At 40.9% G+C, this 57,671-nt stretch carries 54 protein-coding genes and 1 tRNA gene (1 of these 55 only partly in view); 41 read left to right on the top strand and 14 right to left on the bottom strand.

Annotation, left to right across the window (positions count from 1 at the left end; genetic code table 11):
* The 4 genes from BA70_RS10470 to BA70_RS10455 all read left to right on the top strand — a co-directional run.
* On the top strand, positions 1 to 276 hold the end of the coding sequence (locus BA70_RS10470) for a PqqD family protein (RefSeq protein ID WP_034321697.1). It extends 630 nt beyond the left edge of the window; the window shows 276 of its 906 coding nt (coding positions 631-906); its start codon lies beyond the left edge, outside the window; it ends in the stop codon at positions 274 to 276.
* Positions 273 to 554: a hypothetical protein gene (locus BA70_RS10465; RefSeq protein ID WP_034321695.1), complete on the top strand. Its 282-nt coding sequence runs from the start codon at positions 273 to 275 to the stop codon at positions 552 to 554. The genes BA70_RS10470 and BA70_RS10465 overlap by 4 nt, the downstream gene beginning before the upstream one ends.
* An 81-nt stretch (positions 555 to 635) precedes the next feature.
* Positions 636 to 1,292: a hypothetical protein gene (locus BA70_RS10460; RefSeq protein ID WP_034321694.1), complete on the top strand. Its 657-nt coding sequence runs from the start codon at positions 636 to 638 to the stop codon at positions 1,290 to 1,292.
* A gap of 127 nt (positions 1,293 to 1,419) precedes the next feature.
* Positions 1,420 to 1,493: transfer RNA gene (locus BA70_RS10455), tRNA-Gly, on the top strand.
* 99 nt (positions 1,494 to 1,592) lie between these two features.
* On the opposite strand, the gene BA70_RS10450 is transcribed toward BA70_RS10455, so the two are convergent.
* The gene (locus BA70_RS10450; RefSeq protein ID WP_193352347.1) at positions 1,593 to 2,189 is read right to left on the bottom strand and encodes a hypothetical protein; all 597 of its coding nucleotides are present in this window, start codon (positions 2,187 to 2,189) and stop codon (positions 1,593 to 1,595) included.
* Positions 2,190 to 2,272: 83 nt separating this feature from the next.
* On the opposite strand from BA70_RS10450, the gene queG reads away from it, so the two are divergent.
* The 10 genes from queG (at position 2,273) to BA70_RS10400 (ending at position 12,928) form a co-directional block, all read left to right on the top strand.
* Positions 2,273 to 3,421, top strand: a complete 1,149-nt coding sequence (gene queG / locus BA70_RS10445; protein WP_034321744.1) for a tRNA epoxyqueuosine(34) reductase QueG — start codon at positions 2,273 to 2,275, stop codon at positions 3,419 to 3,421.
* Between the two features lie 61 nt (positions 3,422 to 3,482).
* Entirely contained in the window at positions 3,483 to 4,385 is a 903-nt protein-coding gene (locus BA70_RS10440) for an amidase domain-containing protein (RefSeq protein WP_034321693.1), read from the top strand.
* Positions 4,386 to 4,428: 43 nt separating this feature from the next.
* Positions 4,429 to 4,902, top strand: a complete 474-nt coding sequence (gene trmL, locus BA70_RS10435; protein WP_003211950.1) for a tRNA (uridine(34)/cytosine(34)/5-carboxymethylaminomethyluridine(34)-2'-O)-methyltransferase TrmL — start codon at positions 4,429 to 4,431, stop codon at positions 4,900 to 4,902.
* 171 nt (positions 4,903 to 5,073) lie between these two features.
* Positions 5,074 to 5,781 (top strand): YrpD family protein, encoded by a 708-nt coding sequence (locus BA70_RS10430; RefSeq protein ID WP_034321690.1) that lies wholly within the window; start codon positions 5,074 to 5,076, stop codon positions 5,779 to 5,781.
* 377 nt (positions 5,782 to 6,158) lie between these two features.
* Positions 6,159 to 8,054 carry a PrkA family serine protein kinase gene (locus BA70_RS10425; RefSeq protein WP_034321687.1) on the top strand — a complete coding sequence of 632 codons (1,896 nt, stop codon included), beginning with the start codon at positions 6,159 to 6,161 and terminating at the stop codon, positions 8,052 to 8,054.
* 141 nt (positions 8,055 to 8,195) lie between these two features.
* On the top strand, positions 8,196 to 9,359 hold the full coding sequence (gene yhbH / locus BA70_RS10420) for a sporulation protein YhbH (RefSeq protein WP_034321685.1): 1,164 nt from the start codon (positions 8,196 to 8,198) through the stop codon (positions 9,357 to 9,359).
* A 362-nt stretch (positions 9,360 to 9,721) separates the two neighbouring features.
* Positions 9,722 to 10,354 (top strand): biotin/lipoyl-containing protein, encoded by a 633-nt coding sequence (locus BA70_RS10415; RefSeq protein ID WP_007497037.1) that lies wholly within the window; start codon positions 9,722 to 9,724, stop codon positions 10,352 to 10,354.
* Between the two features lie 39 nt (positions 10,355 to 10,393).
* Positions 10,394 to 12,013 (top strand): DHA2 family efflux MFS transporter permease subunit, encoded by a 1,620-nt coding sequence (locus tag BA70_RS10410; protein ID WP_034321682.1) that lies wholly within the window; start codon positions 10,394 to 10,396, stop codon positions 12,011 to 12,013.
* Between the two features lie 17 nt (positions 12,014 to 12,030).
* Positions 12,031 to 12,555 carry a flavodoxin family protein gene (locus BA70_RS10405; protein ID WP_034321680.1) on the top strand — a complete coding sequence of 175 codons (525 nt, stop codon included), beginning with the start codon at positions 12,031 to 12,033 and terminating at the stop codon, positions 12,553 to 12,555.
* 13 nt (positions 12,556 to 12,568) lie between these two features.
* On the top strand, positions 12,569 to 12,928 hold the full coding sequence (locus tag BA70_RS10400) for a hypothetical protein (protein ID WP_034321677.1): 360 nt from the start codon (positions 12,569 to 12,571) through the stop codon (positions 12,926 to 12,928).
* 111 nt (positions 12,929 to 13,039) lie between these two features.
* Here BA70_RS10400 and cspB read toward each other — a convergent pair whose 3' ends face one another.
* Together cspB and BA70_RS10390 are read right to left on the bottom strand one after the other, a co-directional pair.
* Positions 13,040 to 13,240 (bottom strand): cold shock-like protein CspB, encoded by a 201-nt coding sequence (gene cspB, locus BA70_RS10395; protein WP_003212277.1) that lies wholly within the window; start codon positions 13,238 to 13,240, stop codon positions 13,040 to 13,042.
* Positions 13,241 to 13,451: 211 nt separating this feature from the next.
* Positions 13,452 to 14,543: a GGDEF domain-containing protein gene (locus BA70_RS10390; protein ID WP_034321675.1), complete on the bottom strand. Its 1,092-nt coding sequence runs from the start codon at positions 14,541 to 14,543 to the stop codon at positions 13,452 to 13,454.
* 89 nt (positions 14,544 to 14,632) lie between these two features.
* Here BA70_RS10390 and BA70_RS10385 point away from each other — a divergent pair, with 89 nt between their 5' ends.
* Positions 14,633 to 15,025, top strand: coding sequence for a hypothetical protein (locus BA70_RS10385; protein ID WP_420834683.1), 393 nt, complete (start codon positions 14,633 to 14,635; stop codon positions 15,023 to 15,025).
* Between the two features lie 34 nt (positions 15,026 to 15,059).
* On the opposite strand, the gene BA70_RS10380 is transcribed toward BA70_RS10385, so the two are convergent.
* Complete coding sequence (locus tag BA70_RS10380) at positions 15,060 to 15,458, bottom strand: hypothetical protein (RefSeq protein ID WP_034321669.1); 399 nt, start codon at positions 15,456 to 15,458, stop codon at positions 15,060 to 15,062.
* A 154-nt stretch (positions 15,459 to 15,612) separates the two neighbouring features.
* On the opposite strand from BA70_RS10380, the gene BA70_RS10375 reads away from it, so the two are divergent.
* Together BA70_RS10375 and BA70_RS10370 are read left to right on the top strand one after the other, a co-directional pair.
* A complete protein-coding gene (locus BA70_RS10375; RefSeq protein ID WP_034321666.1) occupies positions 15,613 to 16,119 on the top strand; it encodes a YhcN/YlaJ family sporulation lipoprotein in 507 nt (168 codons plus the stop codon).
* A gap of 156 nt (positions 16,120 to 16,275) precedes the next feature.
* Positions 16,276 to 17,151: a hypothetical protein gene (locus tag BA70_RS10370; RefSeq protein ID WP_034321664.1), complete on the top strand. Its 876-nt coding sequence runs from the start codon at positions 16,276 to 16,278 to the stop codon at positions 17,149 to 17,151.
* 26 nt (positions 17,152 to 17,177) lie between these two features.
* On the opposite strand, the gene BA70_RS10365 is transcribed toward BA70_RS10370, so the two are convergent.
* On the bottom strand, positions 17,178 to 17,822 hold the full coding sequence (locus BA70_RS10365) for a spore coat protein (RefSeq protein ID WP_034321661.1): 645 nt from the start codon (positions 17,820 to 17,822) through the stop codon (positions 17,178 to 17,180).
* 144 nt (positions 17,823 to 17,966) lie between these two features.
* On the opposite strand from BA70_RS10365, the gene BA70_RS10360 reads away from it, so the two are divergent.
* The 3 genes from BA70_RS10360 to BA70_RS10350 all read left to right on the top strand — a co-directional run bounded on the left by BA70_RS10360 (position 17,967) and on the right by BA70_RS10350 (position 24,963).
* Positions 17,967 to 21,347, top strand: a complete 3,381-nt coding sequence (locus BA70_RS10360) for a CheR family methyltransferase (protein WP_034321659.1) — start codon at positions 17,967 to 17,969, stop codon at positions 21,345 to 21,347.
* An 86-nt stretch (positions 21,348 to 21,433) separates the two neighbouring features.
* The gene (locus tag BA70_RS10355; RefSeq protein WP_034321656.1) at positions 21,434 to 24,340 is read left to right on the top strand and encodes a 5'-nucleotidase C-terminal domain-containing protein; all 2,907 of its coding nucleotides are present in this window, start codon (positions 21,434 to 21,436) and stop codon (positions 24,338 to 24,340) included.
* Positions 24,341 to 24,393: 53 nt separating this feature from the next.
* Positions 24,394 to 24,963 (top strand): class D sortase, encoded by a 570-nt coding sequence (locus BA70_RS10350; protein WP_034321654.1) that lies wholly within the window; start codon positions 24,394 to 24,396, stop codon positions 24,961 to 24,963.
* Between the two features lie 35 nt (positions 24,964 to 24,998).
* Here the strand turns inward: BA70_RS10350 and BA70_RS10345 are convergent, their stop codons facing one another.
* Positions 24,999 to 25,907, bottom strand: a complete 909-nt coding sequence (locus BA70_RS10345) for an RluA family pseudouridine synthase (RefSeq protein WP_034321652.1) — start codon at positions 25,905 to 25,907, stop codon at positions 24,999 to 25,001.
* Positions 25,908 to 26,016: 109 nt separating this feature from the next.
* Between BA70_RS10345 and BA70_RS10340 the strand changes: the two genes are divergently transcribed.
* The 3 genes from BA70_RS10340 (at position 26,017) to BA70_RS10330 (ending at position 28,895) form a co-directional block, all read left to right on the top strand.
* Entirely contained in the window at positions 26,017 to 26,367 is a 351-nt protein-coding gene (locus BA70_RS10340) for a DUF5365 family protein (RefSeq protein WP_034321649.1), read from the top strand.
* A gap of 309 nt (positions 26,368 to 26,676) precedes the next feature.
* Entirely contained in the window at positions 26,677 to 27,342 is a 666-nt protein-coding gene (locus tag BA70_RS10335) for an HAD family hydrolase (RefSeq protein ID WP_034321742.1), read from the top strand.
* Positions 27,343 to 27,356: 14 nt separating this feature from the next.
* Positions 27,357 to 28,895 carry a bifunctional GNAT family N-acetyltransferase/carbon-nitrogen hydrolase family protein gene (locus BA70_RS10330; RefSeq protein WP_034321648.1) on the top strand — a complete coding sequence of 513 codons (1,539 nt, stop codon included), beginning with the start codon at positions 27,357 to 27,359 and terminating at the stop codon, positions 28,893 to 28,895.
* Positions 28,896 to 28,939: 44 nt separating this feature from the next.
* Here the strand turns inward: BA70_RS10330 and BA70_RS10325 are convergent, their stop codons facing one another.
* Entirely contained in the window at positions 28,940 to 29,356 is a 417-nt protein-coding gene (locus BA70_RS10325) for a hypothetical protein (protein ID WP_034321645.1), read from the bottom strand.
* 166 nt (positions 29,357 to 29,522) lie between these two features.
* Between BA70_RS10325 and BA70_RS10320 the strand changes: the two genes are divergently transcribed.
* The 12 genes from BA70_RS10320 to BA70_RS10265 all read left to right on the top strand — a co-directional run bounded on the left by BA70_RS10320 (position 29,523) and on the right by BA70_RS10265 (position 44,409).
* On the top strand, positions 29,523 to 29,939 hold the full coding sequence (locus BA70_RS10320; protein WP_034321642.1) for a VOC family protein: 417 nt from the start codon (positions 29,523 to 29,525) through the stop codon (positions 29,937 to 29,939).
* 88 nt (positions 29,940 to 30,027) lie between these two features.
* Positions 30,028 to 30,945, top strand: coding sequence for an AEC family transporter (locus tag BA70_RS10315; protein WP_034321639.1), 918 nt, complete (start codon positions 30,028 to 30,030; stop codon positions 30,943 to 30,945).
* Positions 30,946 to 30,973: 28 nt separating this feature from the next.
* A complete protein-coding gene (locus BA70_RS10310; RefSeq protein ID WP_034321636.1) occupies positions 30,974 to 32,566 on the top strand; it encodes a PucR family transcriptional regulator in 1,593 nt (530 codons plus the stop codon).
* Between the two features lie 252 nt (positions 32,567 to 32,818).
* Positions 32,819 to 34,159, top strand: a complete 1,341-nt coding sequence (locus tag BA70_RS10305; protein ID WP_034321633.1) for an aspartate aminotransferase family protein — start codon at positions 32,819 to 32,821, stop codon at positions 34,157 to 34,159.
* A gap of 359 nt (positions 34,160 to 34,518) precedes the next feature.
* Complete coding sequence (locus tag BA70_RS10300; protein ID WP_034321630.1) at positions 34,519 to 35,076, top strand: glycerol-3-phosphate responsive antiterminator; 558 nt, start codon at positions 34,519 to 34,521, stop codon at positions 35,074 to 35,076.
* Between the two features lie 215 nt (positions 35,077 to 35,291).
* The gene (locus BA70_RS10295; protein WP_034321628.1) at positions 35,292 to 36,107 is read left to right on the top strand and encodes an MIP/aquaporin family protein; all 816 of its coding nucleotides are present in this window, start codon (positions 35,292 to 35,294) and stop codon (positions 36,105 to 36,107) included.
* 15 nt (positions 36,108 to 36,122) lie between these two features.
* Complete coding sequence (gene glpK / locus BA70_RS10290) at positions 36,123 to 37,619, top strand: glycerol kinase GlpK (protein WP_034321625.1); 1,497 nt, start codon at positions 36,123 to 36,125, stop codon at positions 37,617 to 37,619.
* 139 nt (positions 37,620 to 37,758) lie between these two features.
* Positions 37,759 to 39,420 (top strand): glycerol-3-phosphate dehydrogenase, encoded by a 1,662-nt coding sequence (gene glpD / locus BA70_RS10285; RefSeq protein WP_034321623.1) that lies wholly within the window; start codon positions 37,759 to 37,761, stop codon positions 39,418 to 39,420.
* Between the two features lie 158 nt (positions 39,421 to 39,578).
* Positions 39,579 to 41,324 (top strand): phospho-sugar mutase, encoded by a 1,746-nt coding sequence (locus BA70_RS10280; RefSeq protein ID WP_034321620.1) that lies wholly within the window; start codon positions 39,579 to 39,581, stop codon positions 41,322 to 41,324.
* Positions 41,325 to 41,480: 156 nt separating this feature from the next.
* On the top strand, positions 41,481 to 42,626 hold the full coding sequence (locus BA70_RS10275) for a GAF domain-containing sensor histidine kinase (RefSeq protein WP_034321739.1): 1,146 nt from the start codon (positions 41,481 to 41,483) through the stop codon (positions 42,624 to 42,626).
* Entirely contained in the window at positions 42,623 to 43,273 is a 651-nt protein-coding gene (locus BA70_RS10270; RefSeq protein ID WP_034321618.1) for a response regulator, read from the top strand. The genes BA70_RS10275 and BA70_RS10270 overlap by 4 nt, the downstream gene beginning before the upstream one ends.
* A 251-nt stretch (positions 43,274 to 43,524) precedes the next feature.
* The gene (locus BA70_RS10265; RefSeq protein ID WP_034321616.1) at positions 43,525 to 44,409 is read left to right on the top strand and encodes a GNAT family N-acetyltransferase; all 885 of its coding nucleotides are present in this window, start codon (positions 43,525 to 43,527) and stop codon (positions 44,407 to 44,409) included.
* Between the two features lie 35 nt (positions 44,410 to 44,444).
* Here BA70_RS10265 and BA70_RS10260 read toward each other — a convergent pair whose 3' ends face one another.
* On the bottom strand, positions 44,445 to 44,693 hold the full coding sequence (locus tag BA70_RS10260) for a YhdB family protein (protein WP_024426598.1): 249 nt from the start codon (positions 44,691 to 44,693) through the stop codon (positions 44,445 to 44,447).
* 191 nt (positions 44,694 to 44,884) lie between these two features.
* Here BA70_RS10260 and BA70_RS10255 point away from each other — a divergent pair, with 191 nt between their 5' ends.
* A complete protein-coding gene (locus BA70_RS10255; RefSeq protein ID WP_420834682.1) occupies positions 44,885 to 45,205 on the top strand; it encodes a YqzG/YhdC family protein in 321 nt (106 codons plus the stop codon).
* A 173-nt stretch (positions 45,206 to 45,378) separates the two neighbouring features.
* On the opposite strand, the gene BA70_RS10250 is transcribed toward BA70_RS10255, so the two are convergent.
* Both BA70_RS10250 and BA70_RS10245 read right to left on the bottom strand, forming a co-directional pair.
* On the bottom strand, positions 45,379 to 46,854 hold the full coding sequence (locus tag BA70_RS10250) for a catalase (RefSeq protein WP_034321610.1): 1,476 nt from the start codon (positions 46,852 to 46,854) through the stop codon (positions 45,379 to 45,381).
* Positions 46,855 to 47,012: 158 nt separating this feature from the next.
* Positions 47,013 to 47,444, bottom strand: a complete 432-nt coding sequence (locus tag BA70_RS10245) for an Rrf2 family transcriptional regulator (protein WP_034321607.1) — start codon at positions 47,442 to 47,444, stop codon at positions 47,013 to 47,015.
* A 183-nt stretch (positions 47,445 to 47,627) separates the two neighbouring features.
* Between BA70_RS10245 and BA70_RS10240 the strand changes: the two genes are divergently transcribed.
* A complete protein-coding gene (locus tag BA70_RS10240; RefSeq protein WP_034321605.1) occupies positions 47,628 to 48,827 on the top strand; it encodes a globin domain-containing protein in 1,200 nt (399 codons plus the stop codon).
* 67 nt (positions 48,828 to 48,894) lie between these two features.
* The gene (locus tag BA70_RS10235; protein ID WP_420834681.1) at positions 48,895 to 50,319 is read left to right on the top strand and encodes a SpoVR family protein; all 1,425 of its coding nucleotides are present in this window, start codon (positions 48,895 to 48,897) and stop codon (positions 50,317 to 50,319) included.
* A 52-nt stretch (positions 50,320 to 50,371) separates the two neighbouring features.
* Here the strand turns inward: BA70_RS10235 and BA70_RS10230 are convergent, their stop codons facing one another.
* The gene (locus BA70_RS10230) at positions 50,372 to 51,736 is read right to left on the bottom strand and encodes an alkaline phosphatase (RefSeq protein WP_034321602.1); all 1,365 of its coding nucleotides are present in this window, start codon (positions 51,734 to 51,736) and stop codon (positions 50,372 to 50,374) included.
* 354 nt (positions 51,737 to 52,090) lie between these two features.
* Here BA70_RS10230 and BA70_RS10225 point away from each other — a divergent pair, with 354 nt between their 5' ends.
* Together BA70_RS10225 and BA70_RS10220 are read left to right on the top strand one after the other, a co-directional pair.
* Positions 52,091 to 52,912 (top strand): C40 family peptidase, encoded by an 822-nt coding sequence (locus BA70_RS10225; protein ID WP_034321599.1) that lies wholly within the window; start codon positions 52,091 to 52,093, stop codon positions 52,910 to 52,912.
* A gap of 452 nt (positions 52,913 to 53,364) precedes the next feature.
* On the top strand, positions 53,365 to 54,765 hold the full coding sequence (locus BA70_RS10220) for a branched-chain amino acid transporter BcaP (RefSeq protein WP_034321596.1): 1,401 nt from the start codon (positions 53,365 to 53,367) through the stop codon (positions 54,763 to 54,765).
* A gap of 71 nt (positions 54,766 to 54,836) precedes the next feature.
* On the opposite strand, the gene BA70_RS10215 is transcribed toward BA70_RS10220, so the two are convergent.
* From BA70_RS10215 to BA70_RS10205, 3 genes are read right to left on the bottom strand one after another with little or no spacing between them, the layout of a single operon-like run.
* On the bottom strand, positions 54,837 to 55,127 hold the full coding sequence (locus BA70_RS10215) for a hypothetical protein (RefSeq protein WP_034321593.1): 291 nt from the start codon (positions 55,125 to 55,127) through the stop codon (positions 54,837 to 54,839).
* Positions 55,115 to 56,173 carry an anti-sigma factor gene (locus BA70_RS10210; protein ID WP_034321590.1) on the bottom strand — a complete coding sequence of 353 codons (1,059 nt, stop codon included), beginning with the start codon at positions 56,171 to 56,173 and terminating at the stop codon, positions 55,115 to 55,117. Before BA70_RS10210 ends, BA70_RS10215 begins: the two co-directional genes overlap by 13 nt.
* Positions 56,166 to 56,657, bottom strand: a complete 492-nt coding sequence (locus BA70_RS10205; protein ID WP_003211938.1) for a sigma-70 family RNA polymerase sigma factor — start codon at positions 56,655 to 56,657, stop codon at positions 56,166 to 56,168. Before BA70_RS10205 ends, BA70_RS10210 begins: the two co-directional genes overlap by 8 nt.
* 387 nt (positions 56,658 to 57,044) lie before the next feature.
* Between BA70_RS10205 and BA70_RS10200 the strand changes: the two genes are divergently transcribed.
* On the top strand, positions 57,045 to 57,647 hold the full coding sequence (locus BA70_RS10200) for a lysophospholipid acyltransferase family protein (protein ID WP_034321587.1): 603 nt from the start codon (positions 57,045 to 57,047) through the stop codon (positions 57,645 to 57,647).
* The last annotated feature ends 24 nt before the right edge of the window (positions 57,648 to 57,671 follow it).

The following is a 57,671-nucleotide window of genomic DNA, read 5'->3' as shown; positions in this document are numbered from 1 at the left end:
ATGATGTCTGTGAAGTTTGTGAGACCTGTATTAGATCCGTTTCAGAAAAAGCAGGTATGGATTACGCTGCTTGGACCGCTCGCACCAGGTGTGATTGGGGCAGCTGGTATCATTGTGACCGTGTTATTTCTGAAAGAGAACCCGATTTCGACAGGTTTCTTCATTTTTTCAATCACGTATTTTATTCAATTACTCTACCTTCTTCCGTTTATGGGGGATGGTAAGTCCATTATGAAGCAGTTATTGCTTGGTGGAATGGGAGGACAACGATCATGAACGTTCAGGCATTGAAACAAGGTGCTATTGTTGGTGGTTTTCTAGGATTCTTAGGCTTTCCGATGCTGACAATTGGTGTACTATTCTATCATTTATTTCAATCAAAAACGAATGATGCATTATTATTTAACAGTCTCGCTTTTGAGATGGAAGGTTCGTCAGCGTTTACTTTTCAGATCAAGCCAAACTTTTTTATTTATATGATTGTGATTTTTGCGGCGAGTTTTCTCATTGTGGCATTGCTGTCGGCAATGAAACAGAAAAAAGCGAAAGATTAGGAGAATTCTCCTAATCTTTTTTTGTATAATCAACCAAATTTTAGTATAATAAAGAATAAAAAAACATCAAAGGGGATATCAATGATTAAAAAATGGAGTATACTTTTGTTCACTGTTTTTCTTTTAGCAGGATGCGGTATGAAGGCCGAAGAAACAACAACGACAGTGAAGACAGTATCTAAAAAAGAAACAGAACCCGTATCTAAGAATCAAGTAACAATCGAAAAAATGAAGCTGACAAAGAAAGAAGAAGGCTTACTAGATGCAACAACTACTAATGAAATGGTGGCTCTTACCCTAAAGGGATTAACGAAGAAGAATAAGAGTATTACTTTTATCGGGAGTCATTATAAAAATGGTCGATTAGTTGATGAGGAAGCATCTTCTGCCACCTTTACCTTACATCAGGATGGAACCGATCAAACGATGAACATGCTCTTTCAACTGAATCATCAGAAAGATATATACGAATCACAATTTAGTATTTGGTCAGACAAGAAGAATGATGGGATGACAAAAGCAACTTCAAGCTTTCCTTTCAAAGTAGGTGATTATGTTTTTTCCGCACAATCTGAATCTGTCAAAGTGGCTTCAGGAGAAAAAGCACTAATTGCATATACAGCTGCAATGGGGAAAGATGGGAATTCACCTATGCTTGGAGCAATCGAGAAGAACCCTGAGAAAGCGTTGAAGAATATGTCACATGCGTACTTATTTTTTGTCCAGTTAGACAAATAACTATCGTAATATATATGGAGAATATGAAGTTTTTTGACGAAAAATCTTCATATTCTCTTGACGAATTGTTAAGAAAGTTGTAACATAATAAAAGTCAACGCAATGATGTTGCCTTTAAAAGATTGATGCGGGTGTAGTTTAGTGGTACAACCTCAGCCTTCCAAGCTGATGTCGTTAGTTCTATTCTCATCACCCGCTCCAATACATAATTTTTGTTAATAACGCAGTATTTCGTTTCTTAGATAAACGAAGTGTTGCGTTTTTTATTATGTCAGTATAATGTGAAAAAGCACTGTCAGGCTACAGTGCTTTTTCAATGAGTTCATATTTGCTTTCTCCACCATGTATTTGTATAAACATCTTCGTCAAGGATTGTATAAGAGCTTCACTCTTTTCCCGGGAAATAGATGGCGGGAAAAGGATGATTTGAAGAATGTTCTTTGTGTCTTGAGAAATTTGTGCTTTACTTGCTTTAGAAAATAATCCCTTAAGTCCTGCGTCGTCCTGCCATTCAATGTGACCAGCATCATTTTTTGCCAGTGAAAGTGGTTCTTTTAGGCGATCGGCATCTAATGTCAGGATGGGCAAGAAATATTTTAATGAGAAAAATATCGACAAATCCTGTACGGAATTGGTCGAGTCAATAAATTGTTCCTTTTGAATATCAGAAAGAAGTGGAAGGAAAGGGACGTCTTCTAAAAGATCAGTCCATACTTTGATTGCTTGTACTTCTTCTAAGGCTTTATCTTCGTATTCAAAAAACAAAGACTCTTGAAACAGGCGTAATCGACCTTTTAACATTTGAGGTGATTTACCGACTTCAATATGTGAATATTCAATCTGTCCAACATGGATAGACGGGTTTTGAGGATGAGAAATTTCCATATGTATCTTCACAGTGACTCACTCCAATCGGTCATGATACACTCGTATTATACTGAAAACAACAGAAGAAACAAAGGAAGGAGGTTTGCAAGGTGATTCATGTTGGAGAATTAAAAGAAGAGTTAATTCAATATGCGAAAGAAATTGGTGTCGATAAAATTCGATTTGCAAGTGCTGATACATTTGATTCATTAAAGGACCGACTGATCTTACATGAATCGTTAGGGTATTTGTCCGGCTTTGAAGAGCCTGATATTGAAAAACGAACAAACCCTTCTTTGCTGCTTCCAAAGGCCAAATCAATTGTTGCGATAGCGCTCGCGTATCCTTCCAAAATGAAAGATGCTCCTCGAAGCACAAAGGATGCGAGAAGGGGAATCTTCTGCAGGGCTTCATGGGGAACGGATTATCATGTTGTTTTGAATAAAAAGCTCGATATGCTCGAGGAATTTTTGCGAAGCAAACATGTCGATATACGAACAAAATCAATGGTGGATACAGGGGAACTGTCTGATCGTGCTGTAGCAGAACGCGCTGGCATTGGTTTCAGTGCAAAGAATTGTATGATTATCACACCAGAGTTCGGCTCTTATGTGTATTTAGCTGAAATGATCACAAATGTCCCATTTGAACCGGATGAGAAAATTGAAGATCAGTGCGGGACGTGCAATAAATGTGTGGATTCGTGTCCGACTGGTGCACTTGTGAATCCAGGACAGCTGAATTCTCAAAGGTGCATTTCGTTTTTAACTCAGACAAAAGGGTTTTTACCTGACGAATTTCGTTCGAAAATAGGGAACCGATTGTATGGATGTGATACGTGCCAAATTGTCTGCCCGATCAATAAAGGGAAAGACTTTCATCTGCATCCTGAAATGGAGCCGGACCCTGAAATTGCAAAGCCACTTTTAAAGCCGCTCCTTACGATCAGTAATCGTGAGTTTAAGGAAAAATACGGTCATGTATCAGGATCATGGCGGGGGAAAAAGCCCATTCAGCGGAATGCAATTTTGGCACTCGCTCACTTTAAAGATACATCTGCCTTACCAGTTTTGATTGAGTTGATGCACAAGGATCCAAGGCCGGTCATTCGAGGCACGGCTGCTTGGGCCATTGGTAAAATTGGCGACAAGCAGCAGCTTTCAGAGTTGGAAAAAGCCCTTGAGCGGGAAAGTGATGAAGAAGCGAAACAAGAGATCATCAAAGGGATTGAGTTGTTACAGACACCTTTAAATACTAAATAACATCCCTATGAACATAGAATGTACCAAACAGAGATTTTAAAAAAAGTTTGGTGGTGTCTGTGTGAAACAATTATTAGCGCAAACGTTAGAAGACAGGCTGGCGTATTTATTAAATGACAGTGCGATTAAACAACCGCAGCTCATGTCTGATGTGGAAGCAGTAGAACGAAAAAAGGAGCTTTTTGCTAGAAGACAGGTTGAGATTGTGAAGGCGAAGGCAAAAGCAAAGCTTCTAGATTCAACGATTCAGGACGATGGAGCTCAGCATGTGCAATATCTTGCTCATCTCACTTATGTCTGTAAGGATGTAGACGATTCTTTTTATTTGGAGGAACAGGTTGAAAAAAGAGAAGCGTTTCTTTATAACGACATGCTTGTCAAAGATCACATGATGCAGGAGGAACGGCAAAAGGAAGAGCAGGAGGATGAGCGCTTCCAGAACGAGGAACAATTCGGGAGAGCCTTTCACTATGATCGGCGGGCAGCCGTGCAATATGCGGAGACGTACTGGAATAAACGGAATCCAGCCTACAAGAATTTTGAAGATAACTGTACAAATTTTATTTCACAATGCTTGAAAGCAGGGAATGCGCCAACGAGAGGGTATCCGAATCGTGGGTCTGGCTGGTGGGTGCGTCCACATACGTGGAGCTACAGCTGGACGGTGGCTCATTCGATGAAAAATTATTTAGCGAATTCTAAAGCGGGCTTAAGGGCAAAGAAGCTAAAAGAAGCGAAGGAGCTTCAAATTGGTGATATCATTTGCTACGATTTTGAGGGTGATGGAAGGTATAATCATACAACCATTGTCGTTGACCATGATAAAGGCGGGATGCCTCTTGTGAATGCACAGACGTATGACAGCCGCATGCGTTATTGGTCATATGAGGATTCGACCGCCTATACACCAGCTATTCGTTATACGTTTTTTCACATTTTGGACGATGCCGCAAAGGATAGTTAATGGTATAATGTTGAGCGGAAAAGAAAATTAGAGGTGAACTTTTTTGGGACTTCATGTCGTTTTATATCAACCAGAGATTCCAGCTAATACTGGAAATATTGCGCGTACATGTGCAGCAACAAATACAACACTTCATCTGATTCGTCCACTTGGTTTTTCGACAGATGACAAAATGCTGAAGCGTGCTGGACTCGATTATTGGAAGTATGCCAATGTCGTCTATCATGATTCGCTCGATGAATTGTTTGAGGCGCATCCGAAGGGACAATTCTTCTATATCACAAAGTTTGGCCAAAAGCCGCATACAACGTTTGATTACTCTCAGTTAGATGAAGACTATTTCTTCGTCTTTGGCAGAGAGACAAGTGGATTGCCGAAAGATCTAATTGAACGAAATATGGACCGCTGTCTTCGTTTACCGATGACAGAGCATGTTCGTTCGCTTAATCTATCAAATACAGCAGCAATCCTTGTTTATGAGGCACTTCGCCAGCAGCAATATCGAGACCTTATATAAGATCATGATGAAAGCCGAGATACCGATCTCGGCTTTTTTATGTGAGATTAGAAGCATGGAGATGAAAAATATGACTTATTTATACTTTTTTTGACATGTTAAAAAATAGGTAGTATGATAGATTGTGATCACGTTTTCAAAAATGATGAATCCATTAGGAGGAATAAAGAGATGAAAAAACTACTGATCACTAGTGCCATTAGCTCAGCTATTTTAATGGGGGCCATTCCAGTCAGTATTCCAGGTCTTTCTCAGACGCAGGAAATAGAAGCAGCGCAATTATCTAAAGGAATTGGCGGGCGTACTTATATCAATAGTAATGGATCTATATTGGTCACAAAAATTCAACTTCCTTCCACGATGAGTGTGTCTAATGGGACAGCTTATATTTATTCTGGATTCACAGGATCAAAAGAAGCGGATATTGGTCTTCAATACAGTCCAACCTATAATGTATGGAAACCTACGATGAAGGTAGGGACAAATAATCAAGAAACATATATCGAGGGACAGAGTGATTTTACGTATACAAAAGGATTTAAGCCTGGAAGTACTGTTCAAATGACCATTTATAAAAATTTGAATGGACATACAAGAGCGACTTTCTGGGGGACAAACAATGTTGGTTATACAGGACGCATTATCACAGAAATTCAAAACTCAAACATTGGCTCTGTGACCAAATGGAAATTACTTTCGACGGTTGCAGTGACTGACGATATTTATCGGAAAGATATTCGGGCAAACTTCTCTACTCGTTTTACTGATATCACATTAGATAATCGAGCAGTCACACCGGTGATAGATACGCAAGACTTTACTTCGATTCAGGTATCGGGTAATACAGTGAATATGCAAGTGCTGAAAACAACGAACTAAATGAAAAAAGGATGTTCCGCTAATGGAACATCCTTTTTTTCATTTACCAGGCTTGCCTTCGTAGCCAGCTGTGAAAATGGATACTAAAAACGTAATGATGACGCCCATCATAATGACCGTTCTCATATATGCTCCCCCTTATCCCTTTGTTCCTACTCGCTGCCTGTTTCATATGATGTGAAGTTCGCCTTGAAAAGCAGGAGAAGAAGATCATTTTTCTCCTGTTTTTCCTTTATTATGAAGGGTCTTGCGGATGGTTGTCAATTCAGTTTGCCAATTCGTCATTTTGAAGAACGAAAGCATGTAATAGGACGCCTCCGCATAGATTATAAAACAGTATCTGATTACTAGCTTCAATCTTGAAAGAGGAGGTTCATATGGATATTTTAAAGAAAATTGAACAGTACAGAGAAGAAGAGCAGCGTCTGAAATGGGAAGGCACATTCAGCGATTATTTAGACATTATTAAAGAAAATCCACTTGTCGCTCAATCTGCTCATTCTCGCGTTTATCATATGATTAAAGACAGCGGGATTGAAGAGGAGAATGGGGTCAGAACCTACAAATTTTTTGATCAGGAGCTTTTTGGATTAGAGGAGTCACTGGAAAGGCTAGTGGAGGAATATTTCCACCCTGCTGCAAAGCGATTAGATGTGCGGAAACGTATTTTATTATTGATGGGACCGGTAAGTGGCGGGAAATCTACGCTTGTAACAAGGCTGAAAAGAGGTCTCGAAGCATATTCCCTGACAGACAATGGCGCAGTCTACGCGATCAAAGGCTGCCCCATGCATGAAGACCCGCTTCATCTCATTCCGCAAAATCTGCGGGAGGATTTCTATAGAGAATATGGCATTCGTGTGCAGGGGAATTTGTCGCCTCTGAATATGATGAGATTGGAAGAGGAATATGGCGGCAGAATTGAGGATGTAAGGGTTGAGCGGATCTTTTTCTCAGAGGATAAACGGACCGGCATTGGTACCTTCAGCCCGTCTGATCCGAAATCTCAGGACATTGCCGATTTAACAGGCAGCATCGATTTTTCAACCATTGCTGAATTTGGATCAGAGTCAGACCCTCGTGCATACCGGTTTGATGGGGAACTCAATAAAGCAAACCGCGGAATGATGGAGTTTCAGGAGATGTTAAAGTGTGATGAGAAATTTCTATGGCACCTTCTTTCATTAACGCAGGAAGGAAATTTTAAGGCAGGCCGATTTGCCTTGATTAGTGCGGATGAATTGATTGTCGCTCATACGAATGAAACCGAGTATCGGTCGTTTATTTCAAATAAGAAGAACGAGGCCCTTCATTCAAGAATTATTGTGATGCCGATTCCTTATAATTTAAAGGTGACAGAGGAAGAACGGATTTATCATAAAATGATTTCAGAAAGTGATGTTTCAGACGTTCATATTGCACCGCATACGCTGAAGGTGGCGGCGATGTTCTCTATTTTGACGAGACTCAAAGAGCCGAAGCGGTCTGATATTGATTTGGTGAAAAAAATGCGTCTGTATGATGGGGAAAGTGTCGAAGGTTTTCAATCTGTTGACATAGATGAGATGAAAAAGGAATTTCATGACGAAGGGATGAGCGGAATTGACCCGCGTTATGTGATCAACCGAATTTCATCCACCATTATTCGAAAGAATATGGAATCGATCAATGCACTGGATGTGCTTCGTTCGTTAAAAGAAGGGCTCGATCAGCATCCGTCCATCTCAAATGAAGATCGGGAGCGGTATTTGAATTTTATTTCTGTCGCGCGAAAAGAGTATGACGATATTGCGAAGAAGGAAGTTCAAAAGGCATTTGTGTATTCCTATGAGGAGTCTGCGAAAACACTCATGGATAATTACTTAGATAATGTCGAAGCTTACTGCAATAAAAACAAGCTGCGTGATCCGTTAACTGGTGAAGAAATGAATCCTGATGAAAAGCTTATGCGTTCAATTGAGGAACAGATCGGTATTTCTGAAAATGCCAAAAAGGCATTCCGAGAAGAAATTCTCATTCGTATTTCGGCTTATGCGAGAAAGGGCAAACGTTTTGATTATAATTCTCATGAGAGATTACGAGAGGCGATTCAGAAGAAGTTATTTGCTGATCTAAAAGATGTGGTTAAAATTACGACATCGACGAAGACACCAGATGAACAGCAGCTGAAAAAGGTAAATGAAGTAGTGGCTAGATTGATTGATGAGCATGGCTATAATTCAACAAGTGCAAATGAACTCTTAAAATATGTAGGTAGTCTTCTGAATCGTTAATAAATGAAGGAGGCATTATTGGCGCATATCAGCACCGGTAATGTCTTTTTTAGAAATGATCGTCATCTTGGATGACAGGCAGCATACGATAAAGGAATCGATGGTTAGAATAATTGCGCAAACAGGTGAGGAGGGGGATGGATGTCCCAGCAAGAAAAAAGTCAGTTTATTGTTTCTCAGGAAGACTGGTCCCTCCATCGAAAAGGCTATGACGACCAGCAGCGTCATCAGAAAAAAGTCAAAGAGGCGATTAAAAACAATTTGCCGGATCTTGTCACAGAGGAAAGCATCATCATGTCTAATGGGAAAGATGTTGTCAAAATTCCAATTCGATCATTAGATGAATATAAAATTCGGTACAACTACGACAAGAATAAGCATGTGGGCCAAGGGGATGGAGACAGCCAGGTTGGTGATGTGGTCGCGCGTGATGGGTCAGATAGTAAGCAAGGGCAAGGGAAGGGGCAAGGCGCTGGAGATCAAGCAGGTGAGGATTATTACGAAGCAGAAGTCTCATTAATGGATCTGGAGGAAGCGCTGTTTCGTGAACTAGAACTGCCTAACCTTAAACAAAAGGAGCTTGACGACATCATTGTCGAACAAATTGAGTTTAATGATATTCGCAAAACGGGCTTAACAGGAAATATCCATAAAAAACGAACGATGTTGTCGGCATTTAAACGAAACGCGATGACGGGAAGTCCTTCCTTTTATCCAATTTATCCAGAGGATATCAAATATAAAACGTGGAATGAAGTGACCAAACCAGAGTCGAAAGCCGTCGTTTTGGCGATGATGGATACGAGCGGAAGTATGGGACTTTGGGAAAAGTACATGGCTAGGAGTTTTTTCTTTTGGATGACACGTTTCTTACGGACAAAGTATGAGACGGTTGATATTGAATTTATTGCCCACCATACAGAGGCGAAGGTTGTCGATGAGGAACATTTCTTCTCACGGGGGGAGAGCGGGGGGACCATTTGCTCGTCTGTCTATCGAAAGGCACTAGAGCTCATAGATGAACGATATCCGCCGTCACGATATAATATTTATCCTTTCCATTTTTCTGATGGTGATAATCTGACCTCCGACAATGCGCGGTGTGTGAAGCTTGTTCAAGAGATTATGAAAAAAGCCAACTTATTCTGTTATGGTGAAGTGAATCAATATAACCGTCATTCTACGTTAATGTCAGCATATAAGCATATTCAGGATGAGAAATTTAATTATTATATTTTGAAGCAAAAATCAGACGTGTTTCTCGCATTAAAAAAATTTTTTCAGCAGGAAGAAGTTCTTTCTTAAAGATAACATTTGAAAAAACCTTTCAGTATAAGGGCTGAAAGGTTTTTTTTGTGGAGAAGGAAAGGATCACCAGAAAAAAAGTAAAACTTTCTCTTTGACATTTCAATTTTCATTTATTAATATTTAATCTTGTTAAATATAAGTTTTTCAAAAAAGATGCCGATCGTCTTTTCTTCTTTTTCTGCTCTTTGCTCATGAGTGAACAATAAGTATAAATGGGCTGCACACCATTTTTCAGCGGAGTAGATGAAGGGAAAATGACAGCTTTATGATCTTGTTTCATATTCTGTCAGATGATGGGCATTCTAAGCTTGCTAAAGCAGATGACACTATATTTTTATACATGAAAGGAGAAACAAAACATGAACAGAGGGCGTTTATTACTAACGAATATTATTGGCCTTATTGTGATTCTTGCCATTATTGCCGGAGGTGCTTATTACTACTACGAAAGCACAAACTTTGTGAAAACAGACGAGGCAAAAGTGACAGGAGACATGTATCAAATTACAGCACCAGCAGCTGGACAAATCAAAGGCTGGGATATCAATGAAGGTGACGAAGTGCAAAAGGACAGCACAGTTGCAAAAGTTGAAGGAGAAGCAAAAACAAACATTAAAGCAGTAGCTGATGGCACATTAGTCAAAAAAGAAGTGCAAAACAACCAACAAGTGCAGCCAGGTACAGTTCTTGGTGAAACAATTGACCTAAGCAAGCTTTATATCACAGCGAATATCAAAGAAACAGACATTAAGAACATTGAAAAAGGCGACAAAGTCGACATCGTGGTAGATGGTGATCCTGATACAACATTCGAAGGAACTGTTGAACAAATTGGTTATGCGACAAATTCAACATTCAACATGCTGCCAGCAACAAATTCAAGTGGTAACTATACAAAAGTGACACAAAAAGTAGCCGTCAAAATTTCAATTAAAAATCCATCTGACAAAGTACTTCCAGGTATGAATGCTTCTGTCAAAATCTCATCTTAATGATGACTGATATCAAAAAATGAAAGGAGGTTGTCTGAGATGGCAAATCAACCTGCAGCGACAAAACAGGGAACAGGCTCCTTGTCTTTACTGATCATTTTAATGGCTGGTTTGTTCGTAGCGATTTTAAACCAAACGCTTCTGAACGTAGCCATGCCCCATTTAATGACTGAATTTAATGTGAGTGCAACGACCATTCAGTGGCTTACAACAGGTTACATGCTTGTCAACGGTGTGCTGATTCCGTTATCCGCGTTTTTAATCACACGTTTTGGACAGCGTAGCTTATTCCTAGTGGCCATGATCTCATTTACACTAGGCACATTTATTTGCGGCATTGCGCCGAACTTTTCTACGATGCTCATTGGCCGCTTGATTCAAGCAATCGGTGGCGGTATCTTGCAGCCGCTCGTCATGACAACAATCCTTTTTATTTTCCCTCCGGAAAGCAGAGGGAAAGGAATGGGGATTTTTGGTCTTGCGATGATGTTTGCACCAGCTGTAGGACCAACATTATCTGGTTACATTATTGAACATTATTCTTGGCGTATTATGTTTTATGGCCTTGTACCAATCGGTTTGATTGTCATTATCGCGGCTTTCTTTATGTTTAAAAATATTGTAGAGCCTAAAAAAATCAAGCTGGACACCCTTGGTGCGATTCTTTCAATCGTTGGTTTTGCTTCGCTTCTATACGGAGTGAGTGAAGCGGGGAGTGATGGTTGGACAGATCCGATCGTCTTATCGACGATTATTATTGGTGCGATTGCGATCATTCTCTTTATTTTCCAACAGCTAAAAGCTGATAATCCGATGCTTGATTTCCGTGTGTTTAAATACAGCATTTTCTCATTATCAAGTGTCATTAACATCATTATTACTGTTGCCTTATACACTGGAATGTTCTTACTTCCGATTTATCTGCAAAACCTCGTTGGGTTTACTGCATTGCAATCGGGTCTGTTAATGCTTCCAGGGGCACTTGCAATGCTGATTATGTCCCCGATTTCAGGGATCTTGTTTGATAAATTTGGACCTCGTCCGCTTGCGATTGTGGGAATGCTGATTACTGTTGTCACCACATACGAGTTTACAAGGCTGACCATTGATACATCCTATAGTCACATTGTGCTCATGTATGCAGTACGTGCATTTGGTATGTCACTGCTGATGATGCCTGTTATGACAGCTGGGATGAACCAATTACCACAGCATTTAAACAGTCATGGTACAGCGATGTCTAACACATTAAGACAAATTAGCGGCTCAATCGGTACGAGTTTAATCACGACGATTTATACGAATCGGACGACATTCCATTATTCGAATATGGCGGATCAGACGAATACAGCTGACCCATTCTTTATGAATTCATTCCAGACGGCTGTGTCGAATGTGATGCATCATATGGGGATGACAGCAGAAGCTGCTCAAAAATATGTATCTACCCAGCTCTTTACGAAAGCACAGGTCGATTCAAACGTGATGGGTATCAATGATGCTTACATGTGGGTCACATTATTCTGTGCGGCTGGTGTCATTCTCAGCTTGTTCTTGCGAGATGTACGTAAGGATAAAAAACGAAAAGATCAGCAACATAAGAAACAAGAAATGACGCTGCTTCCAGCACCTAAGGAAGCAAACCAAGATGCAAGATAAGTGTGGAGGGACCGTACATGAAAATTTATGTCGTATATGATAGTGAAGGCGACCATACAAAAGCACTTGCAGAAGCGATTGCAGCGGGCGCAGGTGAAACAGAGCAAGCTGAAGTGTTCATTGATCATGTGAAAGATGCGGACATTCGCAAGCTTGATCAAATGGATGCGATCATTTGGGGCTGCCCTGGTCACTTTGGTACCATTAGTTCTGGATTAAAGACATGGATTGACCGTCTTGGCTACTTATGGGCAGAAGGAAAACTCATCGATAAAGTCGGTGCTGTTTTCTGTACAACTGCTACAACACACGGCGGTTTAGAAATGACGATGCACAATTTGATTACGCCAATGTTCCATCAAGGGATGCTTGTGGTAGGTCTTCCTGGAAATGTTCCAGAGAATGCTTTATACGGCTCTTATTATGGAGCAGGTGTGACATGTCCAATTGATTCTGATGAATTGATGTCTACGGAAGGCATTGAACTCGGCAAAGCATTAGGAAGACGTGTAGCATCAGTCACTGCATCATTTAAGCGATAAGGAGAGGGTTCTTTTGGCGACGATTATTGTAGCGTTAGTAGCTGCTGTTCTAGTCATTATCGGATTAGTAGCGTTCAATGTCAGACACGCTTCAGTCGAGAAGGCAGAGATCAAAGAAGATGTGTCTAATCAGCCTGACGTGCCGCGCAGCGAGCCAGAAGTTGCGGCGAGACCTGTAGAGCCTGAAGAAGAAGAAATAGCGTCAGAGCCTTCTCAAACGGACGAACACGTGTCTGGCGACGATTTCTATAGACAGGCGCTTCAAAAGTTTAAGCAGCCAGAACCACCTGTCAAAAAAGAAGAACCAGAGACAAAAATGAATGATGATATGTATCGTTCTGCTTTGCAGAAGCTAAAGCAGAAGGACAAATAAAAAGAGAACCTCTCGTCAGGTTCTCTTTTTTATTGCATAAAAAAACCGCTGGCAGAAGCCGAGCGGTTTTCCTTCACTCTATAAAGTGCTAAAAGAGCAGATGCTCTTAAATTACGCTTTGTTAACGTTAGCAGCTTGTGGTCCGCGGTTACCTTCAACGATTTCGAAAGAAACTGCTTGACCTTCTTCTAAAGTTTTGAAGCCTTCGCCTTGGATAGCAGAGAAGTGAACGAATACATCGTCTTGACCTTCTACTTCGATGAATCCGAAACCTTTTTCAGAGTTGAACCATTTTACTTTACCTTCTAACATGAAATTTCCTCCTAAAGCGATCTTAACGCTTAAATTCACTATTCTTGCTCTTACACAAACTTCAAAGACGAAAACTCTTTCAAAACTTTCTTCTTAAAGGTGATACGAACAAAAATAATTACCTTTACTTTACCAGTGTTTGCGGGAAAAAACAACTGTTATCCGAAAACTTTTTTAAAAATAATGAGCTCTAACATATTGAGGAAAAGACCTATGTCAAATGGTTTCTCATTCTCTCTGAAAAGCTTACTTGATTTCGGCCTGACTGCTTCGCTTTATAAAGCTCTTGGTCAGCAATAATGGGTAGTTTCTTGATGTCTGTATGCGTTCCGGGATAATATGCACATCCAATTGACACAGTAGTTTGAATGGACGTTCCATCTTGTAAATAAATCGGCTGATCCGCTATTTTTCTCCGTAATCGTTCTGCAATTTGCCATGTTTTTTCAACTGAACAATTCGGTAGAAGGACAGCAAATTCCTCGCCGCCGATCCGCCCAATAAAATCTGAGCTTCTTGTGTTTTTAATCAACCTTGTTCCAATTTCTTTTAAAACGATATCTCCCTCGTGATGTCCATATTGATCATTAATGGATTTAAAGTAATCAATGTCTAAGTAAATAAGGGACATTTGATGAATAGACTGCTTCCATTTCGTAGAAAAAGCATGACTTAATACTTCATCAAACTTCCGTTTATTTAATACACCTGTTAAAAAGTCATAGTGAGCCTGGAATTTATACAAATTTAATAGCTGATATGCTTTTGTTTGATGCTCAATGACATAAAAGTTAAACAACCCGGCAATATATGAGAAAATCCAATAGGCAAAATGCAGTTCAAATGATGTCTCATGGACGATGGTGATAAACAAAATGGTTGCAATCACGTTGCTTATCGTGATGGATAACAGCATTTTCACAACATGATTGATATGGCGTTCAGCAATCAAAAAAGAGGCTGTTGCGATAATCATCATGGAAAAAATATTGATGAAAGAAGCGACGTTTGCTTCGATTAATAATCGCCCAATGATGACAATACATGCCGCAATGAACGTTTGCGCGATACCTCCATAAAAGGCCGTTAAAATAAGGGGGATATGTCTTAAATCGATGATGGCTGGTCCTGCTTTAATAGAGAAGAACATTAAGAGGACACCGAGTAACCCAGAAAGCATGCCTTTACATAGTTGTCTGAGTAAGGTATCTTCTTTCTTTAAAAAATTCTCTTTAAACACAAGCATAAATAAATAATGGAAAGTGACAAGAATTGTTAAATTAATAAAGAGGTCTCTTAGCAAAATAAAATCACCTTTTTAAAATTACTAAAATTTGTTGCAAAAGAAAAGGGGAAAAAAGATAATTAATAAAAATTTCAATTATGAGGAGGATGAACCGATTGCGCAGAAAACGCTTTCCAAATGAAGCGGAATGGCTTTCTTTTTTTGAAACAGAGCCTGATGAAGGGTTTGAACGAGATATGCCTATTGAATATCAAGATCTGACGTTTCGATTTGAGAATCAAGAGGAGCGATTCGTGATCACGATGTCGTTAGAGATGAAAGAGTTTTACTTAAAGATCGTTCGAAAAGTGGATGCGAAGGCTTCAGGGATATATGATTTTAAAACCGTGGGACGTGTAGATATTAAAAAAGATCGGCAGGGAGAAAAAGAGCTTTTGCTCATTTTAGATGATGATCGTCACAGATTCATCACATCGATTGAAATTACTTTTTTGCCTTCCTTTTGTCTCATGGTCAAAGAGCATTTTTCAGGAGAATAAACAGGAGCCTTTTTCATGAAGGCTCCTGTTTCATTTATTTGTGCTCGATGTCATTGATCACTTGCTGGATAGATTCATCATCCAGCACGTTCATGACACTTTCATCAATATGAAGAGACTGTGCATAAGACTCTCTTGGCTGATGGGTTCTTGAAGGTGACTGATGCTGATTTGTGTGACTTGGCTGGACAGCTGTGAACGCTTGCTTGATCATTTGACCTACTTCAGCAGTCCCTTTTGATTCTTGGAGCGAGTGTGATTCATGGCGAGATGGCTCATGATGTTGATGATCATTGCCTTTCATCATTGAAGACATATTCATTTGCGTCATGCTTTTCAGCCTTTTTCGTAAAACCGGGGAGAATAATGCAATGATAGCTGTTGATGCTACGATCATTGCGCCAGTGCTCATGCCTTTTCTTTTTTTAAACAAACGAATCCCTCCATTTGATCATGATGATTCTTCTTCATCATGTTTAGGATGACCAAACATAGCTGAATTATGAATTCATTTTGCTGAAATAGAGGATGTGTGCATAAAAAGTCGATTGGATGAAAAACCTATGAGCAAAAGGAGGGAATAATTGATGAATAAGAAATGGATGCTATCTTTACTACTCGTTCCAACATTAATCACCGCTGGGTGTGGAATGAACAACCAAGGCGATGAACGAAGAGGAACAATGAAACGACAGTATGAAAATGTCACATATAAGAACGACAACATGAGACAGGATCAGCCAGATGTTCAAACGCCACAAAAGGTCAAAGTGGCAGATAAGGCGTCAGAGCTTGTAGCCAACATGTCTGAAGTGAAAACAGCGAACGTGCTTGTCACAGGGAAAAATGCATTTGTTGCCGTCGTGCTCGAAGGCAATAAAAGCGGTGACGTGACTGACGATTTGAAAAAGAAAATTTCAGATAAAGTCAAATCAACGGATCAACAAATCGATAACGTGTATGTATCCGCTAATCCAGACTTTGTTGATCGTATGAAAGGGTACGGAAAACGTATTAAAAGCGGAGAGCCAATTTCAGGATTTTTCGATGAATTTACTGAAACGGTGAGACGTGTCTTCCCTGAATCAAAATAGCTACGACAAAAGCCGTATGTCATATGCGGCTTTTTTGTTTGGAACCGCACCTCACGCACCTGACTGCATAAAGTAAAAAATATATCACCTCTTGTTGATCTTTGTTTCTTCATAGAAAGAGAAAGAGGTTGCAGGATGAATTCAGGTGGGGAGTAAATGAAAGCCAAGCCGTCATTGATTCATAAAAAGCTTGTAGGCGGAATGATTGCAGCAGGTCTGATTTTTTATGCTTTCACCGCGTACTTGATTTATGTTGCGTTTCAGCTGACAGGACAATATTTAGAGCATCAGTCTTCTCCTAAAACGGTTTTAACGGAGGGACTCAATAAGCAAGTCTATCAACATATCAGAATTTACTATGCGGAGGAAGAGGACGTCTTTGTGGATCTGACAATAGAGGCTTTGGATCAGGCAAAGAAGAGGACATCGTCAGTGTTTCAGTTTGAACCTGACAAACCTTTAGACATTATTTATTTTGATGATAAAGACACGATCGAACAATTTGCCGGCATCAAGCAAATTACGGGTTTTTACTCCGATTATGATCAAATGATTGGGTTATACCCAGATAAACGGGAAGAATTATTGAAGAAAGAGACACTGCCCTTATACTTTTTCAACACGTTATTCATTCATGAGTATGCTCATTTTGTTTTCTATGAAAAGGTCCATGCATACAAGGTGTCTCCAGTGATCTTTCCTCTTTGGTTCCATGAAGGAACAGCAGAGTGGACGGCCTATGACGTGTTAAACGCGACGTCTGAACGGTTCGACGTCGTTCCTTTTCAATCTCTTCATTCTGATCAAGACTGGCAAGACTCTCGGATGACGTATGAGACAGATGTTTATTTACAAAGCTATTATATGATCTATGAGCTGGTGCAGCTTTACGGACGAAACATCATACATGAGATCATGGAGGAAACGGCGAAAGAGGGCCGATTTGATAGAGGCTTTGAGCAGGCGACAGGGCAGCGGCTCTCAGACTTTGAAGAACAGTTTAAAGTGATGTATCAAAGAAAAAACGGCTGACCAGAGAAAGGGGTCAGCCGTTTTTTTTAATGAAGCGGCTTTTGCTGATTGGCTTTGCTAGGCGGCATTTGAACCTGTCCTTGCATTGGAACAAATGTAGATGTCATCGCTTTCATGTCTTGTACAGAAAGCTGAGGGACTTGATAGTAGCCATGTTTGTTTTGATACAAGAAAATTTCATACGCCATTTCGATAAAGTTCGGAATTTGCGCTGCGAGCACACGTCTGACAACTGGATTTGTTACTTCTAGTGATGTCATGGCTAGTAATCCTGCATGTGATTTCACGAGGCCGAGCATATGCCCTGTGATACCTGCATCTTTTACATCTTGCAATGACTGATTTGGCTTCTTCGGCTGAGAAGGTTTGATCCCGTACGTCACCTGTGTAGGCTCTTTCATCATATAAGTAGCGGTTTCTTCACTAGGCTTTTGTCCAGTAGAAAAACAATCTACAGTGACATTGTACTGGGATAAAACGAATTGATATTGTCGATCTAAAATGTCGGATAATGCAGGATCTTGGATAAACTGCCGAAAGATTAAATATTGATCCAGAATATTAATCGTGCCTGCTAAAATTTCATGTAAATCAAATAACTCATGCCCGCCATGGTTGAGCTCAGGCTGCGGGGCACTTCCTTGAAATGGTGGTTGCTGCTCGTTTTGCATAGAGGTTCCTCCTTCTGTTTTTACATTCTGTTTTAATGTGAGGATGTTTTCCTTCTTTCATGCAAAAAACATTATTTACAATTAGAGGGTTTTCTTCCTTTTTGTCGAAAAAAAGTATCAGACGAATGAACATGGGGGTAGCAGATGCAGGACAAAATCATTAATCGTTTGATAGAAGACGAACATGTGCAGGCACCAGTGATTGGCATCGGTGTTTCGCCGTTTGAACAGCATCATCTTGAGGCTTTTTTTCAATCGTTTTCAAATGAAATAAATGCCTCTTTTATTGTTGTGCAAAATCATGTGACGGGCGATTGTATAACTGATTTGGAATCACTTGTTTTACCGATTGGCTACCGGGCAAAAACGATTAAGCATGGTGAGAAAGTCATGGAAAATATGATTTATTTTTGTCCGCAGCATTCGGTTGTCACGTTAACAGAAGACAAACGATTGCACGTATCAGAGCAGCTTCCAACGAACAAGGCATGCTCTGTCGACTCGCTTTTTCAGTCACTTGCCAATGTGCAAAAGGAAGAGGCCTTTGCGATCTTTTTTCAAAAAGGTCATTGTGCGGGGAGTGGTTTGCTTCAATTGGTGGAGCAAGGTGGTACAGCCTTATCATGCAGTGAGATAGAAAGTGGTTTTGACAGCATGTATCATCAAACATTCAAAGATCCTTCAATTCTTGCAGCATATATCGCCAATATCATCAATGTCCCACATGCCGATGATGCAGATCCCGTTTTGCTTAGAATGATTGAACGTCTTGAAATGTATAAAGGAATTGCCTTTTCAACCTATGAAAGGAAAAGGATACTCTCTGTCATTCAAAAACGAATGCGGAGTGCAAAACAACCGATTTCATTATTATCAGAGTACGATCGTTTATTAGAAAGGGAGCCAGATGAGCTTGACCGTTTACATGTACAGCTTCTCAGCGGCACGACCTCTTTTTTTAGAGATATGGAGGCTTTTCGAGTATGTGAACATAAGGTCATTCCGTCGATCGTTGAAAATGCGATGAAAAACGGGAAATCTCGATGCCGCATTTGGATTGCGGGATGTTCTACAGGGGAAGAAGCCTATTCCTTTACGATTTTATTTTTAGAAGAAATGAAGCGAAGACAAATGTCTATTGAACTTCAAGTGTTTGCAACAGACATCAACCGGAAAGCGATTCAAATGGCCAGTAAAGGTCTTTACTCGGTAGAGTCTATGGCAAGAATGCCAGAAAAATGGCGGGCGCGATATTTCGAAAAAAAAGGTGACGCTTTTATTGTGAAGCAGTCGCTTAGAAAATATATTGTCTTTGCACCTCACAATTTATTGATCGATTCACCTTTTATCCACCTCGATTTTATCAGTTGCCGAAATGTTCTCATGTACTTCCAGCCTGAAGTACAAAAACGAGTGTTGTCCCGATTCCAATATGCTTTAAAAGATCAAGGGATGTTGATATTAGGGCCAAATGAAACTGTACCCAATATTCCTCGCTTGTTTCATTTGTTCAATGAAAAGTGGAACATTTACACCCATTCAAACGTTCCTAAATACAATGTATCTTGGGCACATGACGCTCGTTATGTGGAGTTAAAAGAGCGAGCTGCACAATATATGCAAGAAGTGAGCAAGGATTATGACGCATGCATGGTGATCAACGATTGTGACAAAATCCTGGCGATATCAAAGGGTACCTATTCTTTCCTAGAACATACAGAAGTGTCAGATCAATCATGTGAATATGTGACGCCTGATTATATGAAAGAGATGTTGAGTCAAACCTTTCAAAAGGTGTGGACAGACGAGACAGAGGTTGTGTTTCAGCATGTTCTTATTTCGGAAAAAGGCAGAAAGCAGTATGTAGATTTTACCGTGAAAAGTTTTGATCGCCGTTTTAAGGGAGTATACGTCATTCTTATTCGGATGAATGAGAGAGGGAAAAATCAAAAGAACGGCAGGGACAAAGGGATGCCAGATCAGAATTCAGTCTATCAACAGCGTATTGTCGATTTAGAAAATGAACTCAATGAAGTCAAACAAAAGGAGCAAGAGGCAAGGGCTCAATTAAAAGCAAAAAACACGCAAATAGAGGAGCTTGAGAAAAAACACGAACATTTGATTAATATCATAAACAACTTAAAGGTGACAAGAGAAGAACTGTACAGACCCTCTGTGAAGCCAGAGCTTGCGACGTTGTTTGTGGACCGGAACATGAATATTCGCTATTACGCTCCTTCAGCTGCCTCTTTATTTACTTCAGCTCAAATAAGGCACCAGCAATCTTTTCAGTCAATGGCTAAAAAGCTAGCGCAGGAAACGCTTTATGATGATATTCAATCCGTCATATCGGACAGGCGTGTCATCGAACGTGAAATTGAAACGAACGAAGGAGAGCAATTCACCGTTCAAATTACGCCTATCTTTGATCAGGATCATGAGGGAGCGGTGATGACATGGATCAAAATGACGGAAATGACGAAAATCAAGCAGTCGCTTCATCTTGCGGTGACAGCACTTGATAACAGCCATATTCATATTGTTGTCGCAACAGAGGAAGGAATCATCCAATGCGTGAATCAGCGCTTTTGTCAGTTTGTACAGCAGCATGAATATGACCTGATCGGCAAAGATATTTTTTCTGTCTACCATTCGCTATGTCAATGTGATGATTTAGCGAAGCAATGGGATGTTTGTTTAAGAGATGGCAGCTGGACAGGTGAGTTGTACTTTCAGGATTTATCAGGACGCGAACGATGGGAGAGAGTCTCTTTACATCGAATTGATGATCCTAACAAAATGCAGGCAACCGTGATGCGGATTTCAGAGGATATTACCAATCAAAAGCAGTCAGAGAAGATGCTGATGAAGTCTGAGATGCTATCGGCAGTTGGTCAGCTTGCAGCAGGCATTGCCCATGAGATACGTAACCCGCTGACGTCGTTAAAGGGATTTTTACAGCTGATGATTCAAAGTAAAAAATATCAGAAGGATTATGCAGATGTGATGATGTCAGAGTTTAATCGGCTTGAGGCGATTATTAACGAATTCCTAGTGCTTTCTAGAAGTAAATCTGTGAAATTTGAGCCGGTACATGTCAATCTTCTGCTCGAAGAAGTCATCATGGTCGTTGAATCGCAGGCGGTCTTAAAAGGCGTGTCCATTCAAAAAAACCTTTCTCCGTCACTGCCAAACATTCAAGGCATACCGAATGAACTGAAACAAGTCTTCCTGAACATCCTTAAAAACGGAATTGAAGCAATGGATGGCGTGACAGGTGTCATCCAAGTGACCTCAGTACTGAAAAACAATCAAATGATGCTGATATTCGAAGACCAAGGAAAGGGCATACCAGAAGATGAAATGGGGAAACTGGGTGAACCTTTTTATACAACGAAAGAAAAAGGGACGGGCCTTGGATTGATGATGACCATTAAAATCATTGAAAGCCATGGCGGCACCATTCGTTTTGAAAGCAAAAGCTTTGAGGGAACACGGGTGATTATTACGTTTCCAATGAGTTGAAGGAGATAAGTTTTACATGAAATCCATTCAACATCAATATTTACTTTGTACACTATGAGAGATGAAGTTCAAAGGAGAGAGGTCTGATGAAACGTATACTTTCAATTCGAATGATCTGTTGTTTAATTTTGGTGATCTTTAGTCTACAATCCTTACTGCCAGGTGTGATGACAGCAGAGCAGGTTAGGGCGTCTGAGAAGAAGGAAACCGTGTGGAAACAAATGAAGCCAATGAAGATTAAGAAAGCCCGTCAGCTGATAGGAGAGACGGTTACGGTGAGCGGAATTGTGACAGCAGATCAATCCGCTATAGGCAATGGGAAACTATCGACATATATTCAGGACAAAACGGCTGGAATCAATATTTATTCCACGCAACCCAAAAGTTTCCCGGCATTAAAAGCCGGCATGAAGGTGACGGTGACTGGCAAGGTCACGTCTTATAAAGGGCTGATCGAAATTGTGCCAGATCAAGACCGTCTGAGGATAGATGCTGTGAATCAAACATTGCCAGCGCCTAAGCGAGTCTCCATTAAACAACTGGAAACGGATCAGGCAGGTAAATATGAAGGAAGACTTGTGAAGGTAAAAGGCTACGCGGAATCAAAGCCGGATCAGCCTGCTGGTGGTGGATACAATGTGACCGTCATAGATAAAAAATATCACAGTACCGTCCTTAGAGTGATGGTCGATACAGGTGCCATTGATCAAGTAAAGGCAGGGAAATGGTATGAGTTTACAGGGGTTTTAAGCAGGTATGATACGCTGCAGGTGCTTCCAAGACACAAGAATGATGTCAAACTACTGAAACGCCAGCCAAAGCCACCAAAAATCAAGAAAGAATATGAGGCAACGGTTGACCGAGTGGTGGATGGAGATACCATTCATTTAAAAAAACCGGTGCTTGGTACAACAAAGGTGCGCTTTGTCAATATGGACACGCCAGAAACGTACCATAAGCCAAAAAATGAATTAGATCAAAACCAACTGAGCTTTGGACAGCAAGCGACTGACTATTTAAAATCGCTTCTTTCAAGCGGTGATAAAGTCACGTTAAACATTGGTCCTGAAGCGAAGGATGGCTATGGACGTCTGCTAGCTCAAGTGAAAACCAAAAAAGGGATCAATACAAATTTAGAGCTTGTGAAAAAAGGTTATGCCCCTACTTATTTCATCTGGCCAGTTGGAGATGAAAAAGACTATCATACGTTCCAACAAGCCGTCAAAGAAGCGAAGGAAAAAGGGCTGGGCATTTGGAACGAAGCAGACCCTCTGCTGGAACAGCCATTTGAATTTAGAGCACGCGAGCAGAAAAAAGGACTCACACGTTATGTTGGTGATTCATCTGAGAAAACCTACGTATCCCCTCAAAACTGGAAAGACATAGACGTAGATAAACGTGTCTTTTTTGCTTCAAAAGAGGAAGCAGAGCAGGCTGGATATGAGCCGGCAGAGGAATCGAGCGAAGTACCATTAACGATTTTAAGCATGAATGATCTACATGGTAAAATCGATCAAGAATACGAGCTGGATATAATGGGTGATGGCAGTAAAGGAATGTACGGACGAATGGATTATGTGGCGGCATATATGAAACAAAAACAAGCAGCACACAAAAATACGATTACGGTCCATGCAGGGGATATGATTGGTGGAAGCTCTCCGGTATCTTCACTTCTGCAAGATGAACCAACAGTTGAACTCATGGAGAACATAGGCTTTGATGTTGGCACAGTCGGCAATCATGAATTTGATGAAGGCGTAGACGAGCTATTGCGTATCTTATATGGTGGAGATCACCCTAAAGGCACAAAGGGGTATGAGGGCCAGAACTTTCCACTCGTTTGTGCGAACTGTGAATACAAGGATACGGGCAAACCACTTTTACCTGCCTATGAAATCAAGGAAGTCGAAGGAATTCCTGTCGCATTTATCGGTGTTGTGACGAAGTCAGCCGCAGGAATGGTGATGCCAGAGGGGATTAAAGACATCCAGTTTACAGATGAAGTAAAAGCCGTCAATAAAGAAACGAAGGAACTAAAGCAAAAAGGGATCAAAGCCATTGCGGTGCTGGCTCATATGACAGCCTCTCAAAATGGAGATACCATTACTGGGGAGAGTGCGAAGCTTGCCAAAGAAGGTGATGACGAAATTGATGTCATTTTTGCAGGACATAATCACGAAGTGGTCAATGGAGAGGTCAATGGGAAACTAATCGTTCAAGCCTTTGAATATGGGAAAGCAATTGGCGAAGTGAGTGTAACACTTGACCGGAAAACGAAGGATATTGTCAAAAAGAGTGCTAACATCCAGTATGTAGACCAATCTGGTATTGAAAAGGACAAAGAAGCAGCCGCTATTTTAGCTCATTACGGAAAAGAAGTTGAACCAATCATTAGTGAGGTTGTTGGAGAAGCAGGCGTAAAAATGGAAGGCGGCTATTCGAATGATGGAGATACACCGCTTGGTAACCTCATTGCCGATGGTATGAGATATTCAATGAAAAGTGACTTTGCCATGATGAATGGTGGTGGCATCAGGCAAAACCTCGAAAAAGGGCCGATTACTTGGGGAGATCTCTTTAATATTCAGCCATTCGGCAACGTTTTAGTCAAGCTGGAGATTAAGGGGAAGGACTTGGTTGAAATCATTGAAGCACAAATATCTCCTCAATTTGGACCAGATTATAGTATTTCGGGCTTTTCATATTCCTATGATCCGTTAACATATAAAGTAGTCGACTTGAAGCTGCCAGATGGTTCAGCCGTTGCTTTTGATCAAACCTATACTCTCACGGTGAATAACTTCATGGCAACCGCAACTGGAAGTAAATATGCGCCGATAGGCAATCTCGGGAAAAATCCTGAAACGGGCCCAGAAGATTTAGAAGCAACCGTTGAATTTGTGAAGAGCTTTGAGGGTGCTTCCATTGTGTATCAAAAAGAGGGACGAATTCAAAAAGCAAAACAAGAAGAAAAGGCAGCAGCAAGCTGAAGGAAATATTATCTAAGTAGTTGTAATGGTTTTTCAAACAAAGGAGCTTAAGCATGAAAAAGTGGCTGGCACTTACTGTGATGACAGCAGGTATTGTCCTGCTCGGCTGGGGAATTTGGCAAATTGCCTCTACTCACCTTCAAACAGCACAATCATTAGAAGAAGCGAAGAAGGCCGTGGCGGTCGATCAAGGGATGTCAAAGAAGAAGTTTGCTCCTGAAATGGGGAAAGCCGCTGGCATCCTGACGATTCCGAAATTAAAAGCAGACCTTCCTATTGTTGAGGGAACGGATGCAGACGACCTTGCCAAAGGGGTAGGACATTATAAAGGCAGTTATTACCCTGATCAAAATGGACAAATCGTTCTGTCGGGTCACCGGGACACAGTGTTTCGCCGGACAGGCGAGCTTGACATTGGAGATCAGCTGAAAATCACTGTACCGTATGGTGAGTTTGTTTATGAAATCACACATACGAAAATTGTGGATCAGCATGATACATCCATTATCACCTTGCAGAATGAAAAAGAAGAGCTAGTGTTAACCACTTGCTATCCATTTCATTTCGTTGGGAATGCACCAGAGCGGTACATTATTTATGCAAAAAGAGTATCTGCGAAATGAAAAAAGAGCCTGATCATATGCAGGCTCTTTTTCGTTTAATGTATGATCTTGTCCATTAGCTCTGCCATATCAGGTGGAAGAGGCGCCTCTATGGTGAGATGCTCTCCTGTAAATGGGTGTTTCATGTCTATCTTTTTGGCATGAAGGGCGCATCTATTCATGCGATCTCGCATACCGCCGTATAATGTATCTCCAGCTAAAGGATGCCCGAGGCTGCTAAGATGGACACGGATTTGATGCGTCCTTCCCGTCTCCAAACGAAGCTTGACGGCTGTCATCTGTAGGTGTTTATTGATTTCGATGACCTGAAAATGAGTCACAGCACTTTGTCCAGTAGGAGAGATTCTCCGTCTGACTGCATGGTGTTTGTCGCGGCCGATTGCCTCGTTGATGGTGCCTTTCTTTTTCTTGAACAGTCCTTCTGCGATGGCGATGTATGTTCTTTTAATCGTTTTGTTAGAAAGCATTTGATCAAGTACAGCATGTGCTAGCCTGTGCTTTGCAAAAATGACAGTGCCGCTTGTGTCTTGATCAAGCCTGTGAATATGTCTCACCCGCTTTTCTTCCCCGTTTGCTTGAAAATGGAAGGCGACAAGGTTGGCCAATGTGCCCATTTGTCCTTTTTCATTCGGATGCGTCGGTCGGCCAGCTGGCTTTTGTACAATTAATAAATGCTCGTCCTCAAAGAGCACCTCTAAATCACCGTATTCTGGTGTGACATCACTTTCTTCCGTTTCAAATAGATCGATGATGATCTGGTCACCTGTACTGACTTTTGCCGCGTGATGGGCAGGTTTTTGATTTAGACGTATTTTTTGACACTCCATCCAAAAATGAATGATCGGTTTAGAAGCAGACACTTCTGTTTTTAAAAAATGGCTTAATGAAGTGCCGTGATGCTGCTCACCTACTTTTAGTGAGAGTGTATGTCCTTTTATGATCATGATATCCGTTCCTCTCTTTGGGTATATATAGGAAACACTTACCTTAGCGAACGCCTTTTTTTCTGTGCTATTCTGAATGGAGAAATAACGACAGAGAGGTAGATGTCACGTGAGATTAATGAAAGCTGCTACAGACCTGCAGGAGCAGGCAATTGAAGAATTATCAAAGGATGTTGAAGATCTTTTATCCCATGTGATCAATGAAGAGCAGCAGGAAGCGCGTCAAAAACAGCGCCCGCTTACATTCATTGATGGGGTATATAACGGGACGATGGATGATGCTTTTCGTATTTTATCGGGTCTTCAGCTATTACATACCATTATTTTAAAACCTAAACGTCATGTAACAAAACGAGATCGTGAGTTATTTGAGCGGAACCGTGAGCAGGTCAATGCGTGCGGCTTTTCTTTTCCGTTTGACTTAGACGATTTTGCGAGCCGCCACCTTCAAAATGCGTAAAAGATGGTGTGAACTTCCTTGTTAACTTACAAGATGGTCGCACATACTATTTTTAAGGGAACGGAGAAACCTTCACGATCTGTAATACCAAACCCGCTCTTTTTCAACATTGCCTATTTCTCCACGAATCGGAGCGCTTGGATCTCTTGCAGAATGAATCGAACATGATAGGAGCCTGACAAAACGATGCAGGCTCCTTTTATACATAATCATTTTAGCAGACATTCATCTTTGAAAGTCAATTTTATTCGCGATATGATAGCAGTGAGTATCATGTTTCAGACTTTCGTAAAAAAAGGAGTGGCCTCGTTGGTAAAGGCGATTATATTTGATTTTGACGGATTAATTTTAGATACAGAAACACATGAATATGAGGTTTTACAGGAAATGTTTGCAGAGCATGAATCGGAGCTGCCTCTTTCTGTATGGGGCAATGTCATCGGTACGCAGGCAGGCTTTAAGCCATTTGAATATTTGGAAGAGCAGTTAGGGAAGACATTAGATCACGAGGCTCTCACAGCGGACCGGCGTTCCCGTTTTCAAAAGAGAATGAAGGACGAATCAGCAAGACCAGGCGTAGAAGCTTATTTAGAAGCAGCTCAGGAGCTGGGGATCAAGATTGGACTTGCTTCCAGCTCAGATTATAAATGGGTGTCTGATCACCTCAAGCAAATTGGACTGTTCGATTACTTTGAATGTATCCGCACGTCAGACGATGTGGAAGAAGTCAAACCAAATCCAGAACTTTATTTGCAAACCGCAAGCTGCTTAGGTGTAGAGCCGAAAGATTGCGTGGCATTTGAGGATTCTGTGAATGGCTCAGTTGCTGCGAAACGAGCAGGCATGAAATGTGTCGTCGTCCCAAACAAAGTGACGAGCACACTGCAATTTGAAGAATATGATGTCAGGTTAGAATCTATGGCTGAAATCGAATTGCTCCAGCTATTCCATCAGCTTGAAAAAGAGGATCAGTAAGGGGACAAAGACTCATGGCAGAAAAACTAGATTTAACGCGTTTTGAAAAAAGAATGGTGATCCGTAATATCAGGGAAGAAGATATCGACCGGATCATTGCGCTTCAAGAACTATGCTTTCCGGGCATGGACCCTTGGAAACGAGAGCATCTTGAAAGTCATCTCGAGCATTTTCCGGAAGGACAGTTTTGTGCGGAATTCGAGGGAGAAATCATTGGCTCTTGTTCAAGTTTATTAATTAACTTTGATGAATACGATGATCGGCACACTTGGCAGGACATTACAGATGATGGGTACATCACCAATCATAATCCCGATGGAATGAACATGTATGGAATTGAAGTGATGGTAAGTCCTGAGTATCGCCGCATGAAAATTGGTCATCGTTTGTATGAAGCTAGAAAAGATTTAGCGAGAAGATTAAATTTAAAAAGCATCATCATTGGTGGGCGCATCCCGAACTATCATAAATATCAAGAGGAAATGACGCCTCGCCAATATGTTGAGCAGGTGACGCTCCACCAAATTTATGATCCCGTTCTATCTTTTCAGCTGTTAAATGAATTTACTCTCATGCGGATCAATCCGAATTACTTGCCGGATGATAAAGCATCCAGCACATATGCGACGTTAATGGAATGGAACAATGTAGATTATCGTCCGCAATCGAAAAGATATTATAAATCGGCCTTCCCAGTTCGAATTTGTGTGATTCAATATGCGATGAAACAAATTCATTCCTTTGAGGAATTTATGAATCAGGTGGAGTATTACGTTGATGTTGCATCAGATGCATCGGCTGACTTTGCCGTTTTCCCGGAAATTTTCACGACACAGCTCATGTCTTATTTAGAAGAGCGATCACCAAGTCTTGCGGTACAACGGATCACGGAATATACCGAGGACTACATTAATTTGTTTACAGATCTCTCTGTGAAGTACAACATTAACATTATCGGTGGGTCCCACTTCGTTGAAGAGGAAGGGAAAATCTACAATATTGCCTATTTATTTAGACGTGATGGAACGATTGAAAAACAATATAAGCTTCACATTACACCGAATGAAAGAAAATGGTGGGGAATTTCAAGCGGTGACCAAGTCCGGGTATTTGATACGGACTGCGGCAAAATTGCGATCCAGATTTGCTACGATATTGAATTTCCTGAGCTTGCTCGGATTGCTGCTGACAAAGGAGCGAAAATTATTTTCACTCCGTTTTGTACAGAAGACCGCCAAGGCTATTTAAGAGTGCGCTACTGTGCGCAGGCTAGAGCGGTTGAAAATCAGATTTATACAGTCATCTCTGGAACTGTCGGAAATCTTCCGCAAACCGAAAATATGGATGTCCAATATGCACAATCTGCTATTTTTGCCCCTTCTGACTTTGAATTTGCAAGAGATGGGATTGTAGGAGAGTGTAATCCGAATATTGAAATGGTTGTCGTCGGTGATGTCGATTTAGAAATTTTAAGAAGACAGCGGCAAGATGGAACGGTACGTCAGCTGAAAGACCGAAGAAGAGACGTGTACCATATTGAATATAAGAAATAACCAAAACAAGCGCCCCGTTGTATGCGAGGCGCTTGTTTTTATGTTTACATTTTCTTTAACGACAATGTAGCAAAGTGAGCAAAGCTTTTGGCAGCTAAAAATGGAACACCAGATTTGACTAGAGATTGATAAATCGTTTTATCTACTTGTTTCCAAGTAAGAGTAGGCTCTTCTAACAGATTTTTCAAATCAGGTCCTACATGTTGATTGAAAAACTGTTCAAATTGTTCACGTTTTTCTTGTCCTGCAATCAATTCTAATTTTTGTAACCACTTATCTTGTTTTTGGAAAGAGAGTTCAATGTTTTGTTTAATTGTGTCAGTGACTGAAGGAAGCTGAAAATCACTCTGTGTTGTGACCTGTTCGTTTTGAATAGATGCAGCATCAGCTGTCTGTGTGAGTGGTGAAGCGAATAAAAGGACAGTAGTGGAGAGCACCAAAGATTTTGCGATTGTTTTCATTATGAAAACCTCCTAGTTTATTTTATATTGTGTTCGAGATTTATTATACATTTTTGTTAAAATAAGGTAATGAGTCTTGCCGCTTATTTTTTCATGTGACAAAGGGATGCCTAAGCAAAAGATGAATATACTGAAAGGAGATCATGAGTTCAAAAAGGAGAGGAACATGGGGCGACAATCGAAACATTTGTATATCAATTTGCCGGTAAAGCATGTAAAGGAATCAAGAGTTTTTTTTGAGCAACTGGGCTTTGACTTCCAACCGCAGTTTACAAATGATCAGGCCGCTTGTTTGGTCATTGACGACACGATCACCGTCATGCTGTTATCCCTTAAACATTTTCAATCCATTTCAGAGAAACAATTGGTCGATGCAAAGCAGGCATCTGAGGTGATTATCTCCATGCGGGTCGATTCAAGAGAAGAGGTTGATGAGTTGGTGGAGCAGGCAATTGCAGCAGGCGGTTCGCCGTTTAAGGAAAAGCAGGATCATGATTTCATGTATGGATGGAGCTTTCAGGATCTTGATGGTCATTTGTGGGAAGTGTTCTATATGGATGAGGAGAGAAGCGACCTTTCATAAGGGTGCTTCTTTTTTATTGTTTATCAGTGGTATGATAATGAGGAAGCAAAAGGAATAAGGTATTCATCTAGAGAAAAGTAGGTGCAGCATGGAGTTTTTACTTGTTTTAATGCCAGTGTTCGGCATTTTCCTCATAGGATATATCGGGCAGAAGGCAATTGGTTTTGACATACATACGCTCTCATCAATGTCTTTATACTTAATGTCACCATTTCTTGCGTTTGAAACTTTTTATCAAAACAAAGTGTCAATGGACTATGTGTACCTAGCCATTTTTGTCGTAGGGCTTTGCCTTTCACTTGTTTTATGTGTCTTCATTTTATCTCGTATTTATGGTTATTCGAATGAAACGTATTGTGCCATGATTCTGTCGTCAGCATTTATGAATAATGGAAATTACGGCACACCTGTTGTCCTGCTTGTCTTCGGAGCAGCAGGTTTAGATATTGCAATTGTGTTGATGGTTCTTCAGCAGCTTGTGATGAGTACAATCGGCATGTATTATGCGGCAAAGGGCGGAGAGGATGCGGGAGATCTAAAGGTCGTTTTGAAAAAAGTGCTGCGTATGCCGGTTGCTTATGGGGCACTCATCGGTCTATTATTTCAGCTGATTGACCTTTCATTACCTAAAGAGCTTATGACGGGTGTTCAGCTGGTTGGGGATGCAGCCATACCGACGATTATGCTCATTTTAGGCATGCAGCTGGCAGTGATTTCTTTTAAGCAAGTGGAGTATCGCCATATTTCCTATGCTGTGCTGCTAAAATTATTGATCTCACCACTGATCGCATTTGTCTTTACGCTCATTTTACCTGTAGATGATTTGGTAAAACAAATTATGGTCTTAGTTGCAGCCATGCCGACGGCAGCGAATACAACGCTGATGGCTGTACAATTTCGAACGAAGCCTGAGTTTGTGTCAAGCGCGACGTTTCTCAGTACAATCTTAAGTATCGTCACTTTACCTGTTTTATTATGGATTTTATCCAGGCACCCTCTGGGATAGGGGACGGCAAACAAAGGGGGATATATGAATGAATGCAGATGTTCATTTTCAAGTGCGTGATGTGTTAAAAACGAAGTATTTTACGCATGCGAAAGTATTAGCTGGGGAAAAGGGACTGTTTCGGCAAGTCAAATGGGTACATGTGTTAGAAGTGCCTGCTGTAGAGGATTTGTTAAATGGAGGCGAGCTTATATTAACAACGGCCGCAGGTTTTCATGATCAATTGGATGTATTTAAAGAGTTTTTAAGACAGCTGATTGACTCAGGTGCAGCTGGCTTGTGTATTGAATTTGTTCCGCTGCGCTTCGATGTGCCGGAAGAACTGATTGCCTATGCAGAAGAAAGGGATTTTCCCCTTATTCTGTTTACAAAAGAAGTGAAATTCGTCAACATTACACAGCATCTTCATACGATGATGATCGAGCGCCAGTATCAAATGATGGCCGACTTAGAAGCACTATCATCAAAGCTTAATGAGCTTTTATTGACCCCTCATCCGCAGATGGATATTTTAGATCAAGTGTATCAGCACTTAAGAGGAATTCTTTTACTCATACCCGTTCAAGGCGAGCCAATTATTTTATGTGATTCATCCAAACAAACTGAGGAGCTTGTCATGAATTATTTGCAGTATGCTTGCTTGCCAAAAGGGTATGAAGTGACTCAAAAACAAGTCCTCGCACTCAAACAAACATTTGCAGATCTTGTGCTCATTCATCAATCGAACTCACTTTCAGAATTTGAACTGCTCGTGATGGACAAGGGAGCGAATGCCCTTGCCCAGCAAACTTTAAGAGAGCTTTATACTGAAGAACTGAAGAAGACAAAAGAGAATGAATGGCTGCAAAAATGGTTCCAGGAGGAGCATGCAGAAAGAGACATTTTAGAGCATCTTGAAGAAACGGAAGGACTGAAAAAACCAACCGGCTGTGTGGTCATGCTCTTTCAAAAACATCATCAAATTGAAAAAATTGCAGGAAATCTTTACTTTCTCGTATCTTGCCGCTCCATCTTTCAACGTGCCGGTTTCCATCTGATCGCTTATGAGCATCAAGGACAAACCTTGTTTATTTTATTGAACACGAGAAAGGTAGAAGACTGGAAGGAGCGAGCAGAGAAGGCAGCAAATGAAATGAGGCAATTATATGATCGTGAGCAGCCTCGTGGGACCGTGATCAATTTTGGGATTGGTCAATATTGTGAGCAGTTTCAGCATATGAGAAAAAGCTTTCAAGCAGCAAAAGAAGTGCTCCATTTAAAAAAAGCAATGCCGCAGCGAGTGGAAAGCCCATTTTATCAAGATTTACATATGCTTCGGCTGATGCCGGTCATGAAAGAGAGCGGTTTACTAGAATGCTTGGTGAAAGAGTATTTAGAGCCGGTGATTTTATATGATAAGCAAAATAGCGGAAGGCTCTATCAAACGTTGAATATCTTTTTACAGACGAACGGTTCTAAAAAAGAAACCGCAAGCCAGCTCTATATTGTCAGGCAGACCCTTTATCATAGACTGGATAAACTGCATGCTTTGCTTGGAGAGGATATGATGCAGGCGCCGAAACGCCAGGCGCTTGAATTTGCGATTCTTGCTTATGAATTCCTGCAAGGAAATAGCCGTTAACAAGGTGTGTTAGATTTACCGAGGCATCAAGTAGAGTGTCTTATGGTTCTTTTCAATGAGTTGACGATCTGTCTAATGTAATAGGCCCTGCCCCTTTTTATAATGAAAGTAACGATTGGTTCTCTCTTACAGGCGGCCTTGTTTCAGTTTCATATGCCTCACTTTTCATCCATATAATGAATGGAGAGGCAATGTACTGGACCTGTCTAAGCTTCTTTAATGATGAAAACGGATACATGGGGGCGTGGGAAGATGAAAATACATGAGCAAGCTCAAAATCTTCAGGCAAAAGATGATCAGTTGATCTGGCATCATATGAAAGGGACAAACAAAGAAAATGAAAGCATGGTCATTCACGAGGCAGAAGGCGCATGGGTGACAGATATTCATGGGAATCGATATTTAGATGGGATGTCAGGCCTTTGGTGTGTAAATGCCGGATATGGCCGAAAAGAGCTTGCAGAAGCGGCGTATCAGCAATTAAATACGATGCCTTACTATCCGCTTACACAAAGCCATGTACCAGCTATTCAGCTGGCTGAGAAGCTCAATGAATGGCTTGGGGGTGACTATGTCATCTTCTTTTCCAACAGCGGTTCTGAAGCCAATGAAACCGCATTTAAGATCGCAAAACAATATCATGCGCAAAAGGGAGAGGGTACACGAACAAAATTCATCTCCCGATATCGATCGTATCATGGCAATACAGCAGCAGCTCTTGCTGCAACCGGTCAAGCGCAGCGTAAATATAAATATGAACCATTAGGGCAGGGCTTCATCCATGTCGCGCCACCTGATCTGTATCGGCACCCCGAGGACCAAGAGAATTTGGCAAGTGCTGCTGCGATTGATCAAGCGATGACATGGGAATTAAGTGAGACCATTGCTGGGGTCATCATGGAGCCGATTATTACGGGAGGCGGTATCCTAATGCCGCCAAAAGGGTATTTAAAGAAGGTCAAAGACATTTGTGAAGCTCATGGAGCGCTTCTCATTGTGGATGAAGTGATATGCGGCTTTGGCCGAACAGGAAAGCGGTTTGGTTTTATGCATGAGGAAGTGAAGCCAGATATTATTACAATGGCAAAGGGGATCACAAGCGGCTATTTACCGCTTTCTGCAACATGCGTCAAACGGGAAATCTATGAAGCCTATGCAGGAGAAGATACGTATGACCGGCTGCGTCATGTTAATACATTTGGCGGTCATCCTGCTTCCTGTGCGGTTGCAGTTGCCAACCTAAATATTATAGAAAACGAGCAATTAGTGGAACGATCTGACACACTTGGTCGAGACATGCTCGAACGTTTGCAAGAGTTAAAAGAACATCCATTTGTCGGTGATGTCAGAGGAAAAGGCTTGCTGTTTGGGATTGAGCTTGTGCAGGATCAGCAGTCAAAAAAGCCAGCTGATCCAAGTGTTGTCGGTCAATTGATTGCAGAATGTAAAAAACGCGGGCTGATCATCGGGAAAAATGGAGATACGGTCGCTGGCTATAATAACGTTGCGCAGCTCGCGCCGCCGCTCAATATCACAGATGAAGACGCCACATTTATCATTAATACAATAAAAGAAAGTATGGCGCAACTTTAGCAGAGAGACTTCTCTCTGTTTCAGATTGTTGACAAAGGGCTAAAATGATCTTTATTTTAGCCCTTTGTCTTCTTTTCAGCGTGATTGAAAACCTTTGAAGTCTAGGAAGGACGAGCACCGAAGCGGAGCGAATTTGACATTCGTGAGCACCGGAGCGCAGGACTGACACCGAATGCGAGGGTTTGTCTACACGCTGAGCAGAGAGACTTCTCTCTGCTTTTTTCTATGTAAGGCTAAAAGTTCTTTATTAAGTTGCTAGGTCGAATCGGCAATGGGCACACTAGGTGTATTGAAAAAAAGAAGAGATTCTATTACTGTAAGGGAAGGCTGAACCAATACATATTAGAAGGAGACGGCATATGAGTTTTCATGATCAACCCATTCTACCTGCTGTTCGCAATATGAAGCAATTTGAGGAATTTTTAAAAAGTCCATTTACATATGGAGTCTTACTTGATGTTCACTTAGGCCGGCTTAAGGGCATCATGAATGAGGCGAATGCCCATCACAAAAAAATGTTTGTCCATGTTGATCTTATTCACGGAATCAAGCATGATGAGTATGGAACGGAATTTATTTGTCAGGAAATGAAGCCAGCAGGTATTATTTCTACTAGGTCTTCTGTCATAGTAAAAGCCAAGCAGAAAAAAGTATATGCGATTCAGCGAATGTTTTTACTTGATACAAGTGCGATGGAAAAAAGCATGGAGTTTGTAGGGAAACATCGACCGGATTTTATTGAAGTATTGCCGGGTGTCGTGCCAGATTTAATTACAGAAGTGCGCGAAAGAACGGGAATACCAATATTTGCAGGGGGATTTATCCGAACAAAAGAAGACGTGGAAAGAGCACTTGAGGCCGGAGCAACAGCTGTGACGACATCGAATACAAACCTTTGGAAAGCATTCCAAAAGTGAAAAAGATAAAATGTGAAAATTGATTGACAACGTTTTCATCCTCTGATACTATAGCACTAAGTTAATATCATGTGATGGAGAAACGGAGATCCACAACAGCGCTTTACTAGGTGACAAATGACCCTGATGTAAAGTATGTTTGTTGTGGATCTTTTTTCTTTATCTTTTCTACACATTCATAGGGGATGGCAACTGAACCAGAGGAGGAATTTTTCATGACACCATTTTGGGGTGAAGTCGTAGGTACAATGCTGCTCATTATTTTTGGAGGCGGTGTGTGTGCGGCTGTAAATTTAAAGAAATCGCTCGCCTATCAGTCCGGCTGGATTGTAATCGCTTTCGGGTGGGGATTTGCAGTAGCCATTGCAGCTTATGCAACTGGTGGAATTAGCGGGGCTCATTTAAACCCGGCGCTGACAATTGGTCTTGCTCTAGAAGGAAGTTTTCCGTGGGCGGATGTTCCAATGTATATTGTCGGCCAAATGCTTGGCGCATTACTCGGAGCTATTATTGTCTTTTTACATTACTTACCGCACTGGAAAGCAACAGACGATCCAGGTGCAAAACTAGGTGTATTCTCAACTGGTCCTGCGATTCCGCATACCTTTGCAAACGTACTCAGTGAAGTCATCGGTACATTTGTATTGGTTCTAGGAATCTTAGCGATTGGTGCAAATAAATTTGCAGACGGAGTAAATCCGCTGATTGTTGGTTTCTTAATTGTAGCGATTGGTCTTTCTTTAGGTGGAACAACTGGTTATGCAATCAACCCTGCACGTGATTTAGGTCCGAGAATTGCACATGCAATTCTGCCGATTCCAGGCAAAGGTCCATCGAATTGGAAATATGCATGGGTTCCTGTTGTTGGTCCAATTTTAGGCGGTGCATTTGGCGGTGTTTTCTACAATGCAGCCTTTAAAGCGAATGTCACTCCAGCCTTTTGGATTGTAAGCGTTATTTTAGTTGTGGTATTGTTAGGACTCTATTTCTCTACGAAAAACCAAACAAATGCTGTAAATGAAAGTATGTAAGGGGAGGAAAACACCATGGCAAAAGAAAAATATATTCTCGCATTAGATCAAGGGACAACAAGCTCAAGAGCAATCTTATTTGATCAAGAAGGTAAAATTGCACATACATCACAGAAAGAATTTAATCAATATTTTCCGAACCCTGGCTGGGTAGAACATAATGCAAACGAAATTTGGAGCTCTATTCTATCTGTTATTTCAACCGCTTTAATTGAATCTGGCATTGAAGCAGATCAAATTGCGGGTATTGGAATTACGAACCAGCGTGAAACAGCTGTTGTTTGGGATAAACATACAGGCGCACCAGTTTATAATGCAATTGTTTGGCAGTCTAGACAAACGTCTGGCATTTGTGAAGAGTTAAAAGCTCAAGGGCACAATGAGACGTTTAGAAATAAAACAGGTCTTCTCATCGATGCTTATTTCTCAGGCACAAAAGTGAAATGGATTTTAGACAATGTAGAAGGTGCCCGTGAGAAAGCAGAAAATGGCGACTTACTGTTTGGCACAATCGATACATGGCTCATTTGGAAAATGACAGGCGGAAAATCACACGTTACAGATTATTCCAATGCGTCAAGAACGTTAATGTTCAACATCTACGATCTGAAATGGGACGAAGAATTACTTGATATCCTAGACGTACCTGCTTCTATGCTTCCAGAGGTCAAACCATCTTCACACGTTTATGGTGAAACGACGGACTATCACTTCTTCGGTAAAAATATCCCGATCGCAGGAGCAGCGGGAGACCAGCAGTCTGCTTTATTCGGTCAGGCTTGCTTTGAAGCGGGAATGGCGAAGAACACATATGGTACAGGATGTTTCATGTTGATGAATACAGGGGAAAAAGCCATTAAGTCGGATCATGGTTTATTAACGACGATTGCATGGGGTATTGACGGTAAAGTTGAATATGCTTTAGAAGGAAGTATTTTCGTTGCCGGTTCAGCGATTCAGTGGCTACGTGATGGACTGAGAATGTTTAAAGACTCAAAAGACAGCGAAGCTTATGCAAAGCGTGTCGAGTCAACAGATGGTGTATATGTCGTTCCAGCATTCGTTGGTCTAGGCACACCATACTGGGACAGTGATGTAAGAGGCGCTGTATTCGGATTAACACGCGGTACTTCTAAAGAGCACTTTGTCCGTGCAACGTTAGAATCACTTGCTTATCAAACGAAAGATGTTTTAGATGCGATGGAAAAGGATTCAAACATCTCATTAAAAACTTTGCGTGTTGATGGCGGAGCTGTGAAGAATGACTTCTTAATGGGCTTCCAAAGTGATTTGCTGGATGTACCAGTAGAACGTCCAGAAATTAATGAAACGACGGCACTCGGTGCGGCCTATCTTGCGGGAATAGCAGTTGGCTTCTGGAACGACCGTTCAGACATTGCAAAACAATGGAACCTTGACAAGCGCTTTGAACCGAAGATGGAAGAGGACAGCCGTGACTCGTTATACAGCGGGTGGAAAAAGGCTGTAAAAGCAGCTCAAGCTTTCAAATAAACAAAAAGTATGGTATACTTCAAGTAAGTTAATAGAACGGTTGGAGAACTGGAGAGACCGCAGGCACCGAAGTGTAGAAATACGCTTTGGGTGTTTGCGGTCTCTTTTTCTTTACCGTACAACATGGGAGGAACAAGAGATGACTTTTTCTAGCTTAGAAAGAGAACAAATACTGCACGAAATGACAAAAAAACCATATGATGTGTTTATCATTGGTGGGGGTATTACAGGCGCCGGTACAGCACTTGATGCGGCTTCACGCGGGATGCGTGTTGGTCTTGCAGAAATGCAGGATTTTGCGGCAGGTACGTCTAGCCGCTCAACGAAACTCGTGCACGGCGGACTTCGTTATTTAAAACAATTTGAAGTGAAGATGGTGGCAGAGGTCGGTAAAGAACGTGCCATTGTATATGAAAATGGTCCGCATGTGACAACGCCAGAATGGATGCTTCTTCCGATGCATAAAGGTGGTACATTTGGTAAGTTTTCAACATCAATTGGTCTAAGAGTGTATGACTTTTTAGCTGGAGTCAAGCATGGCGAACGCAGAAGCATGCTAAGTGCGAAAGAAACACTTGCAAAAGAACCGCTTGTGAAAAAGGACGGCTTAAAAGGCGGCGGCTACTATGTTGAATACCGTACAGATGATGCACGCCTCACAATTGAAGTGATGAAAGAGGCAGTGAAATTCGGTGCAGAAGCTGTCAACTATGCGAAAGTAAAAGAATTTATCTATGATAAAGGTAAAGTTGTCGGCGTTGTCATTGAAGATGTCATGACGCATAAAACATATGATGTGTATGCGAAGAAGATTGTCAATGCGACAGGTCCGTGGGTAGATCAGCTAAGAGACAAGGATCATTCAAAAGAAGGGAAACACTTACAGCATACAAAAGGAATTCACTTAGTATTCGACCAATCGGTTTTCCCATTAAAACAAGCGATCTATTTCGACACGCCTGACAAACGCATGGTCTTTGCGATTCCAAGAGAAGGCAAAACGTACGTTGGAACAACAGACACAGTGTATAAAAAACAGCTTGAACATCCACGTATGACCAAAGCAGATCGTGATTATGTCATTCAAGCGATCCAGTACATGTTCCCAGACCTCAACATTACGGAAAAAGATGTTGAATCCAACTGGGCCGGTCTTCGTCCGCTCATTCATGAAGAAGGAAAAGATCCTTCAGAAATTTCTCGTAAGGATGAGGTATGGACATCATCTTCAGGTTTGATCACAATTGCTGGTGGTAAATTAACAGGCTACCGCAAAATGGCTGAGCACATTGTGAACCTTGTACGTGATGGACTCAAAGAAGAGACTGGCAAAGATTACGGACCATGTAAAACCAAACATATGCCAATTTCAGGTGGGCATGTAGGCGGATCTAAAAATATGGCGTCCTTTGTTCAAGCGAAAACGGCAGAAGGAGCATCCGTTGGTTTAACAGAACCGATTGCTCAAAAACTAGCTGAAAAATACGGCTCAAACGTCAGCAGTGTCTTCAAGCGTGTAGAGCAGCTTCAAGGTGAAGCGGACAAACGAAATATTCCAGCGTATGTACTGGCAGAGCTTGTCTATGCGATCGAAGAAGAACTAGCCGCTACACCTGTCGATTTCTTCTTAAGAAGAACAGGAAGCCTATTATTTAATATCAACTGGGCAAAAAAATATGCACAGCCTGTCGTTGACTATATGGCAGATCGCTTTGGCTGGGATGAAGCGACAAAACAAAAACATCAAACTGAATTAGATCAACTATTCCATGAAGCAGTCGTACCGCTTGATGCCGAATAAGAGAAAAAGCCGATCGTGCATCGGCTTTTTTTATTGTTTTTTTTCTATTTGTTCATCGTTTTTTCATATGTTAATGATATAACATGACATGAAGGGTAATTCCATATAAAATAACAGTAGATGTTATGAAATTGATGATAAGAACTGGGAGGATGACCATGAGTTGGAATACGAATTATGAGCGATGGATCAATGAGAAGCACCTGGATACTGAACTAAGGGAATGGCTAGAGGCGCATCGAGATGATCATCAAGCTCTTGAAGACTGCTTCTACAAAAACCTTGAGTTCGGCACTGGAGGCATGCGCGGGGAGATTGGTGCAGGCACGAACCGAATGAACGTCTACACTGTTCGTAAAGCATCAGCAGGTCTTGCTGCGTATATTGCGAAACATGGAGAAGATGCAAAAAGAAGAGGCGTCGCCATTGCATATGATTCACGCCATAAATCGCCTGAATTCGCGATGGAAGCAGCGAAAGCGCTTGCTTCACATGGCATTCAAACGTATGTATTTGACGAACTGCGTCCGACACCAGAACTCTCCTTTGCTGTTCGGGAGCTAAATGCATTTGCTGGTATCGTCGTGACAGCAAGTCATAATCCACCAGAATATAATGGCTATAAAGTATATGGAGAAGATGGCGGCCAGCTGCCTCCATTTGAAGCAGATCAGGTTATTAAAGAAGTAGATGCCATTGAAAATGAACTGGCGATTCCAGTAAAATCAGAAGAAATATTAAAACAAAATGGGCTCATTAACATGATCGGAGAAGAAATTGATCATGCTTATATTGAAAAATTAAAAACCATCAGTGTGCACCCTGAGCTTGCAGATGAAGTCGATGTCAAAGTGGTGTTTACTCCGCTTCATGGAACAGCCAATCACCCTGTCCGAAATGGGCTAAAGGCTCTTGGCTATCAGCATGTGACCGTTGTTCCTGAACAAGAAAAGCCAGATCCACAATTCTCGACGGTGACATCGCCAAATCCAGAGGAGCATGCAGCGTTTGAGTATGCGATCAAGCTTGGTGAACAGCAGAATGCCGATATCCTCATTGCAACTGATCCAGATGCAGATAGGTTAGGCATTGCGGTGAGAGATCACGAGGGAGAATTTACAGTCTTAACAGGCAATCAAACAGGAGCGCTGTTGCTTCATTATTTATTGTCTGAAAAACAAAAGCTGGGTCTGCTGCCGCCTCGTCCAGTTGTGATGAAAACCATTGTCACAAGTGAACTTGGGCGTGCTGTCGCATCAGCATTTGGTGCTGACACCATTGACACTCTCACTGGTTTTAAATTTATTGGAGAAAAGATTAAGCAATTTGAAGAGAGCGGAGAATACACGTTTCAATTTGGCTATGAAGAGAGCTATGGCTATTTGATCGGTGACTTTGCCCGAGATAAAGATGCGGTGCAAGCGGCGCTGTTAGCCGTTGAAGTCGCTGCCTTCTATAAAAAACAAGGCAAGTCATTGTACGATGCCCTTGTCGATATTTTCAAGGAGTTTGGATTTTACCGCGAAGGGTTGAAGTCATTAACCTTGAAAGGTAAAGAAGGAGCTGAGCAGATTTCAGCAATCCTCCATACCTTTAGAACAAATCCGCCAGCTGCCATCGCAGGTCAGCGCATTACGGTCATTGAGGACTACCAATCAAGTCAAAGACATCTCGTGACAGAAAAGAAAGAAGAAACAATTCACCTGCCGGCATCAAACGTGCTGAAATATTTCCTTGAGGATGGCTCATGGTTCTGCTTAAGACCTTCTGGTACCGAACCTAAAGTGAAATTTTATATTGCAGTTAAAGGCTCATCTTTAACAGATAGCGAAGAAAAGCTGAAGCATTTATCAGAAGAAGTAATGAAAGTCGTTTATGATATTGTTGAAGAAACAGCTAAATAAAGCAACTAAAAAAGCCATCGTGTAAATGCATGATGGCTTTTTTCTCAGCCAAAAGGATGAGAAGAAATCATCCTTTTTGAGAAAGAGCCAAAAGGGTGCGCATGGTATAATCAACATAATGATAAGAGGATGCAGCTAATGCCGGGGGTAAACAGCATGGGAGAATACAAAGAGAAGGTTAAAACATTAAAAACGTTAAAAGAAATTGCTGAAAAGTTAAATGAAGGCATGGAAATGAAAGACACGCTTCATGAAGTACTCCATATGCTTATGGATGTCACAGGCTTTCAGACAGCATGGATTTATTTTATAGAAGAAGACGGCTCGTATGAACTGATGGCAGAGGTATCCTTACCTGAAGCACTCGCAAAGCACCAAAAGCAATTGATGTGTCAAAACGACTGTTATTGCATCAACCGATACACAAAAGGGTCACTGCAATCAGCCACCAATATCATCAACTGTAAACGGATTGAAACGGCCATCGAGCAAAATCTTGGGAATACGGAAGGAATTACACATCATGCGACAGTACCACTCAAAGCGTGTAAGCGCACGTTCGGTTTATTAAATGTGGCTGCAAAAGGAAAAGTCACATTTGCGCAAGAAGAGCTGAATTTGCTTGAAAGCATTGCACTTCAAATTGGCACTGCCATTCAGCGGATGAAGCTTGTACAAAACGAACAGCAGCATGCACTCTTAGAAGAAAGAAACCGGCTTGCGCAGGATTTACATGATTCTGTCAACCAAATGCTGTTTTCAGTGAGTCTCACTGCAAAGGCTGCCCGTCAAATGACAAACGATCAGAATTTAGGGGAAATGATTGATTTTATTCAGCATTTATCACAAGATGCCCTCATTGAAATGCGGTCACTCATTTGGCAGCTAAGACCAAGAGGACTTGAAAAAGGATTTACGACAGCGATTGAAGAGTACGCACAGCTCTTAGGATTAAACTGTACATTATCTTTATCAGGCTGTATGGAGATGGATCATTCGCGGCATGAGGCTTTGTTTCGCGTATGTCAAGAAGCACTGAATAATTGTCAAAAACATGCGGAAGTAGAGGAAGTCGAGGTCAAACTCGAGCAATCGGCAGACACGTTTGAGATGGAAATCATCGACCGTGGAAAAGGATTTCAGTATGACGAGCAAATGAGCCTTCCTTCACTTGGGCTGAAAGGGATGGCTGACCGCATCCGAAGAATAGGTGGTACATTTTGTATTGATTCTGAGCTAGGTCAAGGAACCAAGATTCATGTGAAAGTGCCATTTTCTCAAGAAAGGAAGGGGTCGTCATGAGAGTAGTTATTGCAGATGATCATCATATTGTGAGAAAAGGGCTGGTGTTTTTCTTGCAAACACAGCCTGATGTGAACATCGTTGGTGAGGCATCCAATGGAGAAGAGGCGCTTAAAGTTGTCAAACAGACGCAGCCTGACATTGTCTTAATGGACCTCTCAATGCCTGTGATGAATGGCATTGAGGCAACGAAACAAATGATGCTAGAAATGCCGGATACACGCATTGTGATCCTGACAAGCTATGCGGATAAAGATTATGTCATACCAGCCATTCAAGCAGGGGCGAAAGCCTATCAGCTCAAGGATGTAGCGCCAGAAAAACTGCTCACGACAATGATCGAAGTGCAAAATGGCACCTATCAATTAGATGGTCATATCACAACCTTTCTTGTGCAGCATCTGACAGAACCAAAAGAGCAAAAATGGGCACTGATGAACGAGCTGACCAATAGAGAACGAGATGTCCTATTTGAAATTGCAAAGGGTAAAAGCAACAAAGAAATCGCCTCAGCGCTGTTTATTTCTGAAAAGACTGTCAAAACGCACGTATCTCATGTATTATCAAAGCTAGAGCTGGCAGATAGAACCCAAGCGGCTCTTTATGCAGTGGATTATCAAAAAAATCAGCCAAAAGAGCTGCTATGATCGAAGGGAATTTAGTCGTTATGCTAAAACTTTTAAGCGCACATTCAGTTCAATGAATTGAATAAAAAAGAGCACTAATATTGGTTTATTTGGAGTGCCCTTTTGCGTGAAAAGAGAAGCATGTACAGTCTAATTGATAGGAGCAAAACAAAAAAGACTTGATGAGTGTATTCTCATTGAGTCTTTTTTTATTTTGTAGGAGGTGATGAGTCGATCGATTACAGGAAAATCTAAAATGGGAGGAAACAAAAGTGGAGACATATGAATTAGTGAGCGATTATCGCGATGATGACAAATTGAAAGAGAGTTTTAATGCGTTAGCGATCAACACATTTGATTTGGATTTTAGAGACTGGTACGAGAGAGGGTACTGGGATGAAAAATATATTCCTTATTCCTTTGTACATAACGGGAAAGTGGTCTCAAACGCCTCTGTATATCTCATGTCAGTGATCATTGATGGTCAAACGTATCGAGCTGTTCAAATTGGTACCGTCATGACAGATCAAGCCTACCGCCACAAAGGATTGGCGACAAAGTTAATGCAGCATATTATGGACACGTATGAAAATCACTGTGATGTGATGTTTCTTTTTGGCAATGAAACCGTGCTGAATTTTTACCCGAAGTTTGGCTTTACCCGTTATTACGAAAGTGAGTTTAGCCTGGATATCAGCAAAAGCACCATTCAAATGAAAAAGGATGAGCGCATCAAGCAGCTGACACTTGAACACGATCTGCCATTACTTGAACAGTTCGCAGAAAAACGTCAATCTTACTCAATGAAGATGGATGCCCAGGATCATGGCAGCTTGTTGATGTTTTATTTTACATTAGTATGGCCGGATGCCATCTTTTATATTGAAGCATTAGATACAATTGTGCTTATGAATGAAGAAAATGAAACCATGCATGTGTACGATATCATCTCGCTTATAACGCCAAATATTGAGGAAGTTGTAGCAAGCATTGTAAAGGAGACGACGGAAAAAGTGATCTTTTATTTCACGCCTGATGCTTCAATTGAAGGCGTACATGCGGTCACGACCCCAAATGACGAGGATGCACTGTTTATTTTAAATAAAGACGCTTGGTTAAATGGCCACTTTATGTTTCCAATCACAGCACACTGCTAAATGTATGTAAAAAGGCTGAAGATCAGCCTTTTTCTTTATGTGTACATCGGTTGTGAATAAACTTCAGAAGCAGCAGCCTCTGAAGCATGGTCAATGTACTGCAGGAGCCCGTATAAACATTTTTCAACATCTGCATCGTTTCGGTTAAATTGATACGCATGTAAGAAATGCTCAATACGTTTCGAGAGCAAATCATCTTGCGTACGTACCATAAGAATAAGTAAATTATCCCATTGCGAGCGATGCGTATAATAAAGTGCCTTATCATAATCCGCCACATTCATGAAACCTTCTCCTTTCCCTTGAGAAGTCCTCATTAGTTTGCTCGGATCATATCGACTTTTTCAGGGGAAAAGTTGGTGTCCGCATGAATCGCGTACCGGAAATTATAGGCTGAATAAATGCTTCATGTATGAAAAAGGGTCGTTCAGCAAAACCTAATCAAAATATACATGAAAGTGAGATCAATGATATCATGCAGCCGAAATTGTGGATGCTTTTTACAGCAGGAATGGTTTTGCTCGGCAGTCTCATGGTCCATCCTGCATCAAAAGCAGCGGTCCAGCCCGTTGAAAATTGGGAAAGACTTGCTTATACAGCATTGCAAGATGAATATGAAGGCGCCGCTTTAAACGACTATCATTACATTGGACGAACAAAAGTAAATGATGAACAGACAAAAGATGTATTTCGCGTGACTGTGAAGGAAGGATCGACCCTTTTTGCAGCACACGCAGAAATTTATTTTCACCCGGTGACGGGTCATTTGATTAGTATTAACGTGTTTCGCTTATAAAAAAGCACCTCTTATCAAAAGAGGTGCTCAGCGTGTAGACAAACCCTTGCATTCGGTGTCAGGTTCCGGTGATTGTCCTTCCTAGACTACAAAGGTTTTCTATCACGCTGAAAAGAAGACAAAGGGCTAAAATGAAGATCATTTTAGCCCTTTGTCAAACAATACGAATTCAATTATTTCATGTTTCCTTGAAGATATGAGCGAATATCCACACCGAGTGAATCCGCTAAACGCTGTCCGTAATCTTCATCTGCACGATAGAAATTGCAGATCGCAAGTAATTTCGTTTTTTCATTTACACCTTTGAGATCAGCTGTTAGGTTTTTGATCAATGCTTGTTTCTCTTCATCAGAGTAGCTTCGATATTTTTCCCCAGCTTGTTTGAAATCGTTCGGTTTTTCGATTTTTTGTCTCACCATACGGTCACCATGAAGAACAGGTTCACTTTCTTTGTAGTGAGGGTTTTCTTTTGGCTGATCATCGTAACGGTTTGGTTCATAGTTAATATGACCGCTTGGACGAGTCGTTGTCATAAAGCCATCCTGTTGGTTATTGTGCACAGGTGCATAAGGGCAGTTGACCGGAATGCGCATGTAGTTCGCACCAAGACGGTGACGCTGCGTGTCTGGATATGAGAACAGACGACCTTGAAGCAGTTTATCTTCAGACGCTTCAATTCCTGGAACCAGTGCACTTGGCGTGAAAGCAGATTGTTCTGTTTCAGCAAAGAAATTTTCAGGATTGCGGTTGAGTGTCATGCGTCCTACTTTTTGAAGCGGGTAATCTTCCTCGCTCCACGTCTTTGTTGAATCACATGGATCATAATCAAGTTCATCATAATCGCTAAGCGGCATAAGCTGAACATATAAGTCCCATGCTGGATAGTTGCCTTTTTCAATGCGATCAAAAAGATCTCTTGTCGCATGCTGGAAATCGTTTGCTTGAATTTCTGCTGCTTCTTCCATGGATAAATTGCGAATACCTTCTGATGGTTTCCAGTGATATTTCACATATTTGGTTTCCCCATATTTGTTTACCCATCTAAACGTATGGACACCGGAACCGCGCATTTCTGCGAAGTTCGCAGGGATTCCTTCGTCTGAGAATAGCCATGTGAGCATATGAGTCGATTCTGGTGTTAAGGTCATAAAATCCCAATAACGGTCAGGATCTTGGATATTGGTTACAGGATCTGGCTTGAGAGAGTGAACCATATCAGGGAACTTCAATGCATCTCGAATAAAGAAGATCGGCAAGTTGTTACCAACCAAATCGTAGTTGCCTTCTTCTGTATAAAATTTGACAGCGAAGCCGCGCGGGTCACGTAATGTTTCAGGTGAACCTTTAGGGTGAATAACCGTTGAGAAACGAACAAAAACGTCTGTCTGTTTTCCTTCTTCACTTAAGAAGGCTGCTCTTGTATGTTTCTCCATGCTATTTTCTACTTCAAACACACCATAAGCACCGGCGCCTCTTGCATGAACGACACGCTCTGGAATACGTTCACGGTCAAAGTGTGCAAGCTTTTCAATCAAATGGTAATCATCTAGAAATGATGGTCCGCGGTGACCAGCTGTTCTTGAGTTTTGGTTATCGCCAACAGGCACGCCCTGATTCGTCGTCAAATTTTTATGATTTGAATTTGTCATTGTTTTTTCCTCCTGTAAACAAAAAATGGTTTCTAGCAATCTATATACCCTAATTATATTGAATCAAACATGATAGTCAATATTTATTTATAATAATTTTAATTAAATTATTATTACAATGAGGTAAAGAAAAAGACGAAAGAATAAAATTCTTCCGTCTAAAGCAGGAGCTCTCTTAGAGCATCTTTGTTTTGTGTTAAATCTTTTAATGTGTATTGGTCTAGAACATGTAAATAAGCAGTGAGTGCTTCGTGAAGTACGTGCTTTAATGAACAAATCGGGGAGATGATACAACTGTTTTTCTTTGGATCAAAGCATTCGACCATGACTAAGTCTTCCTCTGTATAGCGGACAACTTCCCCAATGTTAATGCTTTCTGGGCTTTTCCCCAGCCTAATTCCACCATTTCTCCCGCGGATTGTTTCCACATACCCACGTTTTCCAAGATGGTAAATCACCTTCGTTAGATGATTTTTAGAAATGCCATAAATATCGGCAATCTGCTGAATATTTGACAGTTCATTGTTGTCTCTTGACGCTAAATAAATGAGTACCCTTAATGAGAAATCTGTATAATTCGTAAGTTTCATTTTGACGACCTCTAAACCTAATAGAGTTTTGTATCATCGTAACACATTTTAGACAAGAACTGGTCGAGAAAGTTTTAAATGTTACAACATTTAAAACATGTATTATAAATATTGCTTTTATAAGCTGTCATCCATTACGATAAAGATGTATTTAAAATACATCTTTCGAAAGAAGGAATAACGATGTTATCCACAGGTCAAATGAACGCTATTCAACAATCAGCCCCTCTACTAAAAGCCGAGGGAACAAAACTTGTGACTGTTTTTTATCAAAATATGATCAGGCAGCACCCAGAGCTTCTCAATCAGTTTAATAAAACGAACCTCATGAACGGAAGTCAGCCAGAGGCGCTTGCTGCGACATTATATCAAGCTGCACTGCACATTGATCGATTAGAAGAATTGCTTCCTGCGGTGAAACAAATTGCCCATAAGCATGTCAGCGTCATGGTGAAAAAAGAGCAGTATCCGATTGTCGGGCATCACCTCATTGAAGCGATGAAAGAAGTGTTTGGATTAAATGAGCAGGATGACACATTATTGGCGTGGAAGGCTGCATATGACATCATTGCGAATATATTTATCGCGATTGAAGCAGAAATGATGGATGAAAATGTGAAGCAAAAAGGCGGATGGGCAGATGTCAAACCGTTTGTCATCAAGAAAAAGAAACAAGAATCTCCAGCGCTTATCTCCTTTTATTTAGTACCAGAAGATGAATCAGAGCTTCCAATGTATGAAGCGGGTCAATACATTACTGTGCAGGCAGATATGCCGGGCGAAGCCTATGTGTGCAGCAGACAATACAGCTTATCAGATCAATATCACCCGTCTTATTACCGCATCACAGTAAAGCGCGATGGTCATGTGTCCACATTCTTGCATGATGAAATGGAAGAAGGGGACGTTCTTCAAGTGAGTATGTCGCAGGGAACGTTCTGCTTGCAAGAAGATACAAAAGAGCCCGCTTATTTCATCAGTGCCGGTTCCGGTGTCACACCAATGATTGGTTTAGTGAAAACAGCAGCTCACCGCAATCAACCGTTTACGATGATTCATGCAGACCGATTAGAGGATGTAACCGCTTTTGAAAAAGAGTTTGAAAGCGTTCTAGCTTCATCTTCCCATGGTCGCATCATCCTATGTAACGAGCAATTTGAACAGTCCGGAAAGGGCGGGCTGGTTGAGAAGGCGGCTTGCCGGATTGACCGTCCAATCCTTCAATCAGTGATGAGAGAAGGAAAAGGCCAATTTTATCTATGCGGTTCTCCGACATTTACACAGGAGATGATCCATATCCTAAAAGAGATGGGAATTCCAGAACAGAATATACATTTCGAATCATTCGGCGGGCAGTCCATGAAAGAAATGGAAGTTGTCTAAACGAATGGCGGAACATCATGTTTTTTTAGATACGCTCATATAGTAGGGATAAGTCCGATGAGGAGGGATGGTTTCCTTGAGCGTATCTGAAAAACGTCTTTTACAAAGAGCCATTGATGAAATTACAGAAATTGCAGAAGGATTTGGTCTAGATTTTTATCCGATGAGGTATGAAATCTGTCCCGCGGAAATTATTTATACGTTCGGTGCATACGGAATGCCAACAAGATTTAGCCACTGGAGCTTTGGAAAGCAATTTCATAAAATGAAGCTTCATTATGATTTAGGGTTAAGCAAAATTTATGAACTGGTGATCAATTCAAATCCTTGCTACGCCTTTCTACTAGATAACAATTCGCTTGTTCAAAATAAATTAATTGTGGCTCATGTACTGGCACACTGTGATTTCTTTAAAAATAATTGCCGTTTCCAAAACACAAAACGAGATATGGTAGAAAGCATGGCTGCGGCGGCAGAGCGGATCAAAGAGTATGAGCATATCCACGGAACAAAAGAAGTCGAATCCTTTTTAGATGCGGTATTGGCTTTGCAGGAGCATATTGATCCGTCTCTTGTTCGTTCAAAATTAAGCTGGAATATAGACGATGAAGAAGAATATGAAGAGGATAAACTAAAACGTCAAACACCGTATGATGATTTGTGGGGAATGGATGAGCCGAAGACGCGTGAGAAAAAGAAAACCGTCAAGCAATTTCCACCAAAGCCAGAAAAAGATATTTTGCTCTTTATTGAAGCACATTCCCGGGAGCTAGAGCCGTGGCAGCGGGATGTACTGACCATGCTTAGAGAGGAAATGCTCTATTTTTGGCCGCAGCTGGAAACAAAGATTATGAATGAAGGCTGGGCATCGTATTGGCACCAGCGGATTATGCGCGAGCTCGATTTAGATTCAAGTGAATCGATTGAATTTGCGAAATTAAATGCAGGCGTGGTGCAGCCATCTAAGACGGGTATCAATCCTTACTATTTAGGGCTGAAGATATTTGAAGATATTGAAGAACGCTATGACAACCCATGTGAAGAATTAAAAAAAGCAGGTGTGACAGAAGGGTCCGGACGTAGCAAAATGTTTGAAGTACGAGAAATTGAATCGGACATTTCCTTTATTCGAAACTACTTAACAAAAGACCTTGTGATGAGAGAAGACTTGTACTTGTTTCAAAAGCAGGGGAGAGACTATAAAGTCATTGATAAAGAATGGAAGGCTGTTCGTGATCAGCTTGTGAGCATGAGGGTCAATGGTGGTTTTCCTTATTTGACCGTGATTGATGGCGACTATTTAAAAAACAATGAACTCTATATTAAGCATTGGTACGAAGGCATTGAGCTCGACCTGAAATACTTAGAAAAAGTACTCCCATATTTGTATCAGCTGTGGGGAAGAAGTGTGCATATCGAGTCAGTTCTTGAAGGAAAAGAGGTGATGTTTTCATACGATGGAAAAGGAGTTCATAGAAAATATCTCGCGTAAAAAGATCAAAAAAGATGTCTGTTTTAAGACATCTTTTTTGTGTTTCACAAAGTTATTGATTTTTAAGCAATTTGAAAATGTGCTTGGCTTGATCTGTATTTTCCATGAGAGCTTTTAGCTGCTGGCTTGTTGGTCCATATGCATAAAACGGTACTTCATCACCGGTATGACCTGATGTTGTCCAGCCTGTATGTGATCTTGTGTTGATGATTTCTTCAATTGCATCATCAATCTTAACTGCATTTTTTGTTTCAGCTGCTTTTTGAATAGAAGCAATCTCCTCTTTTGTGAAATCAAGTTCAATATATTGTTTGAGCGCAGACTCAACAGTCATGCCACCTGCAATTTTGTTTGCAATAAAATCAGGTGTCTTTTTCGCTGCTTTTACAGGTTTGTAATCCCAGCTGCCAGAGCCATCTGCTCCGAAGGAAAGTCCGCCAGTGGAATGATCCGCAGTTGTGATCACTAACGTATTTTTATCCTTTTTTGCGAAACGAATGGCTTCTTCAAATGCTTTTTCAAAATCCTTCACTTCACTCATGGCACTGACAATATCATGGTCATGTCCCGCCCAGTCAATTTGACTGCCTTCGACCATGAGGAAAAATCCTTTTTTGTTTTTAGATAGCTGTTTAATGGCTGAGGACGTCATGTCTTGTAGGGAAGGAGTGTTTTTATCGCGATCAATGGCTTTATCGAGACCGCCATCAGCAAAAAGACCTAACACTTTTTGGTTTTTGTTGTTTTGTAAGGCGGCTTTATTGGTGACATAATCGTAACCTGCTTTTTTGAATTCCTTCGTCAAATCACGATCCTTGCGAACAAAATCGATAAGTCCTCCACCAAGCATGACATCGACTGTATGCTGTTTCCCGATTTTCTCATCGAAGAAATCATCGGCAATGGCTGCTGTGTTTTTTCGAGACACATCATGGGCGGCATATGCAGCAGGTGTGGCATTGGTTAATTCAGATGTCACGACAAGACCCGTAGACTTTCCTTTGCGCTTTGCTTCTTCTAAGACTGTTTTTAATTTTTTGCCGTTTTTGTTTACGCTGATGGCATTGTTGTATGTCTTTTTACCAGTCGCCATGGCTGTACCAGCCGCTGCTGAATCGGTGATGTTACTTTTAGAGTCGTCAGGGTATGTTTTGTGCATGCCAGTGAGGTAAGGATCAAACGCTGTTTGCTTTGAAAGGTCTCCGTTGTGTTTAAATGAGCGGTAAGTTGAAAGATAAGGTGTGCCCATGCCATCTCCAATTAACACGATCACATTTTGTACGTCATTTTTTGGTTTCTTTTTCGCCTCAGCTTTGTCAGCCTGTCCAAATTCAATTCCTGAAAAAATGCCAATCGATAGCACAGATGCTGCTGCCACAGCAGCTATTTTCGTTTTCGAGCTTTTCAACACACTCATTCATTTTGCCTCCTCATTGTTTATGTATCGCTCTTACGTTTACAATGGTAGAGCAGAAGTGTGGATTCCATTTTACAGTACCGTAAAGTTCGCTTTAAAATTGTAAAGGTCCACTTTACATAGAATGGACCAAAATGAGAAATGAATGTATCATTTATCCATGACAAGATGCATTCGTTTTGTCATGATTGTGTAATAAAAATGAAATGAAAAGAACCCTAAAAAAAAATAAATTTTGCCGAATTAATAAGCATAATGTCGTAGGAAGTCAAGACTATTTCTTCTGGTATTTGATCCTTATAATAGAAAGTAGATAAAAATTCGGATCACGATAGATACATACAGGAGGAACAAATGAAAAAACAATTGATCACAGCTGCAAGTGCAGTTCTACTTGGGACGACATTATTTGCCGGAGCTGCCTCAGCACAATCAGTAAAGGTTCAAAAAGGTGACTCTCTTTCTGTTCTAGCGAAAAGATACAAAACAACCGTGAGCAAGATTAAATCAGATAATAAGCTGAAATCTGACAAGATTTATGTTGGACAAACGTTAAAAGTAAATGGAACTTCCTCGAAAACAACAACTAAAACAACAACAACAGTAAAAGCGGCTTCAGCGACAGCCACTCATAAAGTTGTCAAAGGTGATACACTATCTAAAATTGGCAAAAAGTATGGGATGACAGTGAAAGAGCTGAAATCATTAAATAAACTCAAAACAGACCTCATCAAAATTGGACAAAAGCTAAAGGTGAAAAAGACGTCTAAAGTGAAGACAACACCTGTCAAAGAAAAAACAGTCTCTACTTCTTCATTAAACACGTCTAAGCTCGTATCTGATGCTAAAGCACAGAACGGTACACCATATAAATGGGGTGGAACGACACCGAAAGGCTTTGATTGCAGCGGGTTTATGTGGTATATCATTAACAAGCAAAAAAAGATCTCAAGACAAACAACAGAAGGTTTTTGGGGCTCGATGAAGAGCGTCTCAACACCAAAGGTAGGAGATTTTGTGTTCTTTACTACCTATAAATCTGGTCCATCTCACATGGGTGTCTACATTGGGAACAACAAGTTTATCCATGCTGCCTCTGACGGTGTGACAGTCAGTGATATGAATTCAAGCTATTGGAAGCCGATTTATCTTGGAGCGAAAACATTTGTTAACTAATCTATTCAAAGAGATTGCTCATGGAGCAGTCTCTTTTTTCATATATCATTCACGCAACAGGAGTGGACCTTTATCATAGTTCACTACCAGTCTAAAGACTTTTATATAACATGAATATGGACTCGCTAACAAAAGGGGAGTCTTATTTTTATTCAATTATTGTTATGTTAAAAAAACATAATTTTTGATGTTGAATAATAAATAGAGAGTGACAGGCTGTGAAATGAATAAAGTATGAAGAAAAACTGACCTATATATTGACAACGATTTTGTTGATATTTAAGAATTTTCACTCTATTTTTTAAAAAAGTGTTTTCATTTTTTAATTTTCATATATAATAATTTTACGCCACTAATTTATTGTGATAAATTTAATCTAAATATTCAGAAAATATTGTGAATTATAGAGGTGTGGCGTCTTTAGACTGATACTACGTTTTGGGAGTGATGTTATGAGCAATTCGTTGTTTAGAAAAAAGAGCATTTCAGATCTCATCGCGGCAACACAAGGGGAAAAAGCGTTAAAAAAGGAATTAGGTTCATTTGACTTAACGATGCTTGGTATTGGGGCCATTATCGGAACAGGGATATTTGTTCTGACAGGTACAGGAGCTGTCACAGCGGGTCCAGGACTCGTTCTATCATTTGTGATCGCAGGTCTTGCTTGTTTGTTTGCGGCACTTTCTTATGCGGAATTCGCTTCCACCGTTCCTGTGTCAGGATCTGTTTATACATTTACGTACGCATCAATGGGAGAATTTTTGGCGTTTATCATTGGTTGGGATTTGATATTAGAATATATGCTGGCCGCTAGTGCAGTTTCAGCAGGCTGGTCGGGATATTTTGTGTCATTTTTAAATGGGGTTGGCATTCATATACCGGTTGAGTTAACAGCAGCACCAGGTGGTTTAAAGGGGCAAGTGACATATTTTAATCTTCCTGCATTTATTATTTTAATGATCATCACCTTCTTGCTGTACTTCGGTATTAAGGAATCAAAACGAGTCAATAACATCATGGTGATTTTGAAAATTGCTGTCATTCTGCTCTTTATTTTAGTCGCTGTGAAATATGTAAAACCAGAAAACTGGACACCATTCGTTCCATTTGGGACATCAGGGGTCTTAAGTGCAGCAGCACTCGTATTTTTTGCATTTATCGGATTTGATGCAGTTGCTTCTGCGGCAGAGGAGACAAAAAATCCTTCACGCAACTTGCCAAGAGGTATTATTACTTCATTATTGATTTGTACCGTTTTGTATGTCGTTGTGAGTGCCATCATGACGGGCATCGTTCCATTCATGAACTTTGATGGAGTATCACATCCAGTGTCTCTTGTTTTACAAGTAGCAGGTCAAAACTGGGTGGCTGGCATTGTGGATATTGGGGCGATTTTAGGGATGACCACGGTTATGCTTGTCATGCTATATGGCCAAACACGCGTCATGTTTGCGATGTCTCGTGATGGCTTGGTGCCAAAGGTTCTTTCAAAGGTTCATCCAAAACATAAAACACCTTATATCAATACACTTTTCTTCGGTACATTGTCAGCATTAATGGGAGGGTTCATTCCACTAGATGAGCTTGCAAGCCTAGTGAACATCGGGACACTCTCCGCATTCATTTTGATTTCGGTCGCTGTCATTGTGATGAGAAAAACACAGCCTGATTTACCGAGAGCATTTAAATGCCCAGCAGTTCCACTCATTCCAATCTTGGCTATTCTATCCTGTGGACTGCTCATTTATAAACTCGGCGCCATCACATTTGTTCGTTTCTTCATCTGGCTTGCTATTGGATTGGTTGTCTATTTCTTATATTCAAGAAAGCACTCAGAATTAAATGAAAAATAAATGGATATACAGAAAAAAGCCAGTGCTACTTGGTGCAGTCAAGTAGCACTGGCTTTACATTTTGTAATTCATTAAAAACCTAACTGAAGATCTATATCAATTGATACGATGGCATAGACGCAAGCAATGACAAAGATATTCAGAACGACACCTAGAAAACCTGGGCCAGTACGACCTTTTTTGATGAACAGTTCAATAATACCAAATGGAACTGCGGCCATTGCAAAAGGAAGCATCTGAAAAGAATAAAATGTCACGTTGCTGATAATGGCGAGGTTCAGCATGAGCAGGGATAAAATAGCTGTGCCGACAGAAATCCAGCCAAATACATTGTGTTCTTTAAAAATTCTTACCAATTCCATAATTCCACCTCGCTCACTTTTGCCGTTTTAATCCGTTTTGTCTTCACAAATTTCTCAATTTCTTTAGAAGGACCTGTGACAACAGAGCCATAAGCTGTGACACCATTTTGATTGATATATCGTATTCGGTTAGCCAGATCTAGTTCAGGTCTGCCAGAGATCGTTTTTGCCCAGGTTGGATGCTGATTGACATAGGCAAGGGCATCTTTGAATTGATCTACCTCTGTTTTTGATGTGTGCTGAAGCTCTTTTAAAAATTCGGAGTCTTTCCCAGGAAAACCGATTGGGCGCTGATTCCCACTTAATGAATCCTCTGTTTTAATCGCATTCCAAAGCACTTTCATATCGTATTTTTTAGCAAAGGTATAAACGTCCTTTGGTGAGTATGCTTTATCATAGGATACATACACTTCACTCACTGTTCCTTCAGGAAGCTTGTCTAAAGTGGTGAGTGTTTGTTTTTTTGATGCATCTGCCTGCGTAGAAGGGTGGGTAAAGAAATCCTCCGTATTGCGTGCACTGTCACCATAATAAGAGATTGTAGGCTGTTTTAATTTATCGAAAAACATTTCAATTTGCTCACTGCCAATGGCTTCTGTTTTATTGCCTATTTGTTTTTGCAGCTTAAGCTCTGTGTTCATACCAAACAGCTTGACCTGTCCTTTTAAATCCCTCATATCAATGGCCACGTTTGGTTTCGTGAGAGCGACTGTCACAGCAGCTGTTTCCATGAAATGATTGCCTTTGCTCTCTGCTCCGCCAACTCCGTAGTATAGATAACTTCCTAATGTACAAAGCGGTAAAATAATGAGTGTAGATATGACAGCAAGTACGGAAATACGTAAGTAAGACTTTCTTTTTCCGTATTGTAAAATGGCTTTTTGCTTTTCAGGACTGATGGAAAAGTCTGTCCAATCCGAGTCATTCAGCTCCTGACTTAAGCGCTTTTCATTTTCTTCAAGCTCTTCTTCAAACGCCATCATTTCTTCCTCATTCATCTCGCCATTATTATATTGTTCCCATCGCTTGTTAAACTCTTCATTCATCATTAACACCTCTGTTATATAGTGCTTTTAGGCGCTGCCTTGCACGAAATAAAACACTTTTAAAATTTGCTTCAGTAATATTCATGACCTTGGATGCTTCCTTGTAATTCAGTTCTTTTAAATAATACAATGTCAACGCTTCCTTGTAGTTATCTGGAAGCTGCTCCAAATACATGTTGAGGACTTCTTTTATTTCAACCTGTTCAGCAGGGCTTTGTACAGACGTTTGTAAAAGGCCGCCAATTAGATCATCCGATATGGTCACTTCTTTTTTATGTTTCCTGACATAATCAATAAAAGCATTTCGTGCCACCTGAAATAACCAAGGTTTCACTTTGCTATGGTCGTAGGAATGAATATGTATATAAGCTCGCATAAAGGTTTCCTGCAATAAGTCTTCCGCCAAATGTTTGTCTTTTGTCATGGAGAGCAGAAACCTGTAAACATCGTTCATATACATTTGATAAATTTCATCGATCGTCACTGATTTTTCTCCCCTCTATGTTATACACGCATAAGAAAGGCATAAAGTTGCACGAAACTTCTCATAGGCCGTACATTACTCATTTCTTTCGCCGAATCAAAATCATTTCTCCTTATCATAGCGAAATTTGCATCATTTATAAAGCATTTTCAATAGAACAAATCAGGAAAAACCTTCGAAAAACGACAAAATTGGACACAATTCCTATTCTATTCTCTCCTAAAACCTCATGCTTGAATACAGAATGAGCCACGATTTCAAGCGGAAACATGATTTTAGTGGGCAGCCCTTCATTTTGACAGCATCACAAAATTTTTAGTACCAGGTAATAAAAAATTTGTTATAATAGAAACAAATCCTTCATTCTTCAAACAAAGGAAGTGCATTATGTATAAATTTTCAGGCTATACGATCAAAGCATTTTTTGCTCTCCGAGGCGGAATCAAAGTATATCAAAAAGAAAATTTGCCAACGGATCGAGGTTTTGTCATTGCATGTACGCATGAGGGTTTTGTGGATGTTCTTGCACTAGGCGCAGGAATTCTTCCGTTTGAGATCCACTACATGGCGAAAAAAGAATTGTTTGCAAATAAATGGATCGGCGGATTTTTAAAAAGGATTCATGCCTTTCCAGTTGATCGAGAGAATCCAGGGCCGAGCAGTATTAAAACGCCCATTAAATTATTAAAAGAAGGAAAGATCGTTGGAATTTTTCCAAGTGGAACACGTACAACAGAAGATGTTCCTTTGAAAAGAGGGGCGGTCACCATTGCGCAACTCGGCAAAGCGCCAATTGTTCCAGCGGCGTACAAAGGACCATCAAATGCGAAAAGCCTTTTCAAAAAGGGAAAAATGCGCTTAATCATTGGGGAACCGATTGAGCTGTCTGAATTTGACCATCTTCCGCCCAAAGAAAGATTAGGTGCCATGACCGAAGTATTAAACACAAGAATCAAAGAACTTGAAGCTCAATTAATGGAAAAGGGATAAAAAAACGACCACTTGCTTAGGGCA

The sequence above is a fragment of the Bacillus zhangzhouensis genome (genome assembly GCF_000715205.1).
In the GTDB taxonomy this organism is placed as follows: domain Bacteria; phylum Bacillota; class Bacilli; order Bacillales; family Bacillaceae; genus Bacillus; species Bacillus zhangzhouensis.
The sequence above is the reverse complement of the archived record's forward strand: the minus strand, read 5'-3'. Positions and strand labels throughout refer to the sequence as shown.

Coding starts and splice junctions, on each gene's coding strand:
- BA70_RS10430 (WP_034321690.1), top strand. CDS start 5,074: ATGAAAAAACTACTGATCACTAGTGCCATTAGCTCAGCTATTTTAATG.
- BA70_RS10365 (WP_034321661.1), bottom strand. CDS start 17,822: ATGCAAAACGAGCAGCAACCACCATTTCAAGGAAGTGCCCCGCAGCCT.
- BA70_RS10385 (WP_420834683.1), top strand. CDS start 14,633: ATGAACCGATTGCGCAGAAAACGCTTTCCAAATGAAGCGGAATGGCTT.
- BA70_RS10410 (WP_034321682.1), top strand. CDS start 10,394: ATGGCAAATCAACCTGCAGCGACAAAACAGGGAACAGGCTCCTTGTCT.
- BA70_RS10295 (WP_034321628.1), top strand. CDS start 35,292: ATGACACCATTTTGGGGTGAAGTCGTAGGTACAATGCTGCTCATTATT.
- BA70_RS10200 (WP_034321587.1), top strand. CDS start 57,045: ATGTATAAATTTTCAGGCTATACGATCAAAGCATTTTTTGCTCTCCGA.
- BA70_RS10255 (WP_420834682.1), top strand. CDS start 44,885: ATGCAGCCGAAATTGTGGATGCTTTTTACAGCAGGAATGGTTTTGCTC.
- BA70_RS10315 (WP_034321639.1), top strand. CDS start 30,028: ATGGAGTTTTTACTTGTTTTAATGCCAGTGTTCGGCATTTTCCTCATA.
- cspB (WP_003212277.1), bottom strand. CDS start 13,240: ATGTTAGAAGGTAAAGTAAAATGGTTCAACTCTGAAAAAGGTTTCGGA.
- BA70_RS10250 (WP_034321610.1), bottom strand. CDS start 46,854: ATGACAAATTCAAATCATAAAAATTTGACGACGAATCAGGGCGTGCCT.
- BA70_RS10225 (WP_034321599.1), top strand. CDS start 52,091: ATGAAAAAACAATTGATCACAGCTGCAAGTGCAGTTCTACTTGGGACG.
- BA70_RS10355 (WP_034321656.1), top strand. CDS start 21,434: ATGAAACGTATACTTTCAATTCGAATGATCTGTTGTTTAATTTTGGTG.
- glpD (WP_034321623.1), top strand. CDS start 37,759: ATGACTTTTTCTAGCTTAGAAAGAGAACAAATACTGCACGAAATGACA.
- BA70_RS10310 (WP_034321636.1), top strand. CDS start 30,974: ATGAATGCAGATGTTCATTTTCAAGTGCGTGATGTGTTAAAAACGAAG.
- BA70_RS10300 (WP_034321630.1), top strand. CDS start 34,519: ATGAGTTTTCATGATCAACCCATTCTACCTGCTGTTCGCAATATGAAG.
- BA70_RS10425 (WP_034321687.1), top strand. CDS start 6,159: ATGGATATTTTAAAGAAAATTGAACAGTACAGAGAAGAAGAGCAGCGT.
- BA70_RS10270 (WP_034321618.1), top strand. CDS start 42,623: ATGAGAGTAGTTATTGCAGATGATCATCATATTGTGAGAAAAGGGCTG.
- BA70_RS10260 (WP_024426598.1), bottom strand. CDS start 44,693: ATGAATGTGGCGGATTATGATAAGGCACTTTATTATACGCATCGCTCG.
- BA70_RS10415 (WP_007497037.1), top strand. CDS start 9,722: ATGAACAGAGGGCGTTTATTACTAACGAATATTATTGGCCTTATTGTG.
- BA70_RS10350 (WP_034321654.1), top strand. CDS start 24,394: ATGAAAAAGTGGCTGGCACTTACTGTGATGACAGCAGGTATTGTCCTG.
- BA70_RS10245 (WP_034321607.1), bottom strand. CDS start 47,444: ATGAAACTTACGAATTATACAGATTTCTCATTAAGGGTACTCATTTAT.
- BA70_RS10220 (WP_034321596.1), top strand. CDS start 53,365: ATGAGCAATTCGTTGTTTAGAAAAAAGAGCATTTCAGATCTCATCGCG.
- yhbH (WP_034321685.1), top strand. CDS start 8,196: ATGTCCCAGCAAGAAAAAAGTCAGTTTATTGTTTCTCAGGAAGACTGG.
- BA70_RS10370 (WP_034321664.1), top strand. CDS start 16,276: ATGAAAGCCAAGCCGTCATTGATTCATAAAAAGCTTGTAGGCGGAATG.
- BA70_RS10305 (WP_034321633.1), top strand. CDS start 32,819: ATGAAAATACATGAGCAAGCTCAAAATCTTCAGGCAAAAGATGATCAG.
- BA70_RS10330 (WP_034321648.1), top strand. CDS start 27,357: ATGGCAGAAAAACTAGATTTAACGCGTTTTGAAAAAAGAATGGTGATC.
- BA70_RS10360 (WP_034321659.1), top strand. CDS start 17,967: ATGCAGGACAAAATCATTAATCGTTTGATAGAAGACGAACATGTGCAG.
- BA70_RS10275 (WP_034321739.1), top strand. CDS start 41,481: ATGGGAGAATACAAAGAGAAGGTTAAAACATTAAAAACGTTAAAAGAA.
- BA70_RS10375 (WP_034321666.1), top strand. CDS start 15,613: ATGAATAAGAAATGGATGCTATCTTTACTACTCGTTCCAACATTAATC.
- BA70_RS10240 (WP_034321605.1), top strand. CDS start 47,628: ATGTTATCCACAGGTCAAATGAACGCTATTCAACAATCAGCCCCTCTA.
- BA70_RS10465 (WP_034321695.1), top strand. CDS start 273: ATGAACGTTCAGGCATTGAAACAAGGTGCTATTGTTGGTGGTTTTCTA.
- BA70_RS10325 (WP_034321645.1), bottom strand. CDS start 29,356: ATGAAAACAATCGCAAAATCTTTGGTGCTCTCCACTACTGTCCTTTTA.
- BA70_RS10460 (WP_034321694.1), top strand. CDS start 636: ATGATTAAAAAATGGAGTATACTTTTGTTCACTGTTTTTCTTTTAGCA.
- BA70_RS10215 (WP_034321593.1), bottom strand. CDS start 55,127: ATGGAATTGGTAAGAATTTTTAAAGAACACAATGTATTTGGCTGGATT.
- BA70_RS10405 (WP_034321680.1), top strand. CDS start 12,031: ATGAAAATTTATGTCGTATATGATAGTGAAGGCGACCATACAAAAGCA.
- BA70_RS10320 (WP_034321642.1), top strand. CDS start 29,523: ATGGGGCGACAATCGAAACATTTGTATATCAATTTGCCGGTAAAGCAT.
- glpK (WP_034321625.1), top strand. CDS start 36,123: ATGGCAAAAGAAAAATATATTCTCGCATTAGATCAAGGGACAACAAGC.
- BA70_RS10230 (WP_034321602.1), bottom strand. CDS start 51,736: ATGAGTGTGTTGAAAAGCTCGAAAACGAAAATAGCTGCTGTGGCAGCA.
- BA70_RS10280 (WP_034321620.1), top strand. CDS start 39,579: ATGAGTTGGAATACGAATTATGAGCGATGGATCAATGAGAAGCACCTG.
- BA70_RS10210 (WP_034321590.1), bottom strand. CDS start 56,173: ATGAATGAAGAGTTTAACAAGCGATGGGAACAATATAATAATGGCGAG.
- BA70_RS10235 (WP_420834681.1), top strand. CDS start 48,895: ATGGTTTCCTTGAGCGTATCTGAAAAACGTCTTTTACAAAGAGCCATT.
- BA70_RS10345 (WP_034321652.1), bottom strand. CDS start 25,907: ATGATCATAAAAGGACATACACTCTCACTAAAAGTAGGTGAGCAGCAT.